The sequence below is a fragment of the Pseudomonas sp. CLCA07 genome (assembly GCF_053615335.1).
This window is the reverse complement of the sequence record NZ_CM132131.1, coordinates 458,896-515,969: the sequence shown is the minus strand read 5'-3', so window position 1 is coordinate 515,969 and position 57,074 is coordinate 458,896. Positions and strand designations below refer to the sequence as shown.

Sequence of the window (57,074 nt, the reverse complement as noted above, 5' to 3'; positions counted from 1 at the left end):
GGTTTTGCGGGTAAGGCCGCGATCATGGGGCCAGACCGCGAGGAGGTCGCCTCGCATTGGTTCAGCGGCGCCAACGCTACGATGCTCAAGCATCTCGGTCAGGAAACGGGCGCACAACGCGGGCGCGACATGCTCGCACGCGCGGCGGAAATAAAGTTCGAGCAACTGCCGGCAACCATCATTCCCGGGCAATACACCTCGGTCGCAGTCAAAGTTGCCAATGTCGGCGCCGGGCACAAGCTGCCGACCGGCTTTCCGGAGGGACGGGAGATGTGGATCGATTTCCGGGTGCTGGATGCCAGTGGTCGCGAGCTCTATCGACTGGGTGCGATCAAGGACGGCAAGACTGAGGACAACACGCGAAATTTCAAAGTGCACATAGGCGACAAGGACGGCAATCCGTTGGATGTCGAGGTCTGGAATGCCACGCAAATTCTCTCGGATAACCGCATTCTGCCCAAGGGCTACGATATTCGGGAGTTTTCCTTCCTGGTGCCGGCCGACGCCATCGGGCCGCTGACCGTGACTGCCGACCTGAACTACTGGCCGTTCTCGCAGAAGCTGGCTGACTACTTGCTCGGCAAGGATAAGTTGCAAGTGGAAATCACCCGGATGGCCAAAGTCACGCAGAGCGTACCCCTGTGGACAAGCCTGCCCGCCGCCGGGCCAGATACTGCGCACTTTTAGCTGTGCAGTGTCGATGTCCCAGCCGGCTACATTCATCAGCCACAGGAGTGACCGCCTCTATGTGTGACGAAAGTTGTATGGCGGTCGGTGCCGGTACCTGTTAATGCGCGTTCATCTTGCAAGTGCAAATGCTAATTTGTATCATTAGTTTTCAATTCAGCGAAGCAGGGAACGCAGCGCCCAAACAATAATAAGGTCAAGGCAATGCTCAAAATGCTTCTCGTATACGGTCATCTGCTCGCTACGTGTATTGCCCTGGGGCGGGTGATGCAGGCGGATCACAAGCTTTGGAGTTGGCGCAAGGAAACACTGGACCAGGCGAGGCTTGAGTACCTTGATGAAACTCAGAAGATCGTCAGCCTCGCACTGCTGGCCCTTTGGGCAAGCGGACTGTTGCTGGTGCTTCAGGGTTATCTCAATGAAGGCGACGCGTATCTGCTCAATCAGAAACTCTGGGCTAAGGTGACTGTCGTCGCGCTGCTTAGCCTGAACGGTGCATTACTGCATCGAATCGGCTTCCCGCTTTTGCAAAAGGCTCCATTCGTCGCACTGCGCAGTGCAGGCCGCGCGCGGCTCGCCTTGTTGGGAGCGCTTTCCATGAGCGGTTGGTTATTCGCTGCTTTCCTGGGGGTGGCTCGAGCCTGGAATCACGTGCTGCCTTATCTACACGTGATGGGTGCATTCGCCGCATTCTCGTTGTTGGCTTGTTGCGTGGCACTTGCAATCGCCGGTAGGGCGGGCAGTGTCGGTGCGCAAAAAACCTCGGTACCGGGGTAGCTATCCATAACGTGCAACCGGTAGCCTCGTATTTGTCGAGCCATGGTGGTCATTGTCCGCTGCTGCGACCACCAGCGCTCGAACCTGCTCCCGTCCCTGCGCCGCAGCCACGAACCGCCTATTTGAATGCCTTGAGGAAGCGTGGTTCACCGCTCCTCAAGAACCTCGAATTTGGTTGACTGACTTCCTCAGGGCGTGAAGCTGACGGTGGCGATAGGGCGGATTGATCCCGTGGCTTCGCACTAGCGACGATAGTAGCGGTGATCGTCCTCATAGCGGTGCCGCATGGCCCGATCCTGGTGGCGCTCCCAATAACGATGGCGTTCAGCTTCTTGGCGGGCTTGCTCTCTACGCCACTGATCTCTACGCCAGTCGTCTCGGCGCCAATCGTCTCTACGGTCGTGCCAACGGCCGTCGTGCCAGTATCGATCGTCATGGGCAAGCAACGGCCCAGGCTGCTTGCCGGCCATACTAGCCAAGGTCGGCCAAGGGTTGCCGGCGGCCTGGACAGGAGCCTGAACGGCTGTGACTTCAGTTGCGAAAACAGGGGTTGAGGTCTTCATCTGTGTTGCTGATGCCGAGCCCACTGCCGCGAACGCGAACAGGCCGAAGAGCACCATCCGTAGGTCATGGAATTTCATGAGCGAAGACAACCTCTGATTGACAATTGGACGTGGGGCCATCTGGCTGCGGGAAGCCTGCGGGTTCGCGCTTACCCAGCGGATGTGCCTATCCACATAGACCGATAAATAGGGAAAAGTTCTAGGGGACCGCTGCTTAAATAGCCAACGGCCTCAGTGTTCGGCCCCTTTGAGGTTTGCTATCTCGATATCCCTTCTGGCCATTTTCTGCCTGTGATCAAGGGTCGAAATCCACAACCCAAAGCTGACGCTCAGCAACGGGAGCACCACTTGGGTAGGTTAGGCTGTGAAAGGATGGTCGGATCGCCAAGAAACAGCTTCGGCTTGAATGAATTGTCAGGCCACGTCCTCGCGGTACGTGCCATCGGAATGCCTGACCCAACCGTGGTGATTGAGCTACATGGATCAGCTCTCAGAAGAAATGATTGAGTCGTCACTGGATTCAGCGGCCAACTTCAATCGGTCAGCTTTACTAATGTATTTAGACTTGCTTGCCGGTGCCAATTTGGCACTGGCCTTTTTGGCGTGAGCCTTTAATAGCTGCTGTATTTTTTTACGACGATTCATGTTTTCTGCTCAGCTTGTAAATTCTTGAAGGGTATCAGCTTAAATGTTAATCCAGATCTCTGTGCCGCGCTCTTGGTGCATTATCGATCTGGCAGCCGTCGTTTCGAGGGCGCTGATGCATGCATCGGGAAGGGCGGGACAATGTGGTTCAGTCGTGCGGATCTGCCGCTTCTTCCAGGTGGTCAATGTGCTTGAAACGCTCAACCAGAAAATCGATCAAGCTGCGCACTCGCGCTGAAAGGTGTAACTGTTGCGGGTACACCGCATAGACATCGGCGCGTGTCGGTGTCTGGTCTTCCAGTACCAATCGCAAGCGACCACTGCGCACGTATCGGGCGATGTCCCATTCGGCTCGCAAAAGAATGCCGTGCCCTTCCAGCGCCCAGTTCAGGGCCACTTCACCGTCATTGCAACCCAATGCTCCACGAACTTTGATGTTCTGTGTGCGCCCACCGTTGGTGAAACTCCACACGCCGTAGGGCGTTTCGTTTTGCCGTAGAAAGATGCAGTTGTGTTGCTGTAACTCCGTCAGGCGTTGCGGTACACCATGTTTTTCCAGGTACAGGGGCGATGCGCATAACAGACGACGATTGGACGCGATCTTGCGTGCATGGAAGGCGGCGTCCGGCAGCGTGCCGAATCGAATTCCCAGGTCAAACCCGTGCGTCGTCAGATCAAGCGGGTGATCGCTGATTTCCAGCTGCACTTCCACCTCCGGGTACTGTGCGAAGAATGCACCCAGGGCAGGGCCGATGTAACGGCGACCGAAACCCAATGACGCGTTGACCCGAATAAGGCCTTTAGGCGTCGCCCGACTGCTATGGATCAACTGCTCGACCTCATCGATCTGCGTCAGGATGCGGGCGGCATGCGAGAAAAGCAGTTCACCTTCAGAGGTCAAGCTCATTGAGCGTGTCGTGCGGTTGACCAGGCGGATGCCCAATCGAGCCTCCAGCGCGGTGAGACGCTTGCTCACTGCCGGTGGAGTGATGCCCAGTTCCCGCGCGGTCGCGGCGAGGCTGCCTTTGTTGGCCAAGAGGTAAAAAAATGACAAATCCAGGGTCTGGCTCATTCGTAACTCAAAGTTATTTATGTAGTGATTCTGAGTAACTCACACCTATTTGTTCACTACATATACTCCGCTCACACCCTGATTGAACAGCCCGTTCAACAGGCACAACAAGAACGTTACAAGAGTGGAGTTGACCATGAGCGCATACAAAATTGCAGCGGTTCCAGGTGATGGCATCGGTGTTGAAGTGATTGCCGCTGGTGTCGAGGTGCTGCAAGCCCTGTCGAAAAAGTCCGGCTTCCAACTGGATTTCAAACACTTTGACTGGAACTCGGATAACTACCTGAAAAACGGTTACTACATTCCCGAAGGTGGCCTGGATGAACTGAAAACCTTCGACGCTATTTTCTTCGGTGCCGTCGGCGCGCTCAACGTACCGGATCATATTTCCCTCTGGGGCTTGCGCCTGCCGATCTGCCAGGGCTTCGATCAATACGCCAACGTACGTCCCGCTCGGGTACTGCCGGGGGTGAAAAGCCCACTGCACAACGGCGATCAGATCGACTGGGTGGTCGTGCGGGAAAACTCTGAAGGTGAATATTCCGGCAACGGCGGTCGCGTACACCGTGGCCTGCCGGAAGAGGTCGCAACCGAAGTCTCGGTATTCACCCGTGCCGGGGTCGAGCGCATTCACCGCTTCGCTTTCGAACTGGCGCAGAGCCGTCCACGCAAGCACCTGACCATGGTCACCAAGTCCAACGCCCAGCGTCATGGCATGGTGTTGTGGGACGAAATTTTCTACGAAGTGGCCAAGGATTTCCCGGACGTCAAAATCGACAAGGAATTGGTCGATGCGGTGACCACGCGCATGGTGCTCAAGCCTTCGACGCTGGATGTCATTGTCGCCACGAACCTGCACGCCGACATTCTGTCCGACCTGGCCGCCGCGCTGTCCGGCAGCCTGGGCATTGCGCCGACCGCCAACCTCAACCCGTCACGCAAATTCCCTTCAATGTTCGAGCCGATCCACGGTTCGGCATTCGACATCACCGGAAAAGGCGTGGCCAATCCCATCGCAACGTTCTGGACCGCCGCAATGATGCTTGAGCATCTCGCAGAACCCGCCGCAGCCAAACAGCTGATGTCCGCTATCGAAGCCGTGACCGAAAGCGGTTTGCATACTCCGGATCTGGGCGGTAACGCCACTACTCGACAGATTACGGATGCAGTCATCGCGTTGATCAACCGCTGATTTTTTTCCAGCGATTCAAAGTAGTACTGCGGCACAACGCCGAGGGGCAGATCGCTTGATCTGACTCCTTGGCATTTCCTGACAACAATAAAAAATCAGGGCCCTGTAATGAAAAGAATATTTGGCAAACTCTACGTACAAGTGCTCATCGCCGTCATCCTCGGCGCCATCGTTGGCGTGTTCGTTCCTGAAACCGGCACTGCGCTCAAACCCTTGGGCGATGCCTTCATCAAATTGATCAAAATGCTCCTCGCACCGGTGATCTTCCTGACCGTAGTCACGGGCATTGCGCGCATGGAAAACATGAAGGAGCTGGGTCGGGTCGGCTTTCGCGCGCTGCTGTATTTCGAAGTCGTGTCGACGCTGGCGCTGGTGGTTGGCCTGGTGGTGGTCGATGTGTTCAAGCCCGGCGCGGGCATGAACATCGATGTTGCCACCCTCGACACCTCAAGCCTGGCCACCTACACCTCGGCGGTGAAGCATGCCTCGTTCATGGACTTCGTCATGAACATCATCCCCGATACGATTGTGGATGCCTTCGCCAAGGGCAACGTCCTGCAAATCCTGTTGTTCTCCATTCTGCTCGGCATCGCCCTGGCCCACGTCGGGCCGCGGGGCAAACCCTTTGTCGACACCCTGGACAGCCTGATGCAGGGCATGTTCCGCATCGTCAACATGGTGATGCGACTGGCACCGATCGGCGCATTCGGCGCCATCGCCTTCACCATCGGCAAATACGGTTTCGGCTCGCTGTTCTCACTTGGCAAGTTGATGGCCTGTGTGTACCTGACCTGCGCGGTGTTCGTGATCTTTGTGCTCGGCCCGATCTGTCGCTACAGCGGCTTCAGCCTGTGGAAGTTCCTCAAGTTCATCAAGGAAGAACTGTTCACGGTGCTGGGCACCAGTTCATCGGAATCGGTGCTGCCGCAGATGATTTCCAAAATGGAAAAGGCCGGGGTGTCCAAACCCGTCGCTGGAATGATCATTCCTTCCGGTCTGACCTTCAACCCGGACGGGCAGGCGATCTACTACACCATCGCTGCGATTTTCATTGCTCAGGCGACCAATACGCCGCTGACCCTGACCGATCAACTGATCGTGTTGGCGGTGCTGATGTTCACCTCCAAAGGCTCGGCAGGTGTTACGGGTTCGGGGTTCATCATCTTGGCCGCCACCTTGTCTTCCCTTGGCACCATTCCAGTGGCGGGCATGGTGTTGCTGCTGGGGGTCGACCGGTTCATGTCGGAAGCACGGGCCATCACCAACACCATCGGCAATGGTGTCGGCACCATGGCCATTGCGAAATGGGTCGGGGCGCTGGACACGGTCAAAATGAACAAGGCGCTCAATGGTGACGTCGAGGAGGAAAAGTCTGCCACGGTTGATGAGGCAAATCGCATTTTTGCTCATTCGGCGGTGGGCGAGGGGGGCGTGCTGCCCAGTCTGAAAAAGGCCTCTCGGGCGTAGGGGGCGTGGCGCTGAATGCAGTGATGTTTAGCGCCATTTTTGATTCAACCCAAAGCCGCCGCTCGCACTGTACGAGAAAGGCGGCTCCACTGACGAACTGACGGTCAGGATCGCTGGCTTGCGGACAGCCAGTCGGCGGCGCGTTCGGCGATCATGATTGAAGCGGCGTTGGTGTTACCGCCAATCAGCGTCGGCATGACCGAGGCATCCACCACGCGAAGCCCCTCGATCCCATGCACACGCAATTGGCTGTCCACCACGGCATGTTCGTCGACGCCCATTTTGCAGGTGCCGACCGGGTGATAAATGGTGTCGGTGCGCTGGCGCAACAGCTCGATCAACTGTTCGTCACCGTATATCCCTTCGCTGTGCATATCCTTCAAACCGTAACGTGCCATAGGGGCTTGCTGGATAATCTCCCGAGTCATTCGGTATCCGGTGAGCAGGGTCTCCACATCATCGTCATGCCCCAGAATGTTGGGATCGATACGCGGTGGGGCGTTCGGGTCATTCGATTGCAGGCCGACGCTGCCGACGCTCTTGGGGCGCAGCACGCAGACGTGGCAACTGAAACCATGGCCCCAATGCAGCTTGCGGTTGTGGTCGTCAATCATCGCGATCACCGAATGCAACTGGATATCCGGGCGAGCAAGGTGGGCGTCGGTTTTCAGGAAAGCACCACCTTCGGCGAAGTTGCTGACGAAAGGGCCACGTCGATGCCGGACATAGTCGATCAACGCCTTACCCATCTTCGCGCCGCCGCGCAGGGAGACCCCCATCAAGGATGTGTCGTGGCTCTTGTAGCTGAGCACAACATCCGGATGGTCTCGCAGGTTCTGCCCGACACCGGGAAGTTCGTGCTGCACTTGTATGCCCTGTGGCTTGAGTTCCGCTTGCGGGCCAATCCCCGAGAGCATTAACAAGTGCGGGCTACCAAAGCAACCGGCACTGAGCAGTACCTCCTGGCGGGCCTTGATAGTCTGGCGGTTGCCCCTGATGCGCAGCTCCACGCCGACGGCCTTCTTGCCTTCCAGCACGATGCGCTCGGCGGCGACTGAAGTCAGCACGGTGAGATTTTTGCGGGTATGTCGAATCGGTTTAAGGAAAGCGGTGGCGGTGCTCCAGCGCCGACCGTCGCGGATAGTCACGTCATACTGACCGACGCCTTCCTGGTCGATACCGTTGAAGTCGGGGTTATGGCGGTGTCCGGCCATCTGTGCCGCCTCGATAAAGGCTTGGGTGGCCGGATGTATCGGGTTCTTGCCGACATAGAGTTCGCCATCAGCACCGTGATAGTCGCAGGTTCCGCGGTGGTTCATTTCACTCTTGCGAAAATACGGCAGTACGTCGGTGAACGACCATCCCGGATTACCCAGGGCCTGCCAGTCATCAAAGTCACTGTGATGACCACGGATATAAACCATGCCGTTGATTGAACTGCTGCCACCCAATACCTTGCCTCGCGGCTGATAGCCGCGACGTCCGTTCAGGCCAGGTTGCGGTACTGTCTGGAACGCCCAATTGACATGTCGGCTCGGCAGGATCGCCGCGACGCCCACGGGTGCATGGATCAGTGGCGAGCGGTCTTCCGGACCGGCCTCCAGCAAACAGACTGTGACATTCGGGTTTGAACTCAGGCGATTAGCCAGGACGCAGCCGGCTGAGCCGGCGCCGATGATTACGTAGTCGAATTCCATCACAGCATGATCCCGATGAGCGAACAGGGGCTGCTTCACCAGGAAGCAACAGTGGATACCTGGGATGGATTGTTGGCTGAAACATACAGAAAACTATTGACCTCTCATGACATTTATTTGATCTTTGACGACATGACTTCTCTGATCAGAACAACATCGTTTACCGGATTCCGTGAAGTGACGAGCCAGCTAGGCGGGCAAGCTGACCTGATGCTTGAACGCTTCCGCATCAATCCGGATCTGCTGATGGACGAGGACGCGCGCGTGCCGCTGCGTTCGTTGGTAGGGTTGCTGGAGTTTGCCGCGCGAGAGCTGGAGTGCCCCGATTTTGGTCTGCGCATGGCCGAGTATCAGGACTTGCATGTACTCGGACCGATTGCGGTGATCGCTCGAACGTGTGCAACGGCGGGAGAGGCGCTAGCGCAAGTCATCCGTTTTATCGGTTACCACAGCCCCGGCATCCAGCTTGATCTCGACCTGAGTGAGGCCCGAGCTCCGCGTTTAGTGATCGATATCCGGTTGTCCGGACCGAGCCCGCGACGGCAAATGGTGGAGCTGGCGATGGGGGTGGCGCATAACGGAATGAAGTTGCTCTATGGCGACAACTTCGTTGCCCAGTCCGTTCTGTTTTCCAGTCATCTCTCAACTGCGCAGGCTTACCGGCGCTATTTCAAAACGACGGTGTACACGGGCCAATCCTGCAACGCGCTGGTTCTGCGCGACGAACAACTGAGTCAGCGACTTGAGCAACATGCTCCCTACCTGCATCACGCACTGGAGGCGTATTTCAACCAGTTCGACTTGCAAGCGACATCGAGTGTCGTCAATCAAGTCGAACGCCTGGTCCTGCGCATGATGCCGATACAGCGTTGCCGTTTGCCGTTGATTGCCGAGCAGCTCGGCATGCATGTGCGCATGTTGCAACGAAGGTTGGCCGAGGAAGGGCGAAGTTTCGATGAAGTGGTTGAGGCCCTTCGCCGCGACCGTGCCGACCACTATCTGGCGGAGCGGCACATGCCGATGTCCCAGGTTGCCGGTCTTCTCGGCTATAGCGAACAGAGCGTATTCAATCGTGCTTGCCGTCGCTGGTTTTCCATATCACCGGGAGCCCGGCGCCGTCAGTTGCTTGGAAGTGGCGACCTCTGATGAGGTCGAACCACTGTCCTGGGCAATTCATTTAGTCGCTTGCGCGACATTGCCGCAGAAAATATCGGTGTTGCCATCCTCGGGTGAGGTACGCAGAAGAACGGAGTAGTTGCCGGCAAGCAGGTCTGGCATTTTTATCGGCGCGCTTCTGTAAAAGGTCCACCCACCGGTACCCGCATTGGGTTCAGTATTGACCTTGTCGTTCAACGCGTAGGCGACTGCGCCGGGTTGCTGGCAGCTGCCTTTGTTGATGAACGTGAAGATGCGCGGGGGCATGATGGTTCCGGTTGGAACACCTGTGATGTAGAAGTCAAAGTTGGTTTGATCGCCCACGCTGGTCAACGTGGTAGTGGCAATCTTCCCTGGATTCGCGTGGGTCGCTGCCAAAGGAAGGTTCATCGAGTGGTTTGATGAGCTGGTGCAGCCGAAGAGACTTGCGGTGACCAATAGCGCTGCCAGAGGAGTGTAGAATTTCATTGCCAATCTCCAGTAATGGAAGAAGTGCATGGGGGGCCTATTGGGTATAGCTCAATAATGCGGTGTCGCATTCTTGAACCTCTACTTTTATAGCCCCCCTCAAAAATCCCTGGACCCCCCGGTTTATCAGTCAGTCATTGCGAACCCGCAGGCTCACGCGCTTGAGCACCTGTAGGTAGGTGGGTGGTTCCGGTACGATGCCGCGCTGTCGCAAAAGTGCATGCAATTTAGGCAGGCGAAAATACGGTACCGAGGCCATCAGATGATGCTCAATGTGAAAGTTGACCCGAATAGGCGCCACGCAAGCGCGGGCGATCAAGCCGGCGTGTGTGGTACGGGTATTGCGAAGTACGTCCGGGCTTGATTCCAGACAGGCATGTTCCGCCATGGAGCGAATGCGGATGAACAGCGGGAACGGTGTGATGTAGGCCAGTACCCAAACGCCGTATAGCCAGGCATTTCCACTGATCCAGAACACGGCAAAGAGCAGGGCGTTGGTGAGTAGCATACCGCTGGCGTTTTTGAAGAAGGTCCGTGGATAGTCCCACCAGCGACGACCCTCCTGGGGCAGGCGGCGGATATCGCTGGTCAACGACCACTGCAGCACACCGGCATCCATCAGCAAGCGTCCCATCAGGAACTTGAGGCCGGTGACGCCTGAAAGATCACGCAGGCACTTGCGCATCAATGAGCGGCGAGTCGTAGGCAATCCCGCTACCAGACAGAGATCGGGATCGTCGACAGAAGAAGTTTTGGCGTGATGGGTCAGATGATACGGACGGTACTTGCGCAGCTCATTCCAGATCGGCCGAGCGCACAACCAATCAACCAGTACGTCATTGCACCATTTGGTCTTGAACAAAGTGCCGTGCGCGGCATCGTGCTGCAAAATCCCAAAGCACAACTGGCGTCCGGCAATAATAGCCACACCCAGGATCAGTGCGAGGCTGAACCCCCACCAGGGCAAAAAATCGCGGGCCCAGGCCAGCCCCAAAAAGGTCAAGGCCAGCACCCCCCAAGTAGAACCCACCGCCCAGGCGCCCCACCAATCTGAGCGTTCGCTAAAGGATTTGATTTCGTCGCGGCTGAGAATATCGCTGATTTTAGTCTTGTTATGCATGTCTATCCTCGACATCAAAGGCCTGTAGCCGGCCTGGGTGATGAGTCAGTTGGGGCTTGAGGGTTGTTGCAAAAAGGTGCGCCAGATCTGGTGGCCGTGGTCCACGAAACGTTGGGTGCAGGCAAGGAATTCGGTGCGCAGCGCCACATTGACCAAGGGTTGTGGCAGCAGGGGATCGAAGACGATCTGGCGGATGGCTTCTCGGCCGAGGATGAAAGATTCGCGTGCGGCCGCATCCAGCTTCAGTTGCTCGGCGCGCAGGGCCCAGCTCTCCAGTTGCTCGCAAGAACGGCGATAGCTGTCGTTAAGCAACTCGCCGTTCCACAGACTTTGTATTCGCTGCGCTTGCGTATCTTCGAAGCCCGTGGCCTGGAAAACCAATGCCGCCGGCTCCAGGCCGAGCTCGATCAAGCGTTGTCGCAAAGATTCGACATCAGGCTCGACATTGTTCGGACGCACGTACAGATCCTTGTCCAGTTCCGCGAAGCCAAGCATGTGCAGCGCACGTTCACGCTGGCGCAAGATGTTGCGGTCACTGCGCCCCAAGGCATTGCACGCAACCATCAGATAACTACCGTCCCACGGCCGCAGATGCTGCTCCACGCTACGCCACCCAAACAGCTGCGCCGAAATGTCCTTGGCTTGCGGTCCCAACTGATAACTACCGCGCCCCGCACCTTCTAATAATGCTTCGATCGTGAGGCGCGCCAGCGTGACCCGAACGTTGTTTTCACTGATTCCGAATAGCTCACACGCGACGATCGCTTCCTTGACTTGCAAGGGAACGCCGTTTTTAGCGACCAGCAGTTCGAGCACCAGGCTTTTTGCGCAAGGTTTCATTATTTTCCCAAGTCATTACCCTTTAGGTAAAAAATTATCGTAACCCGTAATATTACGCAACAGGCTATTAAAATAATAATTTTGTAATTATCAGGAGTCGATGCGGGAAGGTGGGGCCGCAAGATAAAGCGGCTATCGGTGAAGGTCTTTACCAGGTGTACTGCCTAAGTCACTCCATCCTCATCTTGGCGAGAAGGCTTTCACGCTGACAAATTTCTACTTCCACAGCCCTCACTTCCTTCATATAAAGCTCTACCGCGGGTGGCAGTGAGCGCTCTTTAAGGTAGATGAAGCCATAACGGGTACGCAGTGCGAGGTCATGGATGGGTAACGGTACGATTTCACCCGACATGATTTCCTGCTCAAAGGTCGATAAATTCCCCAAGGCCAGCGCATTACTGGTCTCGACGAACTTGACGATTTGCATCGGTACGTCTATTTCGATCGCCGGTACAAAATCACCCGTCACCGCATCATAAGCGCCAGCACAACCCAACGTTGCCGGGAGCAAATGGCGGGCCAGCCGCAGAGGAAGGCGCGAGGCCACCCACGGATAATCGAGTGTTTGCGCCAACGTCAGTGAGCGACGTTTCGACAGCAGCGGATGGCCGGGGCGGCAAAACAGGCGTCCTTCATGCTCACCCACCAGCTCACAGGTGAATTCCTCCCTGCCGGCTAGCGTGCTGATTTCGGCGATCCCCAGATCTACTGCCCCTGTGGCGACCTGATGAGCAACCTCACGCCACCCGGCGACATGTGCAGTGACCTTGATGTGCGGATGCCGGGCGTGTAATCGCGCGATGCTGGCGTAACCGCTGGCGATGCTTGGATAGGGACCCAAAGCGACCTTCAGTGCGCCGACATCGCCTCCCGCCAGCAAGGCGATGTCACGTCGCAGGTCTTCCTCGGCCATCAACAAGCGCTGGCTTTTCTCACGAAGCAGCTGTCCAAACGCAGTCAGCACGACGCCTTCTGTGCGTCGGTCGAACAGCGTGACCCCGAGTTCGCTCTCCAATAACTGGATGCTTTTGCTCAATGCCGGCTGGGAAACCCCCAGCGCTTTTGCTGCCCGACCAAAGTGCGCGTGTTCAATCAATGCCAAAAACTGACGTAGGCGGCGTGGCGTCATGTCATAACCTTTATGTTATCGAAAAGCGTAAAAACGGAATTTTTCGTAATCAAATGAATATGCTATTCATGGCCAGACGGGTCAAGTTGACGCGTAACCAATAAATAAAATCGGGCGCAATTCACCGCATTGACGCTCTTGGCACCCCTTTGGCGCAGGAACCCTTCCATGTACAACAAGACCTTCCATCTGGCACTGGCAATCACGCTTGGCAGTGGCATAAGCCCAGCCATTTTTGCTGCGGATGCAAACGGCGCAAGTTCAGATTCGGCCTCAACACAAAATGCGCACTTCGATAGCAAGGGCAAAGCACCTTCGACCTACACGATCGAACTGCAAAATGGTGTGCGCAAGGCACTCCCTTTCGCGGACAAGCGCGACTTTGAAGAAGCGAAAAAAGGCTTCATCGCTGCACCGACCTACAACAAGATCATGGCTGACGCCGGAAACGTCGCCTGGAACATGGGGAGCTATAACTTCCTGCTGGAAGGTAAGGACTTCGACAGCGTCAATCCGTCCCTGCAACGCCAGGCAGTCCTCAACATGGCCTTCGGTCTGTATGAGGTGGTTCCGGAGAAAATTTACCAAGTGCGCGGATTTGACCTGGCCAACATCACCTTCATCAAGGGCGATACGGGCTGGATTGTGTTCGACACATTGATGTCGAAGGAAACCGCCAAGGCTGCCCTGGATTTCATCAATGAAAAACTCGGCAAGCGCCCGGTTGTAGCGGTAGTGATCTCTCACTCCCATGCCGACCATTTCGGTGGTATCCGCGGCGTGGTCGATGAAGCCGACGTGCGCAGCGGCAAGATCCCGCTGATCGCACCGCAAGGTTTCATGGAGCATGCCGTGGCTGAAAACGTCTACGCCGGCAATGCCATGACTCGGCGCGCGTTCTTCCAATATGGTGTGATGTTGCCGCACAGCCCCTATGGCCATGTCGACATGGCCATCGGAAAAAATGCCTCCATTGGCAACATGGGACTGATTGAGCCCAATCGCTATATCGCGAAAGATTTCGAAACCCTGACCATCGACGGTGTGGAAATGGAGTTTCAAAGCACGCCCGGCACCGAAGCGCCTGCGGAGATGAATACCTGGTTCCCGCAATTCAAGGCATTCTGGGCCGCCGAAAACATCACCGGCACGATCCATAACATTTACACCCTGCGTGGTGCCTTGGTCCGTGATCCACTGGTTTGGTCGAAGAACATCAACAACGCTTTGTATCGTTACGGACAACAGGCCGATGTGATGTTCGCGTCCCACAGTTGGCCACGTTGGGGTAATGAGCGAATTCAGGACGTCATGCGTGCGCAACGCGATGCCTACGCCAACCTGAACAATGCCGTACTGCACGCCGCCAATCAGGGCGTCACCATCAACGAGATTCAAAACGTCTACAAATTACCCGAAAGCCTGAAAAACAACTGGGCGACTCATAGCTACCATGGCTCGGAAGAGCACAACAGCCGTGCCGTGATCAACCGCTACCTGGGTTACTGGGATGCCAACCCGGCGACGCTGATGCCGCTGTCTCCGAAAGATTCGGCACCGCTGTATGTAGAAATGATGGGTGGCGCAGACAAGATCATGACCAAGGGGAAATCCCTGTTCGATCAGGGCAAGTACCGCGAAGCCTATGAGATCCTCAATAAACTGGTGTACGCCGAACCCAAAAACAGCAAGGCCAAGGACCTGCTGGCGGATGTTTATGAGCAAGTCGGCTATCAGAAAGAAAGTGCCGGTGTACGCAATAGCTTCCTCTCTGCGGCGTATGAATTACGCCATGGCATGCCTAAGGGAGTGCCGCCAAAAACCACCGGGCCTGACTTGATCCGCGCCATGAGTACAGAGTTGTGGCTGGAATACCTCGGCATCGCCCTGGACGGCAGCAAAGTCGCGGACCAACACTTCGTCTTGAACCTTAAGACTCCGGACAATGGTGAGCAGTTTGTGGTTGAGTTGAGCAATTCGACGCTGACTAATATCAAGGGGCAGCAAGCGAAAAATGCCGATCTCACAATCACCGTTAATCGCTCTGATCTTGAAGGCGTAATGGCGAGGAAAGCCAGCTTCGATCAACTCGTCCAGGCCGGCAAAGCTACATTCGAAGGCGACCATAAACCTTTCGCGCAGTTGATGGCTGCCATCACCCCATTTACCCCCGCGTTTGAACTAATACCAGGCACCAATCAGTAATCCATCGCCTCTATACGGTGAAGCAACCTTGCGCACGTGGAGACCTGTCGTGCGCAAGGTGCACAAAATTCGGGAGCACGTTTTTTGGGTTACTGTCCGAGGCGAGAGAGAGTGTCGCGCATCGGTTCGACTGATACCCCGATCAACCCATCGAGCGGTCTGTTCATCTCTTGAATAAGCAGGATTGCCGCGGAGGCCGAAAGCGCGCACGTTAAAAACGCGGCAATGACCGTCCCGTTGTTGGGGGCGAACACGCCGAACGCGCCGAAGATAACGGATAGCCATGCGACGAGAATGATCAACAACGTAACGGGAATCGATCCATGAGCTTGCAGCAGTGTTAACCACCGTGCAGCTAGCACTTCATCGGCAATCTGTTGCGCACGAGCCTTGAGCGCTCGCTGCGAATCATTGCCAGGCTTCAAATCATCAATCTGTTGCCTGAGAGCGTCCGAACGGCTAATGGCCTCCGGGCTGTCGAGTTGTGAGATCGTTGCGCTGTCGTGTGATGCAACAAGCTCGATCACGGTAGCGTAGTTGCGCTTGAGCACCGCACGGATGTCTTGGGTTTCGGGTCCATACCTCGCCAACACCCGGTCAAACTGAAACACCTTGGCCGCATTGACAGTGAGCTCGGTGCTGGTCGTTTCGAACGTAACTTTCGCGGACGAGATCAACAGCCCAAGAACCAGGGCAGCCATTGTCGCAATCAGTCCGGTCGCCAGTTTTACAACGGCAATGGACTCATCACTCAGGTGGTGTTCCGGCAACAACTTCTGTATGTAAAGACCCAGCAATGCGCTGCCGAATACACATGCAAAAGCAATTAGTGCGATGACAAAAGGGCTCAATTCAAATCTCCTGTTATGGCAGCGCAACCGCACGGCTGAAGTTAGCTATTTACTGCATCTGCACAATGGCTGGTGGTGACCAGGTGCCGGAATCCGCTGGAAGTATGGAGGGCGCGTACGTCTTCGGCCAATAGAGGCGCATGACGAGGTAGATGGCACCATCGGGGGCTGGCAACCAGTTCGTTTCATACTCTTTGCAGGGCGGCTCCTTCTGGATATAGAGGGTAAGCGACCCATCCGCATTCTTGTTCATGCCGGGCAACATAGGTGAATTGATGAGGTAGCGGTTTATCGGGTTTTTGATCAAGAGTTGACTCTTGCTGTCGTACATCGTGACTGACCAGAAAGCATTTACCGGCGGGAGCTGTCCGGCTGCAAAGGTGAGGGTGTAATTGTGTTGACTGCCGTTGAGTAAATTACCTTTCGCATCGGTGTGAGTGAGGGGATACATGGCTTCGACAGCATCATTGCCGTAAATGCCAGCCTTTGCAGCGGCGGCGCGCATTAACCAATTACCGTTGTAAAAGGCTTTGTCTCCAAAGAGGGAGTCGACTGTCCACCCATTGATTCCCTTCATTCCTGTCGACAGATAAGTTGATACTTTCGCGTCACCGTCCTTCATGGCAAGCAAAATGGCTGCTTTGTGTTCCCTGGAAAGATCTTTGAACTCAACGGTCTTTTCTGGCCCGATACCGATGCTGGCGAGCCTGGCACGGAGTGCTTTATCCGCTGGAGTTTCTGGTACGAATTGAAGTGCGGCGTCCAGATACTGATAGTAGTTGTCTTTGATGCCCGCGGTCGTGGCCGGGAGGAAATCAGTGTCAGGTGCAGCGGCCGGGGCAGGTTGATTCAGGAATGCCGAGAGTGGCTGCGCCTTGTACCCCGCCTGAACCTTCACTACGTTTGGCATGTCCTCCGGGCTGAAGAGTTGGGTGCGAAAAATAGTGAGTGCGAAGGGGGTGGTCGAGTGAAAGACGTTTTCGATCCCGGCAGGTATCGAACCTTTCCAGTCCGGGCCAACGACCAAATAGGCGCCAGACTCCGTGCCAGTGGCGCGACTGCCTATGTAGCCGAAGTTATAAGTGTTGCCATCGATGAACTGCACCGAGTAATAACGGTTCTTGTCGACGGCGGGCACGGAAATGATCATTGGCTCCGCACGCAGATCCAGCCAGACCATGGAATATGGCGTATCACTGTTGGGCGTGACGATGGCGGTGTCCTGATAGGTAAAGACGCGCGTTTCATTGAATATCTGATTGAACGGAGCTTTATATTGTCCGGAGTTCTTGTTCAGTGCGAACTCGTTCATGACGGCATAGTTCATCGCAAGTGGCAGGCCGTAGATGTAGGCTTCTTCCGCGATGGCTTTGGTCTCGGTGATGCTGGGGACAGCAGTGCCAGCCTTTCCTGCACAGCCGGCCAGTAGTACCGCTGAAATGACACTGTACAGCGCACCCACGAACAGCATGCGTGCTCGTTTCATGTGTCTTTCTCCTTAAAGAATGCGATGACCGTCGGCTTACGTTCGACTGCGGATCAAATCTCCTTTTTGAGTGTCCCGATTAGCATAGAGAGAGTAGGTCAGATTGATAGCTCAGGAAGGAATGCAGGATCATTTCAGAGGCACTCACTCAGGTCTGCGTACAGACATTAAATGGTTACATCATCGAGTTCGCTCACCAACCACTCACTAAAACTCCGCGCATTGTTCTCGCTGTCACGATGGGTCAGTAACGCCCAGTTCGGTCCGCGAATGGTGTGTTCCACCAAGGGTTGCAACAACCCGTTGGTGCACGCCTGCCGACTCAGTAACTGGCTGGCCAGCGCAATACCGAGCCCCGCGCAGGCAGCGTCCAGCAGCAGGCCGGGATCGGAGAAGTTCAGCCCCTGATCTTTCTGGCCAACGTCGATACCGGCTTCTACCGCCCAATGACTCCAGTCCATTTCCCGCTCGCCGTGCAGGGTGGTGCGCTGTTCGCTCGGCAGCGCCAATTGACTTGGGTGACCCGCCGGAAAGAGGCGGTCGGCGTGCAGCACTTTGAAGCTGCATTCGGCCTGTGAACTGATGTCGTCGCGCACCGCAATGTCGATCGTCTGGGTGGTCATATCCGGGACTTCATCGGTGCTGTAAATCCACAGATCCACCTCTGGATGTTGGCGGCGAAAATCCCCCAGGCGTGGCAACAGCCAGTGACGGGCGAACGCCGGTGTGGTGTTGAGCACCAGTTGATTGGGTTTCTGGTATTGCCCGAGACGGCGAATGCCGACGGCCAGTTGTTGCAGCAGCGCCTGGGTGGTGCTGAGCAGGTCGTGGCCGGCGTCGGTCAGACTGACGCTGCGGCCGCTGCGAAAGAACAGGGGTTGTTCAAGGTACGCCTCAAGGCTGCGGATCTGCTGGCTGATGGCTGACTGGGTGAGGTGCAACTCGTCGGCCGCCTTGTGAAAACTGCCCAAACGGGCGGCGGCTTCGAAGCCGCGAAGGGTGCCAAGCGGGGGCCAGTGTTTGAGCATTGATAAGTACTCCTAATCACTTTTGCGCAAAATCCATCGTTTGTTCGCCCGTTTTAGCCGCCGTAGCATGCATGCCAAGACCGCCAAGGCAGTTTTCATTGAACACAATGGCTTAACTAAAAGGGCTTTTTACCATGCAGCAGGTCAAGCAGCAGCACGAAATTCAAAACAGTGGTTGGTGGATGCCGGCCGAGTGGGTTCGCCATGCCGCGACCTGGATGGTGTGGCCGCACAATCAGGCACTCTGGGAATCAGGTTGGGGCGTCACACTACCGCTGGTGCAAGAGGATTTCGCGCGTGTGGCCAACGCCATTGCCCGTTTCGAACCGGTAAAAATGGTCGTCGATCCGTCTGCTGTCGCCAGTGCCAAAGCCTTGTGCGGCCCCAACATCGAGCTGATCCCGTTAGCGGTGAACGACAGTTGGTGTCGCGACTCCGGCCCAAGTTTCGTCTGCCATCCGCAACAAGGCCTGGCCGGTGTGAGCTGGCGCTTCAACGCGTGGGGCGGCAAGTCGGCGCATGATCTGGACGAAAGCCTGGCGCGCCGTGCACTCAATCATCTGGGCTTGCAGTGCTTTGGCACACCGCTGAGCAACGAAGGCGGCGCCATCCATGTCGACGGCGAGGGCACGCTGATCACCACCGAGTCGGTGCTGCTCAACTCCAATCGCAACCCGGGCATGAGCAAATCGGAGATGGAAGAGATCTTCACCCGTTTGCTGGGCGTGAAGAAGACCATCTGGCTGCCGGGTGATCCGGACTATGTGACCGGCGATATGACTGACGGCCATGTCGATGGCGTATGTGCGTTTGCGCGTCCTGGTGTGCTGTTGGTCGACGCCACCCACGACCAAGGCTCGGTGTATGCCGAAGTGGTGCGCGAGAACCGTCGTGCCATGGAGCTGGCCACCGATGCCCACGGGCGCACCTTCGAGATGATCGAGTTGTACGAAGCCACCGATGCTGTCGACACCGACGCCGAAGTGTTCTGCGCCTCCTACACCAATTTCTACATCGCCAACGGCGCCATTATCATGCCGGCCTACGGCATTGATGCCGACGATGTTGCGGCGCACGTGCTGCGCCTGGCGTTCCCCGGACGTGAAGTGGTGCCGGTGCGGATCAATCATCTGGCCCATGGCGGCGGCGGGGTGCATTGCATCACCCAGCAGCAACCGGCGTGGCCGGTGGAGGGTTGATCTCATGACACTTCTGACGATTGCCACCACGCAAATGCCATGCACCTGGGACTTGCCACACAACCTCGATCAGGCCGAACAGTTGGTACGTGACGCGGCGGCCGAGGGCGCCCAGGTTATCCTGCTGCAAGAGCTGTTTGCCACGCCGTACTTTTGCATCGAGCAAAGCCACAAGCATTTGGCGCTGGCTGAAGAATATCGCGACAGCCATGTGCTCAAGCGCTTCGCCGCGCTGGCCAGGGAGTTGGGCGTTGTGTTGCCACTGAGCTGGTTCGAAAAGGCCGGCAACGCGTATTTCAACTCCTTGAGCGTGGCCGATGCCGACGGGCGTCTGTTGGGCGTGTATCGCAAGACGCACATCCCCAACGCCATCGGCTATCAGGAGAAGGAATACTTCAGCCCAGGCGATACCGGTTTTCGGGTTTGGGACACCGTGTTCGGGCGCATCGGCGTGGGGATCTGCTGGGATCAGTGGTTCCCCGAAACCGCCCGCTGCCTGGCGTTGATGGGCGCTGAAGTCTTGCTGTTTCCCACGGCCATCGGCTCTGAACCTGGCTGCGCGGCGCTGGACTCACAGGACCACTGGCAAATGACCATGCGCGGACATGCGGCGGCCAACATCCTGCCGGTGGTGGCCGCCAATCGCGTCGGCCGCGAGGTGGCAACTACCGATCCCGAACTGCAAATGAGCTTCTACGGTTCGTCCTTTATCTGTAACCACAAAGGCAAGTTGCTGGCCGAAGCCGACCGCGACAGCACCGGCGTGTTGGTACACAACCTGGACCTCGCTGCCATGCGCGAAGAACGTTTGAGCTGGGGCATTTATCGCGATCGCCGTCCGGACATGTACGGAGCGCTGTTGAGCCAGGATGGCCGTCACCTCAATTCTCGCTGGAACACTCAAGGGGTTTGACATGCACATTGCCAACAAACACTTGCTCGGCGCCTTGGGCCTGGCCTTGTGCTGCGCGATACCGTCGCTGCACGCTGAGGAGAAAACCCTGCGGCTGTACAACTGGGCCGATTATTTTGCCGAGGACACGCTCAGCCAGTTCACCGCTGAAACCGGGATCAAAGTGATCTACGACGTCATGGACGGCAGCGAAACCCTGGAAGCCAAGATGCTCGCCGGCGGCAGCGGTTACGACCTGATCTTCCCTGGTGACACCGTCGCCGAGCGCTTGATGCGCGCCGGCAGCCTGCAACCGTTGGATCAGTCAAAACTCACCGCGATGGATGACGTCGAACCCGGTTTGCAGAAACTCCGTTCGCACTACGAGCATTCGAGCAAGGCCACCGTTCCCTACACGTGGGGCACCATCGGCCTGACTTTCAATGCCGAGCAGATCAAACAGCGCATGCCGGACGCGCCGGTCAACAGCCTGGACATGCTGTTCAAGCCGGAACTGGCCGCGCGGTTTGCCGATTGCGGTATCTCGATGATCGATTCGCCGGATGAAGTACTGGCGGTGGTGCTCAACTATTTGGGCAGGGATCCACGCAGCGCCAAGCCCGCGGACCTCGTTGCCGCCAGTGATTTGCTGATGAAACTGCGGCCGCACATTCGCAAGTTCCAGTCGCAGCCGGTGACCGATCTGGTCAATGGCAACCTGTGCCTGTCCCTCGGCTACAGCGGCGACATGACACAAGCGCAACGGACGTCGGACACCGCCGGGAAGAAAACCACGTTCCAATACCGCGTTCCTCGTGAGGGCACCACGGTGTGGATGGACACCATGGCGATTCCGGTCGACGCTAAACATCCGGAGTACGCCTATGCGTTCATCAACTTCGTGATGCGTCCGCAGAACATGGCCGCCATCAGCAACTTCACCGGCTACCCTACCTCCAGCGCCAAGGCGCGGCCGGGTGTCGATGTGGCCATGCGCAATAACCCGGACATTTACCTCGACGACGCCACGTATGCACGGCTGATTCCGGGCAAGGACATTCCGCAATCCGATATGCGCGCGCGGATGCGCACCTGGACCAAGTTCAAGACCGCCACTGCTCAGTGACGTTCGGCCGGCACCGGGTGCCGGCCTTCACCTTTTCAGCAACAACGAACAGCTATCCAAGGATTCACACATGTCGACGCGTCGCGAGTTCATCAAACAAGTCTCCGTGATCGCCGGTCTGGGCGCCGCAGCGTCCATGGGGTGGGTACACGCCGCCACCCGGCGCCCATGGTTCATGCCGGATGAAGGCGATAAACACCAACGGGCCTTCATCGCTTTTGGCGCACAGGACGCGATCTGGGAGGACTTCACCGCCGATGTCCAAGAAGCCCTTGGCCTGATCGCGCGCACCATCGCCCACTATGAACCGGTCACGGTGTTCTGCCGAAGCAACGAACGGAGCCTGGCCGAAGAGCTATGCGGTATGGCCAACATCACCTACGTCACCACCCAGCTCGACGACATCTGGATGCGCGACATCGGCGCCAACTTCGTCATCGACGGGGATGGCGGGTTGGGCGCCGTAGACTTCAACTTCAACGGCTGGGGCAACAAACAGCAGCATGCCAAGGACGCGAAACTGGCCGCCTTGGTTGCCGAAAACGCAGACGCCAGTTACCTGCGCAGCGAACTGGTGGGCGAGGGCGGTGGTATCGAAGTGGATGGTCACGGCACCGGGATCATGACCGAAAGCAGCTGGATCAACAGCAATCGCAACCCGGACTGGAGCAAGGCAGACGTCGAGCAAGCGCTGAAGGAACGCCTGGGCTTGCGCAAAATCATTTGGCTACCGGGCATCAAAGGCAAAGACATCACCGACGCCCATGTCGATTTCTATGCGCGTTTCGTCAAGCCTGGCGTGGTGATCGCCAACCTCGACAACGACCCCGAGTCCTATGACCGCAAAGTGACGCTGGCCCACCTGGAAATTCTGAAAAACGCCGTGGACGCCGATGGACGCAAGCTGCAAGTGCATACCGTGTCGCCGCCGCTGAACCCGCGCAAAAGCAAATTCAACAAAAACAACCCGGACTTCGCGGCCGGCTACATCAACTACTTCGTGATCAACGGGGCGGTCATCGCGCCCGAGTTCGGGGACAAAGCGGCCGATACCAAGGCCTTCGACCTGCTGTCTGAGCTCTATCCGGATCGCGAGGTGGTGCAGCTCAATATCGATGCCATCTCGGCCGGGGGCGGTGGCATTCACTGTGTGACCAGTCATCAGCCACGGGTTTAATCTGCAGCGGCGCCCGTTGTATCTGATCTCGAATAATGTTAAGTGGCTGTTTTAGAAGAAAAATATTTTAAGTAGGGGCTTCCCGGAAGGCGCAAAAGTTGATAAATTTCCGCCCACACGTAGCAACCGCTACAGGGGCGTCGCCAAGCGGTAAGGCAGCAGGTTTTGATCCTGCCATGCGTTGGTTCAAATCCAGCCGCCCCTGCCATATTCTGTATAAAAAAACGCTAGCACCTTACCGGTCTGGCGTTTTTTTATGCCCGTCACTTTCTCTCCAGGCGACACGCCTCAGCCTTCTACCGACTTCGCCCCCTGAACTTGTTGATCCGCATGGTAAGACGAGCGCACCAGCGGGCCGGACGCGACGTTCTTGAACCCCATGCGCAAGCCTTCCTCGGCGAACCAGGCAAACACGTCCGGGTGCACGAAACGCTGGACCGGCAAGTGGCTGCGCGACGGTTGCAGGTACTGGCCGAGGGTGAGCATGTCGACGTCGTGCTCACGCATTCGCTGCATGACTTCGATCACTTCCTCGTCGGCTTCGCCAAGGCCCAGCATCAGGCCGGATTTGGTTGGTACAGACGGGACCAACACCTTGAACTTCTGTAACAGGTCCAGTGACCACTCAAAATCCGAACCTGGCCGTGCCGCTTTATACAAGCGTGGCACGGTTTCCAGATTGTGGTTGAACACATCCGGTGGTTCAGTCGCGGTGATCGCCAGCGCAACGTCCATACGTCCCCGGTAATCCGGAACCAGGGTTTCCAGTTGCACGCCCGGCGACAGCTTGCGGATTTCACGCAGGCAATCGACAAAGTGTTGGGCGCCGCCGTCACGCAGATCGTCGCGGTCCACCGACGTGATCACTACGTATTTCAGGCGCAGGTCGGCGATGGCCACCGCGAGGTTGTTCGGTTCATCGGCGTCCAGCGGTTTCGGCCGACCGTGGCCGACATCGCAGAACGGGCAACGGCGGGTGCAGATGTCCCCCATGATCATGAAGGTCGCCGTGCCCCCGGAAAAACACTCGCCAAGGTTAGGGCAGGAGGCTTCTTCACAGACACTGTGCAGCTTGTGTTTGCGCAGCAGCTGCTTGATCCGGTCGACTTCGGGAGAAATCGGCATGCGCACCCGGATCCAGTCGGGTTTGCGCGGGAACTCATCGGTCGGGATGATCTTGACCGGGATCCGCGCGACCTTTTCAGCACCGCGCAGTTTGACGCCGACTTGCATTTTGGCCGGGGTGGTGCCGGTTGATTCCACAGATAGGCTCATGAGTATTTTCTTTCTTCGAGGGCAGAGGCAGGTTCGGCAGCCTGTCAGTCAAAACACAATCCCATTGTGGGAGCGAGCCTGCTCGCGAATGCGGTGAATCATTCAACATTGATGTTGACTGACACTCCGCATTCGCGAGCAGGCTCGCTCCCACAGGGGGAAGTGGTGGCTGATCAGTCGCGGTAAACCGGGAAGTCACTGCACATCGCAGCGGCTTTTTGGGCGATTTGCGCCTCGACGTCGGCATCACCAAGGTGATCAAGCAGGTCGCAGATCCAGCCTGCCAGCTCGATGCTCTGGGCTTCCTTGAAACCACGGCTGGTGATCGCTGGCGTGCCGATGCGCAGGCCCGAGGTCACGAACGGCGATTGTGGGTCATTGGGTACGGCGTTTTTGTTCACCGTGATCCCCGCGCGACCGAGGGCGGCGTCGGCGTCTTTGCCGGTCAGGCCCTGACGAATCAGGCTGACCAGGAACAAGTGGTTGTCGGTACCGCCGGACACAACGTCGAATCCACGGTCGATAAACACCTTGGCCATCGCCTGGGCATTGCGGATCACCTGGGCCTGATAGGTTTTGAAGCCTGGCTCCAGCGCCTCCTTGAAGCACACCGCTTTGGCGGCGATCACATGCATCAACGGGCCGCCCTGACCACCGGGGAATACCGCCGCGTTGAGTTTTTTCTCCAGCTCCGGATTAGCCTTGGCCAGGATCAAGCCGCCACGCGGACCGCGCAGGGTTTTGTGGGTGGTCGTGGTAACGACGTCGGCGAATGGAATCGGGTTCGGGTACAGACCGGTTGCCACCAGCCCTGCAACGTGGGCCATGTCGACAAACAGGTAAGCGCCAATCTTGTCGGCAATCGCGCGGAAACGTGGAAAGTCCAACGTCTTCGAATAAGCGGAGAACCCGGCAATGATCATCTTCGGTTGGTGCTCGACCGCCAGGCGTTCGACCTCGTCGTAATCGATCAGGCCAGTGGCAGTGTCGATGCCGTACTGCACGGCGTTGTAGAGCTTGCCGGAAAAACTGACTTTGGCGCCGTGGGTCAAGTGGCCGCCATGGGCCAGGCTCATGCCCAGCACGGTGTCGCCGGCTTGCAGGAGCGCAAGGAACACCGCGGCGTTGGCCTGGCTGCCAGAGTGCGGTTGCACGTTGGCGTAATCGGCACCGAACAATTGTTTGGCCCGATCAATCGCCAGTTGCTCGACCACGTCAACGTGTTCGCAACCGCCGTAATAGCGCTTGCCCGGATAGCCTTCGGCGTACTTGTTAGTCAGGCCGCTGCCTTGCGCTTCCATCACCCGTTGGCTGGTGTAGTTCTCCGAAGCGATCAGTTCGATGTGGTGCTCTTGCCGTGCGTCTTCGGCGTTCATCGCCGCCAGCAGTTCGTCGTCGTAGCCTTTGATCTGGTCGTGTTTGCTGAACATGGTGGTGTCCTGTGTGGATGACGGGAAGGTATTGAGGGGCATCAAGCGTCGGCCGATTCCTGGGTCAAACGCGCGTAGGCGTGTTGATCCAGCAGGTGGTTAATGGCCTCGACGTCGGCCGGTTTGAAGCGAAAGAACCAGCCTTCACCCAAGGGATCTTCGTTGACCAGTTCGGGGGCGGTTTCCAGCGTCGCGTTGACCTCGACCACTTCACCGTCCAGCGGCATGCCAATGTTGCTGGCCGCTTTCACCGACTCCAGCACCGCCGCTTCATCACCGGCGCCGAACGTCCCCAACTCGGGCACTTGCACGAACACCACATCGCCCAACGCCTGCTGGGCATACGGCGTGATGCCAACGGTGACGAGGCCGTCCTGCTCAAGCCTTAGCCATTCGTGATCGACGGTAAAACGCAATTCACTCATAACAGCTCCTCATTGTTCAGACCCATCCGCTGCTGGTGGCGGATGACGTTTACAGGCTCGTGCGACGCAGCGAGCGTGGTTGGGAGAGTGATAGCAAGGGCGGTGCCAATGTGAGTTAGTTGTTTTAAATCAATGAGTTGATTTGTTTTTGTGAGAGGCGAAGATTGCTTTCTGTATTGAATTCAATACAGGCAAAAGGAAGGAGGGCAGCTGGGCAGGAAAACACGGGGTTGTGGTTGGCTGTCTTGAATTCGATACGCTGTAGCGATTTGCAAACACTCACTTCAGCCACAACATAAATCCCCTGTAGGAGCTGGCTTGCCGGCGAAAGCGTCGTGTCAGGCAACGTTTTGGCGACTGACACACCGCATTCGCCGGCAAGCCAGCTCCTACAGGAGATGTGTGTTGTTTTCAGGATTTGGTGGGAATGCCGTACTTGCGAAGGCGAATGGCGATGGCGCTGTGCGACGTTTGCAGGCGCGCAGCGAGCAAGCGGCTGGAGGGATAGCTGCGATAGAGCTGCTCCAGAAGATGCTTTTCAAACCCTTCAACGGCCTCTTCAAGGCTGCCTACTTCACCGTCGTTTTGCCGCTCTACCGCCGTTCTGGCGATGTCCAGATCGTCGATGTCCACCAGCGGGTTTTCGCAAATCGCCGCCGCGCGGAAAATCACGTTTTGCAGCTGGCGAACATTGCCCGGCCAGCGGTTGCCGAGCAGTGCGGCAAAGGTGCTCGGCGCCAAACGGCACACCGGACGCTGGATCTGCGCGCAGGCCTGTTGCATGAAGTGATTGGCCATCAACAGGATGTCGTGGCCGCGTTCGCGCAGCGGCGGTACTTGCAGGTTGAGCACATTGAGGCGGTAGAACAGGTCTTCGCGAAAGTGGCCTTCGCTGACCATTTTTTCCAGGTCACGGTGAGTCGCACTCAGCACCCGAACATTGACCTTGACCTCGCGATCGCCGCCGACCCGGCGAAAACAACCGTCGCTCAAAAAACGCAGTAACTTGGCCTGCAGGTAAGGCGACATCTCACCGACTTCGTCGAGGAACACCGTGCCCTGATCGGCCAGTTCCAGCAGGCCGAGTTTGCCTCCACGTTGGGCGCCGGTGAAGGCGCCGGCGGCGTAGCCGAACAGTTCACTTTCGGCGAGGCTTTCCGGCAGTGCCGCGCAGTTCAAGGCGAGAAAGGGCGAATCATGCCGTGCACTGATCGCGTGGCAGGCGCGGGCGACCAGCTCTTTGCCAGTGCCGGTTTCGCCCTGGATCAACAACGGCGCGTCGAGCGTGGCGACGCGTTGGGCGCGGGCCTTGAGCGTGCGAATCGCCGGGGACTCGCCCAGCAGCGCATCGAACCCTTCGGCATGGTCATGGTGCAGCGCCGACAGGCGTTCGCCGATGCGGTTTGGCTGATACAGGGTTAGCAGGGCGCCGGCGCCGGTGATCGGCATGGCGTCCAGCAACAACGTCTGGCCGCCCAGGCTGACCTCGTGCATTGGCAGGCGAAAACCGTGTTCGATCAACGTGTGTTGCAAGGAAGGATCATCAAACAGTGCCGTCAGCGATTCGCCGGCCGGTTCGCGACCACAGAGGGCGATCAACGCAGGGTTGGCCAGCAGCACAAAACCCCGATCATCCACGGCCAATACCGCGTCGGTGCTGGCAGCCAACAAGGCATCGAGCTGCAAGCTTCGACGTTGCCCTGGAAGGATGTCGACCATCGTCACCGCTTGTACACCCTCCACGCCGAGAAAGGCCTCGCGCAACTCTTCCAGCACCTCGGCGCCGAGGGTCGGCGCGTCGATGTAAACGTTCGGTGGCACCATCTCGACGGCGTCCAGATTGAACCGGCGCCCACCGAGCAGGGCCAGTACTTCCTGGGTGATGCCGACGCGGTCGATGAAGGTGACGTGGATGCGCATAACGGGCCTGCAAGGGTGGTGAACGGGGTGGCTGCGTCAATGAGTATGCCGGGCGCTGCTCGGGTGTGGCGAGCGGATATCAGCCTTTGACGGTTTTACGCGAGCTGGCCGCCAGATCCTCAAGGAAGGCCTGGAGGATCGGCGGTGGTGCTGTTCCGCGTCGGGTAATTACGTCGAACGGCGACACCAACTGCAGACTGTTCGGCGCCAGTTGGTGCATCTCCCCAGTCTTGATCCACTGGTTGGCGAAGTGCGCTGGCAGGAACCCCAGGTAGGCACCGGAGATCAACAAAATGGCCAGGGCCTCGATGTTGTCCACGGTCGCCGCTGCTTTGCTGACACCCAAATGTTCGAGGTCGTATTGCTGCATGTAGCCGCGCACGACAATGCGGCTTGCGGCAATTTCTTCGAGCAGTTCATCACCTTCGGCCTTGTTGCCATACAACGGATGCCGACGCCCGCAATACAAGCCCAAGGCTTCTTGGTACAGCGGGGTATGCAGCAACCCCGGCACATGGATCGGGAAGTGCCCGATGGCCAGGTGCAGTCGGCCGTCTAGCACCCGCTCTTCCAGTTCGGCGGGGGTGCCGACGTACACGTTGAGGTGCACGTCATGCCCGCGGGACACGAAGCGTTGAGTGGTGCGCGGCAGCGGTGAATCGGGGTCGGTGATGGTGGTGTCGATGATCCCCAGGTTGAGCTTGCCGCTGATGTGCTGTTTGAGCACGTCGGCGTCCATGCAGAAATTTTCTACCGCCGAGAGCAGGCGCTGCGTCGCTTCATGAATCGCCACGCCTTGCTCGGTCAGGCGAAAGCCGCTGCGCCCACGCTGGCAAAGTTTGACCCCGAGCCGGGTTTCCAGATGAGTCATCTGTTCGCTGATCGTCGACTGGCCGGCATTCAACGCCGCCTGCGCGGCGCTAAAGCCTCCGCACCTGACAATCGTGGCAAACACCCTGAGCAACTTCAGATCGACATCGTGCAGCTGAATCACCTTGGACCTCCTGCGTGTGGATGCATCGGCAATACCGATATGAGTATCTGATGTTTAGCATTTTTTCCACGAAAACCTGCGCCCATAGTCATTCCAACGGCGGTCGCCTTGCAGTCCGCTCAGCCGATAACAAAAAGTGGAGAGGCTTGAAATGTCCAATAACGGTTATGAATCCGGTCGCCTGAACCTGCCATTCGTAGGTCATTGCACCTTTGGCAAATCCCCGGTGTGCACCGATTGGGATGCACTGGATGCCGACGTCGCGGTGCTGGGCGTTCCCAACGACATGGGTACCCAGTGGCGCTCCGGCGCACGCTTCGGGCCACGTGGGATTCGCGAAGCATCGACGCTGTTCTCCTTCGGCCACGCTGGCGCCTATGACCACGAAGACGACGTGATGTACCTGACCGCCGCCGACGTGCGCATGGTCGATGTCGGTGACGCCGACATCGTGCACACCGACATGGCCACCAGTAACGAGAACACCGAATACGCCGTGCGCAAGATCCTCGATGCCGGTGTCATGCCCGTGGTACTCGGCGGCGACCACTCGGTGCACGCGCCGGTGATCAAGGCCTTCGAGGGCCGTGGCCCGATCCACATCATCCACTTCGATGCGCACCTGGACTTCGTCGACGAACGCCACGGCGTGCGCTACGGCCATGGCAACCCGCTGCGTCGCGCTTCGGAAATGAACCACATTGTCGGCATGACCCAGATGGGCATTCGCAACGTCTCGTCCTCCAACCGCGATGACTACGAAGCGGCCCATGCTGCCGGCTCGAAAATCCTTTCGGTGCGTGATGTCCGCCGTCTCGGCGTCGAGGGTGTGCTGGCGCTGATCCCGCAAAACATCAACTACTACATCACTATAGACATCGACGGTTTCGACCCGTCCATCGCCCCCGGCACCGGCACTCCAAGCCACGGTGGCTTCCTCTACTACGAAGTGCTGGAAATCATCCAAGCCCTGGCCAAACGCAGCAAAGGCAACATCGTCGGCATGGACCTGGTAGAGGTTGCACCGGTGTATGACCCGAGCGGCATGACCTCGATTCTGGCGGCGCAACTGCTGCTCAACAGCATTGGGTTCATCTTCCATGAGCGGGCTCAGGCGCGGCAAGTCGTGAACGAGACCACCACGGCTACGGCGTGAACTGACCGCCGCACAGAGGGCATGAAAATGGACACGATTGTTAAGCAGTACCTGCAAAAATTCGGTGTATCCGAAGCGACCCAGACCTTCCTCAGCAAGGTCCAGAAAATGTTCATCGGTGGCGCCTTTGTCGAGGCCAGCGACGGACAGACTTCCGACGTCATCGAACCGTCGACCGAGGGGCTGATCACGCGCATTCCGATGGGCACCACCGAGGACCTGGACCGCGCCGTGCAAGCCGCTCGCGCACAATTCGACGGTGGCGCCTGGAGTCAGGCCAAACCGGCCGAACGCGAGCGACTGATACAGCGTCTGGCCGACCTGATTGAACAGAACGCCGCAGAACTGGCGGAAATCGAATCGATCGACATGGGCAAGTCCGTAGCGTTTGCCAAGGACGTCGATATCCAGGGCACGGTCGATACCTTGCGTTATTTCGCCGGTTGGGCGACCAAGCTGCACGGGCGCACCGTCGAGCCTTCGCTGCCGGGCAATTACCTGGCCTATACACGCAAGGAAGCGGTGGGTGTGGTCGGCGCTATCGTGCCGTGGAACTTCCCGCTGCAAACCATGGCCTGGAAGCTCGGCGCCGCCCTGGCCACCGGTTGCACCGTGGTGGTCAAACCCGCTGAACTGACCTCGCTGTCGGCCCTGCGTTTTGCCGAATTGGTGAAGGAAGCCGGGATCCCGGACGGTGTGATCAACATCGTCTCCGGACGCGGCAGTGTGGTCGGCGCGGCCATGGCCACGCACCCTGGCATTGACAAACTGACCTTCACCGGCTCGACCCCGGTAGGCCGTACCGTCGGGCGCGCGGCGCTGGACGAAATGAAGCGACTAACCCTTGAACTAGGAGGAAAATCACCGGTAATCGTGTTGGCCGATGCGGACATTCCAGCTGCAGCGCAAGCGATCGCCAATGGCGTGTTTTTCAACTCGGGGCAGGTATGCGATGCCGGTACACGCGCCTATGTTCATCGCAGTGTCTACGACGAATTCCTGCGCGAACTGATCGCCTACACCCGTACATTGAAAATGGCTCCGGGCCTGGACCCTGACTGTTTCATTGGCCCACTCGTGTCGGCACTGCAAAAGCAGCGTGTGACCGAGTACATCGAAACCGGTAAGCAGGAAGGCGCCGAACTGGTATACGGCGGTCAGCCTGTCGATGGTCCTGGCTTCTTCGTCGAGCCGACTATCTTCGCCCATTGCCGCAACGACATGCGCATTGTCCAGGAGGAGATCTTTGGTCCGGTGCTGGTCACCGCACCGTTCGACGATGAGGAAGAGGCGCTGGCCATGGCCAATGACTCGGTGTATGGCTTGGCTGCCGCGCTGTATTCCAATGACCTGGGCAAAGTGCACAGCCTGATTCCACGATTGAAGGCCGGTTCGGTCTACGTCAACGCCCATGGCACCCTCGATCCGTCGATGCCGTTCGGTGGCTACAAGCAGTCCGGTTTCGGCAAGGACCTGGGCGCCGAGCAGCTCGATTACCTGCTCGAAACCAAAGCCGTCTGGATCACGCTGCCCTGAGCTTCGGCTTATGTCCAGCGGTGCCAAGGAAGATACCAGGTGAACACCGTACCTGTGGCGAGGGAGCTTGCTCCCGTTGGGTCGCGAAGCGACCCCCTTATCCCTGAAAAGAACGGGACTACTACGTAGTCCAGCGGGAGCAAGCTCCCTCGCCACAGGGGCGTTCACCCGAAAGAATGCAGTTATCTCGTCATGATCTTCCAACAATAAGAGACAATCATGAATACTGACGCCAAAGCCGCACCTAGTGTGTCGCACCTCGACGGTAAACCTGTCGTCGAAAGCCATTCGATCGACTTTATCCCGGAAAACGAGCGCACCGACAAACTGTCGAGTCAAGGCCCGTTCTGGTTCCTCGGCAATTTCACCTTCTTCACCATGACCATCGGCTTCGTTGGCCCAAGCGTCGGCCTGACCGCGCTCTGGACCACACTCGCCGGCACGCTGGGCATCATGTTCGGCACTTTGTTCATGGCGTTCCATGGTTCGCAAGGCCCACACTTGGGCTTGCCGCAAATGATCCAGTCGCGTGCGCAGTTCGGCTATCGCGGTGTGATCCTCGTGCTGCTGGCAACGCTGTTTGTGTTTGCCGGGTTCAACATCGTCAACCTGGTGTTGATGATGCAGGGTCTGCACACGTTATTCGGGTTCGATCCCTGGGTGATCGCGGTGGCGGTGACGGTACCGGCTGCGATCCTCGCGATCCTCGGTCATGACTGGATGCACCGCAGCTTCAAATGGGCGTTGTACCTGTCGATTCCGCTGTACGGCCTGGTAACGCTGGCGGTGATGATGGGTTGGGTGCCCGATGCCGTGATGCCGGCACTGGCTGCTGGTGAAGTGGCTCCGGCGCCGCTGGGTTTCAACTGGACCGGTTTCATCGCGCAGTTCGCCGCGGCGGCCAGTTACAACATCGCCTACGCACCGTACGTGTCCGACTATTCGCGTTACCTGCCAAAGAACACCTCCAGCGGCAAGCTGATTGCCGTGGTGTTTCTGGGCGCGTCGTTGTCCGGCGCATGGATGATTTCGGTGGGTGGCTGGCTGGCCGATCATCTGCATTCCACGGATGTGCTGGTCGCTCTCGGACAAGTCGGCAACGTCGTCTCGCCACTGATAGGCACAGCGGTGGTGGTGATCACCATCCTGGCGTTCCTGCCGGTGATCGCGATGAACATCTACAGCGCGAAACTGACCACGCTGACCTGCGTCGATTCCATCAAGCACATCAAGCCGACCCGCAAGGCACGCATTCTGGCGATTGGTTTTGTAATACTGCTGCAACTGGGCGTGGCCCTGAGCATCCAGAGTTCGGGCAAAGGCTTGTCGGTGCTGGGGATCTACCTGGTGGTGATGTTGTACTTCCTGGTGCCCTGGACCTCGGTCAACCTGACTGACTACTTCTTTGTGCGCAAAGGCCGCTACGCCATCCCGCACTTCTTCATGCCCCACGGCAACATCTACGGCAGCTGGGGCCTGCGTGGCATCGCCGCGTACGCCATCGGTTTCGTGTCGATGATCCCGTTCTTCTACATCTACGACGGCGTTGAACAGCGCGAAGTCTATGTCGGCCCGCTCGCCAAAGCGTTGGGCAGCATCGACATCGCCTGGCTGGTCGGGCTGATCGTCTCCGGGCTGGTGTACTACTGGTTCAGCCGCTCGATCGACCTCAAGCGCGAAGAAACCGTCATCCAGCACATCGAGAAAACCTCTCCGCAATACACCACTGGCGATTCATTGAGCTTTCGCTCGTCGCCCGTTTTCAACGAATCGGAAGCCGGGAGATAACCATGGCTACGCAAAAATACGACTACATCATCATTGGTGCCGGCTCGGCGGGTTGTGTGTTGGCCAACCGCTTGAGTGAGGATCCTGCTACCTCGGTGTTGGTGCTGGAATTCGGTGGCAGTGACCGCAGCGTGGTGATCCAGATGCCCAGCGCGTTCTCGATCCCGATGAATACCAAGAAGTACAACTGGCGCTACGAAACCGAGCCAGAGCCGTTCCTCAACGGGCGGCGCATCCACTGCCCGCGCGGCAAGGTGCTGGGCGGTTCTTCGTCGATCAACGGCCTGGTCTACATCCGTGGCCACGCCTATGACTTCGACGAGTGGGAATCCCTCGGTGCCCAGGGCTGGGGCTACCGCAATTGCCTGCCATACTTCAAACGGGCAGAACATTACGAGGAAGGTGGCGACGGCTATCGCGGCGGCACCGGGCCGTTGCACACCACCAACGGCAACCACATGAAAAACCCGCTGTATGGGGCGTGGGTGGACGCCGGTGCCGAAGCCGGTTACATCAAGACCGAAGACTGCAACGGCTACATGCAGGAAGGGTTCGGTGCCATGCACATGACGGTGAAAAACGGCGTGCGCTGCTCCACGGCCAACGCTTACTTGCGCCCGGCCATGGGCCGTCCGAACCTGACCGTGATCACCCACGCGATGACCCGGCAGATCATCCTTGAAGGCAAACGCGCGGTCGGCGTCATGTATGACCATAACGGCGAGACCCATCAGGTTCATTGCAACCGCGAAGTACTGATTTCTTCAGGGCCGATCGGATCGCCGCACCTGTTGCAACGCTCCGGTATCGGCCCGGCCGAAGTCCTGCGCAAAGCCGGGATCAGTGTGCGTCATGACCTGCCAGGGGTAGGGGAGAACCTGCAGGATCACGCCGAGGTGTACATCCAGTTCGGCTGCAAGGAACCGGTGACCCTCAACAGCAAAATGGACCCGCTGAGCAAACTGATGATCGGTTTGCGCTGGCTACTGTTCAAGGATGGACTCGGCGCCACCAACCATTTCGAGGCCGGTGGTTTCATTCGCTCGGACAAGGGCTTGCGCTGGCCGGACATCCAGTTCCACTTTCTGCCTGCCGCCATGCGTTACGACGGCAACAAGCCGATCAAGGGACACGGCTTCATGGTGCTCACCGGGCCGAACAAACCCAAGAGCCGCGGCTATGTGCGCGCCCGTTCGGCTGACCCATACGAGCATCCGCAGATCCAGTTCAACTACCTGCAACGCGAAGAGGACCGCGAAGGCTTCCGCCGCTGCATTCGCCTGACCCGGGAGATCATTGGCCAGAAGGCAATGGACCGCTTCCGCGACGGTGAAATAGCCCCAGGTCCGCTGGTGAACACCGATGAAGAGCTCGACGCTTTCGTGCGGGAAAACCTTGAGAGCACCTACCATCCTTGTGGATCGTGCCGCATGGGCGAGGACGACATGGCGGTGGTCGATTCCGAGTTGCGCGTGCATGGCATTGCCGGGTTGCGCGTGATCGACTCGTCGGTGTTCCCGACCGAGCCGAATGGCAACCTCAACGCACCGACCATCATGCTCGCCGAGCGGGCCAGCGATCTGGTGCGCGGGCGCAACATGCTGCCAGCCTCCGATGCCCCCGTCGGTCTGGTGCAGGATTGGGAAACCAGCCAGCGCTCGTCGCTGCCGGGACGTAACGTCCGGGTTTAGTGGCGTCGGGTTTTGCTCAGAAACAGTCAGATCGACGGCGTGTCGGTCTGGCTGTTTTGTCATCTTTTGAATTTAATGGCTTAAAGATTAGGGCCGGCGGTAACGCTCTTGTCTTGCCGCGTCTCCTATACTGATCCGCGTTGACAGGTTCAACACCGATCCTGAATGCCGTTGGAGAGGTACCCCGATTCTGACGGTTTTCCCTGCGACCCCATAATAAGGAGAAAAAACATGGCAATCCGCATTGGCGACGAGGCACCGGACTTTAGCGTCGAAAGCACCGAAGGCACGCTGAATTTCCACGAATGGATTGGCGACAAGTGGGCCATCCTGTTTTCGCACCCCAAGGATTTCACCCCGGTGTGCACTACCGAACTGGGCTACATGGCCGGGCTCAAACCGGAGTTCGACAAGCGCAATACTAAAATTGTCGGGCTCAGCGTCGACCCGGTCAGCAATCATGAAAGCTGGGCCAAGGACATCGAAGAAACCCAGGGGCACGCGGTCAATTACCCCATGATCGGTGACGAGAACCTGGTGGTGGCGAAGCTCTACGACATGATCCACCCGAATGCCAGTGGCGGCACCCGCACCGCCGCAGACAACGCCACCGTGCGTTCCGTGTTCATCATCGGCCCGGACAAAAAGGTCAAGGCCATGCTCATCTATCCGATGAGTGCCGGGCGTAACTTCGATGAAGTGCTGCGTCTGCTCGACTCCCTGCAATTGAACGCCAAGCACACCGTCGCCACGCCGGTTAACTGGCGTCCGGGGGAGGACGTGATCATCCCTACGTCGGTGTCCGATGAAGACGCGCGGAAGAAGTACCCGGACGGCTTCAACACCATCAAACCTTACTTGCGCACTGTGGCGCAGCCCAAGTAATCCAACCCCCAAGGAGCCGCGCAACATGGTCGTAAAAGCCTTTCGCGTCGACGCTAGCCATCTCGACCAGGTTGCGCGCCTTTTCGACGCCTACCGAGGCTTCTACGGCCAGCCCTCGAACCTGACGCAGTCCCGGGATTTCATCGCTGAACGCATCGCCCGGGACGAGTCTGCGATTTTCCTCGCCGAAGATGCCGTGGGTGACGCGTTGGGCTTCGTGCAGTTATACCCGACGTTTTCCTCCATCGATGCTCACCGCACCTGGCTGCTCAGTGACCTGTTCACCACCCCTGAGGCCCGAGGACGAGGGGTAGGCACGTTGCTGATGAACACCGCTCGCGACTTTGCGGTGTTGAGCGGTGCCAAGGGCATGGTGCTGGAAACCGCCACCGACAATCTCGGTGCGCAGCGGTTGTATGAGTCGTTGGGCTATGTGCGTGATGGGGGGTATTACACGTATTGCCTTGATTTGAGGTTCAACTCATAGACGCACAAGCCGGCGGATTCAGGCGCAATGGCAGGCAACGACACAAGGTCTTGTGGCTTCCGGAAAGTCAGGTGATGTCTGATATGCGAGCCTTGATGGAGTCCAAACCCCACCAACATCACGGCAATTTCCACCCTTCACGAAACTGCTCGTATTGCGCCTCTGGCATCTGCACCAGCAGCGGAGACTCGCCAGGGTCGAGCCACTTGAGCAACGCAGCAATATCCGCCTGATCCATGGCCGTGCAGCCCGCCGTCGGCGAAGTGGGGCCACGCCAGATATGGAAGAAAATGCACGAGCCCGAGGCCGCTGTGGCCGGGGTGTTGTGATCGATGAAAATGCCTTTGCGATAGCCCTCTTCGTTGCGCATGTGTTCTGAGCTGTTCCAGTCCTTGGCCATCGCAGCGCCGTCTACCAGTTCGTTGTAGCGACTGGATTGGCTGTCATCCACGCATTCGGTGGTGGGTGTCAGCGCAAGGTACGGCAGTCGGGTGTCGACCGAGGTGTCGTAGCCAAATGCTGTTCCGAGTCTGAATATTCCTGCGGGTGCTTTTCCGTCGCCTTCACGTTTGACCGGGCCTTCAACCGCATCAACGCTGCCAAGGCCCTTGCCCCAGCCCATGCCGTTTTTGCCGACGACCACGGGAAAGGCATCGCCGTACTTTCGAAAGGTTTTCCCGTCACGTTCATAGCGCTGCGCGGTGCCCTGGATGTCATCCCAGTTCTTGGAGGTGACCACGATCAGCTGACCGCTGGCACCGATGACATCGCTGGAGCTCATCGGTGTAATGGGGAAATCCATCACGTCCTTCGGTGCTCCTTCGCCACTGAACGTGAAGTGCCACCATTCCTTCGAATACCCGGCGAACCCTTCTTTTTCCATGGCGCTGCTAAGGCGTTGGCGGTTTTCTTTCGCGCTGGCGTTGATCGTCGAGTTAGCGGTATGTGCGCGTTCATCGAAGCAATCGTAACCGGTGCCCATATCGAGGGCGCCGTCGTGCCAGCGCTGATCATAGGGCGCCGTGCAATCGACTTGCGCCGCCGCAGGTGTCCAGGTGTCGGCGGGTAGGGCCTCTGGGCCAATCAGTGTCAGGTCCACGGTTGAACCTTTGGAGTGCCCCGACACCCGCGCCACATAGCCCAGGCGCCAGAAGTCCTGCTTGTCCACGCGCGGATAAAACTCGGCCTTGCGCGGGTCACCCGGCTCTGTCGCGAAGCGCCCCATGTCGGCGACGGCGCGGCTGGGGCGATAACAATCGAACACCTTCAAACCATAGCCTTGCGTGCGCAATGCCGCTTGCACCCGGGCGAGGGCCTTGGCGGTGTCCACGGACAACAGGCATTCGGCGGCGTCGTAGCCCTCGAGCCGATGCCCGGTGAAGTTGTGGGCGCTGGCATAGCGCATGTCCTGCTCGATGCTCAGATCGATGGTGCGCAAATAGACCATGCTCGCAGGTCTTGGCTCGGCGCTGGCAATGTCATAAATGACAAGGCTTATCAGTAACATTAGTGCGCGGCCAAGCCCCCTTGTCACGCTCATACGATTTAAATGAATATGTAACAAGATTTCACCATTGGACGGGCAGGGTGACAGCGGCTTCGTGTCAACGATGTCATGGGCCTCTATGACTTATCAATGGTGCAGGGTATGAAGTTGAAGCGGGTTTCGAATAATAATGAGGGACTATGACTGTTCTGATTACCGGCGCTGCCGGCTTTATTGGTTTTCACACTGTTAAGCGGTTGTGCCAGCAAGGTCTTGAAGTCGTCGGAATCGACAACCTCAACGACTACTACAGCGTAGAGCTCAAACAGGCACGGCTCAATGAGTTGAAGTCGTTGCCGGGTTTTCGTTTCCAGAAGCTGGATATCGTTGATAAACCGGCTTTGATGGCATTGTTCAAAGAGCATGCGTTCACCGAGGTGGTGCATTTGGCCGCGCAGGCGGGCGTTCGCTACTCGCTGGACAACCCGGACGTCTACGCGCAATCGAACCTGGTGGGTTTTCTGAATGTGCTGGAAGCCTGCCGGCACTATCGCCCCGAGCATTTGATCTACGCGTCGAGCAGTTCGGTGTACGGCACTAACAGCAAGATGCCGTTCAGTGTCGAAGACGCCGTCGATCACCCGGTTTCGCTGTATGCCGCCAGCAAACGCGCCAATGAAATGCTCGCGCACAGTTACAGCCATCTCTACGGAATTCGTGCCAGCGGTCTGCGCTTTTTCACTGTTTACGGGCCGTGGGGCCGGCCAGACATGGCCTTGTTCAAGTTCACCAAAGCGATCCTCAATGACGAGCCGATCGATATCTATAACCACGGCGAGATGGCCCGCGATTTCACTTATGTCGATGACATCGTCGAAAGCATTGCCCGCTTGCGGGAAAAACCGCCGATACCAGGCAGTGACGGCGAAGCTGCCAACCGAATCTTCAACATCGGCCGGGGCGAGCCTGTGCCGTTGTTGGCGTTCGTCGACTGTCTGGAGAAGGTGCTGGGCATCAAGGCCCGGCGCAACTATTTGCCGCTACAGGCGGGGGATGTGATCAAGACCTGGGCCGATGTGTCGGCGTTGGCGGACTGGGTCGACTTCCATCCACGTGTAACGGTTGAAACCGGTGTGGCGGAATTTGTGAAGTGGTATCGCCACTTCTATCAGCGATGAAGAGTTCACCCTTGATACCAACCAATAGCGGACTGGCGGTCGGGTCATAGGCCAGCCTGCCTTCACCGGTCGCTTTGTCTTGCAATGGTTGTACAGTGAGTACCAGACCAATAGCACGCCCGTGAAGGACTGACTCATGCGTAGATCGCTATCGCCCGGCGTTGAGTGCTTAGGCCTGATGTTGCTGGCGTTGCTTCTGATCGGCGCAGGGTTGGGGCTGCGGCAGCCGCAGAATGTCGACGAGGAGCGATTCCTCGGCGTTGCCCTGGAGATGTTGCACAACAGTTCGTGGCTGATTCCGCACCGGGCGGCAGAGATCTACGGCGACAAGCCGCCGATTTTCATGTGGACCGTAGCGTTTTTGAGCTGGCTGACCGGAAAACCCGCCATTGCCCTTTATATTCCGGGCCTGTTGTCCGGCGTGACGGTCACCGCTGTGGTCTACGATCTGGGCCGTCGCCTGTGGAATCGGCGGATCGGCCGGATTGCGGCATTGTTGTACCTGGCCACTTATCAGACCTACAGCATCTTGCAAACCGGTCAGATCGACAGCTTTTTGGTGCTGTTTACATCGGTCGGTCTGTACGGCCTGGCGCGTCACCTGTTGCTCGGCCCGGCCTGGCGCTGGTTTTACATCGGTTGCGCGGCGATGGGCGTGGGCGTGATCACCAAAGGGGTCGGGTTTGTCCCGGCGCTGATGCTGATTCCGTATGCCTATGCGGTGCGCAAACACTGGCCCGGTGTGGTGGCGATGCCGGGCGAGGTGCGCAAGTGGTGGCTGGGGTTGGCGGTGATGTTGGGCGCCACGGCGATCTGGTTGCTGCCCTTGGCGTTGTCCATCGTGGTCAATGGCGGCGCCGATGAAGTGGCCTATGCCAAGGAAATTCTGCTGCGTCAGACCGCAGGGCGATATGCCGCGGCCTGGGACCATCGGGAACCGTTCTGGTATTTCTTCGTTTACGTGATCCCGCAATATTGGCTGCCGTTGGTGCTGGCGCTGCCGTGGCTGGTGCCCGCGTGGCATCGGCAACTGCGCAAGCACGACGGTCGCGTACTGGTGCTGCTGGGCTGGGTCCTGTTGGTGGTGCTGTTTTTCTGCATCAGCAGCGGCAAGCGCAAGTTGTACATCTACCCGGCGCTGCCCGGGCTGGTGCTGGTGGCGGCACCGCTGATGCCCTGGTTACTCAAACGCTGGTTCAGCCAGCGCCCGCGCGGTCGACAGGTGTTCCAGGCGGTGGCCGTGATCTGGTTTGCGCTGTGGTTCGCCCGTGGCTTCATCGAGCCGGTCAGGGACGGTGCCAACCCGCATAACGCGATCATGGCGCAGGCCGCAACCATGACCGGCGGTGCGGAACTGGTGCTGGTCAACTGGCGCGAGGGGCACTGGTTGTACGCTCGGCAACCGATTGTGCATTTCGGCATGGCCGGCTCCTCGGTCGAGCAAGCGGCACAATGGCTGCGCGACCATCCCAAGGCCTACGCGCTTGTCCCCGACGAGGAGCTGGGCAAGTGTTTCAATGCCCAGACCGCCCGTGAGTTGGGCGAAACCTCGCGTGCGAAGTGGTCGATTGTGGGGGCCGACGCGGACAACGGACAGTGTCATCCGCTATCGCCTGCCCATGTCTATCACTTCACCTGGAACGAACGGGTCAAGGAATTGAGGGCGGCGTTGCGCTGACGGCGCCGATCAGGTGGGCGGGCCAGGCCAAGCGCCTGCCACTCCCATCCATTTCGTCACCGTGGGCGCCTGCCACTGCTCCAGCGCATCGATCAGCGCCGCCGGATCGATGTTGAAGATCAGCATGTCGCGGTGTTCGGTTTTCATGAAGCCTTCGCTCACCGCATGTTCGAGCAGGCTGCGCACAGGGTTGAAAAAGTCACCGATGTTCAGGCAGGCGACCCCTTTGTGGTGTTCGCCCAACTGAGTCAGCGTCGCGACTTCAAACAGTTCTTCAAACGTCCCCAAACCGCCCGGCAATGCGATAAACGCATCGGCCCATTCGCTCATGCGCGCCTTTCGGCTGCGCATGTCATGGGTGACTTCATGCCGGGCCAGGCCGGGATGAAGGTACCCGAGGTCGAACAATAGGCGCGTGATGATGCCAACGACTTCACCGCCCTCGGCGAGCACCGTGTCGGCCATCACACCCATCAAGCCTTTGTCGGTGCCGCCATACACCAGGCGTATGCCGCGTCTGGCGATTTCCCGGCCCAAGGCTTGGGCGCCCTCAATATAGGCGGGATTGAAGCCGGTGTTGGAACCGGAGAACACGGCAATGCTGCGAAGGGGAGGAGGTGTCGGCATCGGATTTTCCTGGGGCTGGGTCAGTGGTTCAGCACACAGGGTGTCGCCCCATCGGCCCGGGCAAAAGAGCCAAGAATGGCGTGTTGAACCGGGCCATGTTCGTCGAGATGCCTAGATCAATTCCAGAATGCGTCTGCCCAGTTGTTCGGCCATCTCTTGCGAGTCGATGTTGGCGAACCCGAGCAGCAGCGCCGAATCGGTCGGGTCATGGATACGCCAGTCGGACAGGGCTTCTGCGTAAATCCCGGCCTGTTGCAGGCGCTCGACCAGTGCGCTGTCGGACGGTTGCCCGGGCAGGCGAAGAATCAGGTGCATGCCACCCGGCAGGGTATCAATGCGAATGTGATCGCCCAGGGCTTTCTTGAGTCCGCGCGCCGTGGCCTCGCGGCGTTCACCGTAGAGTTTTCGCATGCGCTGGATATGGCGAGCGAAATGCCCCTCGGTCACAAAGGTGGCGACGATGGCTTGGGTCAATTCCGGGCAACCGCCGAGGAATATCTGGCCGGCCTGTTCGAAGCGTTCGACCTGTGCCTCCGGCACCACCAGGTAAGCGAGGCGGATGCCGGGAAACAGCACCTTGCTGAACGTGCCGCAATAAAGCACACGACCGTCGCGATCCAGGCTCTTGAGTGCAGGCAGTGGACGGCTGATATAGCGGTACTCACCGTCGTAGTCGTCCTCGACAATCCACGCTTGCTGCCGGGATGCCCACTCCAGCAATTCCAGGCGACGTGGCAACGACAGCGAGACGCACAGCGGGCTTTGATGGGCCGGTGTGACGACGGCTGCACGGGCGCCGGGTGTGCGCTGAATACCTTGCGCGACCTGCATGCCGTCCTGGTCCACGGAAACCGGGGCAACCTGGATTTGCAGGTGTTCCAGCAACTGCCGGGTAGGCAAGTAGCCTGGGTCTTCGACGAGCACTCGGTCACCCGGCTTGAGCAGCGCATGAGTGATCAGCGACAGCGTGTTTCGGTAGCCCGAAGTGACGAACACCTGCGCGGGCGAACACGTTATGCCGCGCGCAACCTGCAGGTAAGTGGCAATCGCAGAGCGTAGTGAGTCCAGCCCGTACACCGAGGGGTTGGCCATGTCCGCCATCTGCGTAGCGCGAACGCAGCGAGCGCCGATTTGCGACCAGACTTTTCTGGGGAAGGCATCCAGTGCGGGCAGGGCCATCTGGAACGGCAGAATGGGTGCCTTGTGCCGGATGTACTGGCTGCTCGCCGGGCTGGCTGTTTGCGCCGCACGAGCAGACAGTGCCTTGACATTGATGCCCGCCGCCACAACCGTGCCCGCTTGGCCACGAGACTGGAGGAACCCTTCGGCGGTGAGGAGGGAATACGCGGTATCGATGGTGCCTCGCGCCAGTCCCAGTTCCTTGGCCAATGCCCGTGCGGCGGGAACGCGTTCGCCTGGCATGAGCAAACCGTCCGTTATGGCGCCGCGGAACCGCCAGTAAAGCTGCCGGTAGATCGGTTCGGTAGAGGTCGGGTCGAGGGGGGAGAAGCGCTTGATCTGCTGGTTCATGGCTTCATCCACCGCTCAGGGACGGTTCGCTTCGTATCAAGGTGCGTCCTTATTTTTGCCCGAGGAAATTCAGCATGATCGCATTGAAGTCCGCCGGTGCCTGCATGAATGCGAAGTGACTGGCGTTGGGCAATATGGCCAGGCCGGCGCCCGGGATGGTTGCGGCCAGGTACTCCGTGTGCTCACGGTTGATCGCTTCATCGTGGTCGCCATCGACAATCAACACCGGCGTTTTTATGGTCTTGAGGTCCGCATCGCTCCACTCTGGCTGCGACGCCCACATATGGCTGATCTGTTCGACGAACTCATCAAACTTGTCGGGTGTTTTCGACAGCTTTTTGTATTCCTGCCCGGCGCGATCAATGTAGGCGGCAAACGTCGGGTTTTTTTCAACGCCTTGGATGACGCCTGAGGTTTTTGAGTTGGCGGCGAAGGCGAATATTTTTCCGACGCGATCAGGGTGACGCATCGCCAGGTCCAGACCCAAAATCCCCCCATCGCTCCATCCCACGACGTCCGCCTTAGGGATTTTCAGGTGGTCCAGCACCGCAACGACGTCATCGGCCATCAAGTCGTAGCCATAGGCTTGCGCATCCCGACTGCTGCGACCGTGGCCACGGCTGTCCAGCAAGATCACGGTGTGATGCGGCGCGAGCACGTTGACCTGATTGCCCCAATAGTCGGAGTTGGCCAGGCCGCCATGCAACAGGACAACGGGAGAACCGTGCCCAATGACGCGGTAGAAAATTATCGCGCCGTTGACGTCGAGGTAGGCGGACTTGGACGCCATCGTGATCTGGGGCGTGGCGGGCAGCGTTTCCCAGCGCTCGGCAGCGTGTGCAATCGAAAACGAGGCGCACAACAAAAAAGCGACAGCGGTGAGGCGGTTCATGGGGCTCTCCCTTTGCTCATCGAAGCGCTGAAAAATGCGCTTCCACTGCTTGGTCAGTCTTGCTCCTGGCCAGCGCTACGGCCTGCGGACCCAAAGCGGTGCCTTCAACAGAGAAGAACGTTAGTGCATGCAGTCCGATCATGCCCAGAACCGCTTTCAGATACGGGGTCAGAAAGTCGGGCTGACGCGGTTTTTCTCCTGAAAATCGTCCTCCCGATGACACGGCAATAAAGACGGGACGGTCGTGCAGCACACTGGTTTTCCCTTGCGCGCCGACATTGAACGTGCGACGGACGCGAGCGATATGGTCGATCCAGATTTTCAGTGCCGCGGGGACGGTGAAGTTGTGCATGGGGGTGCCAATCACCACAACGTCGGCGCTTTCCAGTTCTTCAATCAGCACTTCCGATTGGGCCATGGAGCCTTCTTGGGACACATCGGCGGACGCTTGTTGGGACATCGCGTAATGCTCATCAACCTGCGGTATGGCATCGCCGCTCACCACCCGGTTGATAACGGTTGCAGTGGGATCGCTCTTTAGCAAATGACCAATGATGTGCCTGGACAGTCGATAGCTCTCGGAAGTTATCCCGCGAGGGCTGCACGTCACATGGAGGATTTTCATGGTTCGCCCCTAAATAAAAGTACGTATTCGAGGGGGCATTCTAGGAAGCAGATGACCTATGGCAAAGGTCCAAGAAGTGAGCGGTGGACTGAGCCATGACTGCGCCTTCATGGCCCATGACGCAAGGCTGATCATGGATCTTAGCAATTAGACCAAGACGCAGCACGATGGAGCTCCTCACAGCAAACACAAAGGATTCATCATGAACAATCGTCTCGACTACGCCAAGGCTGCACCCGAAGGCTACAAAGCGTTTGGCGGGGTGTACGTCTACCTGCAAAAAAGCGGTCTCTCCCACGAACTGATCGATCTTGTTTATTTACGGGTGTCGCAAATCAATGGCTGCGCCTATTGCATCGATATGCACTCGCGCGATCTGCTCAAACTGGGCGTCGTCGTTGAAAAATTGGTGCTGGTGCCAGTCTGGCGCGATGCGGGTGACGTTTTCACTGACCGTGAACGTATTGCGCTGGGCTGGGCGGAAACCGTCACACGCGTCGCTGATACAGGCGTTCCCGATGCGGAATATGAAGCGGCAGCTGCCGAGTTCAATGATAAAGAATTGGCTGATCTGACTTACGCGATTGGGTTGATGAACGCCTTTAATCGATTTGGTGTGACGTTCCGTTCGACCCCTGCGGCGGCTGGAAAGTAGAGCGCTCTCCAGGTTTCGCCAGGTCGTAATGCCTGGCGATTCAACTTACGTCATTCCTCCCGCAGGACAATCAACATGGCATGGGCACTGCTCGGCATCGCTGGCATTCTCGAAATTGCGTTCGCTTTCTACATGAAGGGCTCGGAAGGATTCACCCGGTTAGTCCCTGGACTTTTGGCAGCCGCCACGGGTTTGTCGAGTGTCTTTCTTCTTTCGCTCTCATTGCGCTCACTGCCGGTGGGAACAGCTTACGCGGTCTGGACCGGTATCGGTGCGGCGGGCACCGCGATTCTGGGCATGGCGCTGCTGGGGGATGCCACCACGGCGCTGAGGATCGCGTGCATTGTGCTTATTTTGGCCGGTGTCATCGGGCTCAGGCTGGTCTCGGGAAACTGAACCCGACGCTGGATGTTTTACGCGGGTAAGGCAATTTGCTGGCCCCGCTGGCGCGAAGTTATCGCCAAAATCACTTTATTTTCAGGTGGTTAGGCGGAATGCAATTGCGCAATGTAACGGTCACGTTGATCTCGTTTACCCTGGCGAGCATGGCGGGTGCGGTCCAGGCCAGGGAGTTGATGCCCAATGACCGCTATATGTGTGACTGGGGCGCGGGGACGGCGGCCAGAGCCCAAGAGCTCAAGTTGTCCGGGGTGTCGCTGTATGCCGCTCGCCAGAAGATACAGACCTACAAGTTCAACAAACCGTGGATGCACATGATGGCCATGGGCATTACCGAGCAAACATACGACAGCCCGTCGCGGTTCAAACCTGCTGCGGTCCGGCAGAGTTTTTATGAAGAGTGCATCAGGTATAAGTTGGCGCGGAAGTAGTGGTGCTCACAGTCTGTGGCTAAGGGGCCTTTGTGGTGAGGGGGCTTGTCGGAACGCCGCATCGCCCCGTTGGGCTGCGAAGCGGCCCCAAAAATGGGACAGCTGCGCTGTCCAACGGGGCGATGCGGCGTTCCGACAAGCCCCCTCGCCACAGGTAAATCATCAGTTGTATGTTCTGATACCGTCACTTCAGGCATTTTGCCCCGGCCTTGGCCACTTGCGCATCCTGCTCGGCCTTGACGCCGGACACGCCGACCGCGCCGATCACCTGGCCATCAAAAATAATCGGCACGCCACCTTCAAGCGACGTCAGTAACGGCGCGGATAAAAAGGCGTAGCGTCCACCATTGACCATGTCTTCATAGCCCTTGGATTCGCGCCGGCCCAAGGCCGAGGTGCGGGCTTTTTCGGTGGCGATGTAGGCGCTGCTGGGCGCGCAACCGTCGAGGCGTTCCAGTGCCAGGGGATGGCCGCCGTCGTCGACAATCACGATGGTCACGGCCCATTGATTGTTCTGTGCTTCGGTGCGGGCGGCGGCGAGGATCTGGCTGACTTCGGCCTGGCTCAGTACGGCTTTGCTTTTCATGGCAATTCTCCAATGCGCGATCAGGGCAGGGCGGCTTCGACCAGTTCGATCCAGTGCCTGACGGGGGTTCGACCCGCACCGTCAAGGTGCGACTGGCAGCCGATATTGGCGGTGACTATGACTTCGGGAAATCCGCTCTCCAGCGCATTGAGCTTGTTATCGCGCAGTTGTCGGGACAGCTCGGGTTGGGTCAGTGAATAGGTGCCCGCCGAGCCGCAGCACAAGTGGCTATCGGGCACGGGCGTGAGGTTGAAACCCAGGCGCGTCAGCAACGCTTCAACCGCGCCGCCGAGTTTTTGCGCGTGCTGCAAGGTGCAGGGGCAATGGAACGCCAGGCGTTGGGCGGCGTGGATGCCAAGTGCTTCCAGCGGTTCTTCGCGCAACACTTCGACCAAGTCTTTGGCCAACGCACTAACCTTTTGCGCCTTGTCGGCATAGGCCGGGTCGGCGCGGAGCAAGTGGCCATAGTCTTTGATGAACGCACCGCAACCGCTGGCGGTTTGCACGATGGCTTCGACACCGTTTTCAATGCTCGGCCACCACGCATCGATGTTGTGTCGTGCGCGATCAAGGCCGGCGGCCTGAGCGTCGAGGTGATAATCGACGGCGCCGCAGCACCCGGCCTCGGGGCTCGGTGTGATGCTGATGCCCAGTCGATCCAGCACGCGTGCGGTGGCGGCATTGGTGTTGGGCGACAACCCCGGCTGCACGCAACCTTCCAGTATCAGCACCCGCCTCGGGTGACGCACCGTCGGGCGTGGTTTGGCCGGGTACACACGGCGAGGCAACTTGGCTTGCAAGGTGTTTGGCAACAACGCACGAAACATCTGTCCGCTGTTGACCAGCGCTTTGAACAGCCCGGGATTGGGCACGACGCGGCGCAAACCTTCGCGCAACAAGCGCTGGTCGAGTGGGCGCGGTACGGCGGCATCCACCACCGCGCGACCAATGTCGAGCAAGTTGTGGTAATCGACGCCAGAGGGGCAGGTGGTTTCGCAGTTGCGGCACGACAGGCAACGGTCCAGATGCTGCTGGGTTTTTTGGGTAACCTCGTGGCCTTCCAGCACCTGCTTGATCAGGTAGATGCGACCCCTGGGCCCATCCAGCTCATCGCCCAACAGTTGATAGGTCGGGCAAGTGGCATTGCAAAAACCGCAGTGCACGCAGGTGCGCAGAATGCTTTCGGCTTCTTCGGCGCGGGGCAGTTGGCGGGCCTGTTCGCTCAAGGTGGTCTGCATGGGTCAACACTCCGCGTACAAGCGACCGGGGTTGAAGATGCCCCGTGGATCAAGTTGCTGCTTCAGGTTCTGGTGGTAGTGCATCAGCGCAGCAGGCAACGGTTGGAACGGGCTGTCGATCAGGCCGTGGCTGTAGCAGGTCACATGCCCGCCGACCTCACCGACGATCTCGCGAATGAGCGACGCCTGCGACTCGGATTTGAGCCAGCGTTGTGCGCCGCCCCAATCGATCAGTTGAGCGCCGGGCAGGGAAAGCCGGGGCGTGTTGTGCGGCAAGGACAACCGCCAAAGGGGTTGGTCCTCATCGAAGAAACCCAGTCGATGTTCGTTGAGATCCGCCCAGTATGAAGCGTCGAGCAACTCGCCACCCAAACGGTCATGGGCCGCCGCCACCGAGCCTTCGCCGCCCTCGAGCCGCAAGTGCAGGCGCTGCCCGTCGTGGCACGCCGCGCTGATCGGCAAGGGCTGCTGGCCCCACTCCACGAGGCGAAGCAAAGCGCGATCACTGTCCATTTCCAGGCTGATGCTCAGGCACTGCCGCGGTTTGGGCAGCACCTTGAGCGACACTTCAGTCACCACCCCCAGCGCGCCGTAACTGCCGACCATCAAGCGCGACAGGTCATAGCCGGCGACGTTCTTCATGACTTCACCACCGAAGCGCAAATGCTTGCCGTGTCCGGTGATCACCCGCGTACCGAGGACAAAGTCCCTGACCGAGCCTGACCACGGACGCCGTGGTCCCGACAACCCACAGGCAATCATGCCGCCGACGGTGGCGTCTTCACCAAAGGAGGGCGGTTCGCACGCCAGCATCTGCTGTGCGTCGTCCAAAACTTCGGCCAGTTCTGACAACGGCGTGCCGCAACGGGCGGTGATCACCAGTTCGGTCGGGTCATAGCTGACGATGCCTCGGTGGGTGCGCGTGTCGAGAACTTCCCCCGCGACAATGCGCCCAAGGAAGGCCTTGCTGTTGGAGCCCTGTACGCGCAACGGCGTTGCGTTTTGCAGCGCCTGATTGACCTGTTCCAGCAGTGCGGCGCTGTCATCCATGTCGAATTCGCTGCGCATCAGAAGCGCTCCAGATCAGGGAAGGGCATCTGTCCCATATGCACGTGCAGGGCGCCAAATTCGGCGCAGCGGTGCAGGGTGGGGATGTTTTTGCCGGGATTGAGCAGACCGCCCGGATCGAAGGCGGCTTTGACCGCATGGAACAGCGTCAGCTCATCGCTGTTGAACTGCGCACACATCTGATTGATCTTTTCGCGGCCCACACCGTGTTCACCGGTAATGCTGCCGCCGACCTTCACGCACAATTCGAGGATCTTGCCGCCCAGGGTTTCGGCGCGGTCGAGTTCGCCGGGCTGGTTGGCATCGAACAAAATCAGCGGATGCATGTTGCCGTCGCCGGCGTGGAAAACATTGGCTACCCGCAGGCCATATTCGGCCGACAGCGCTGCGATAGCCTGCAACACGCCGGGCAGTTCGCGGCGCGGGATCGTCCCGTCCATGCAGTAGTAATCCGGCGACAGGCGTCCCACCGCCGGGAAGGCATTCTTGCGTCCGGCCCAGAAACGCACGCGTTCGGCCTCATCGCGGGCCTGGCGGACTTCGGTGGCGCCAGCCTGTTCCAGCACCTGGCGCACGCGGTTGCAGTCATCATGCACGTCGGCTTCCACCCCATCGAGTTCACAAAGCAAAATGGCTTCGGCGTCGACGGGATAACCGGCGTGGATGAAGTCTTCAGCGGCGCGAATGGCCAGGTTGTCCATCATCTCCAAGCCGCCGGGAATGATGCCGGCGGCAATAATGTCGCCCACCGCACGGCCGGCTTTTTCGACGGAATCGAAGGCGGCCAGCAGCACTTTTGCGGTCTGCGGTTTGGGCAGCAGTTTGACTGTCACCTCGGTGATTACCCCGAGCATGCCTTCGGAACCGGTGAACAAGGCCAGTAAATCGAAGCCGGGCGAGTCCAGGGCATCGGAACCCAGCGTCAGGTGTTCGCCCTCGACGGTGAGGATCTCGACCTTGAGCAGGTTGTGCACGGTCAGGCCGTACTTGAGGCAATGCACGCCACCGGCGTTTTCGGCGACGTTACCGCCGATAGAACAGGCAATCTGCGAGGAGGGGTCCGGCGCGTAATACAGGCCGAAGGGCGCCGCCGCCTGGGAAATAGCCAGATTACGTACCCCTGGCTGAACCCGCGCGGTGCGGGCGTCGGGGTCGATGTGCAAGATGTTGTTGAAGCGCGCCATCACCAGCAGCACGCCTTTTTCCAGCGGCAATGCACCACCAGACAAACCCGTGCCGGCACCACGGGCAACCACCGGGACGTGCCGCTCATGGCAGACTCTAAGGACACCCTGGACTTCGTCGAGGTGGCGGGGCAGCACCACTAGCAGGGGCGTGGTGCGGTAAGCGGAGAGCCCGTCGCATTCGTACGGCCTGAGTTCTTCCTGCTGGTGCAGAATTTCCAGATCGGGCAGCCGCGCGTGCAGCGCCTTGAGCAGAGCGGCTTTGTCGACGTCAGGCAAAACGCCGTCGACGCGTTCATCGTAAAGAATGTTCATCGCCTGATCGCAACCCTCAGTTGTTTTTATTCGAGGACTTCCGGTGACAGTTAATGTGCTACTCCATAAGTTAGACCCTTGTCGCTTAACAGAAAACAGTTTGACGCTTCCTCGTTCAATCAATCTACGTTTTCGTCTCAGTCCAACAGCTTATCGACTGCGTGGCATCGGCCACATTGGCCGCCGTACGTACCACGCTATGCGCCAAGCCCGACTCGTCATCCACCTCTATATGGGCCTTCATGCCGAAGTACCATTGATTGCCTTTCTTGGCCAGGTGCATTTCCGGATCGCGCTTGCCTTCCTGGTTCTTGGTCGAACTCGGCGCATGAATCAGCGTGGCATTGACGATGCCCATGAAAAAGTGATCGCCCTAGAAGTATGGGAAAGCAAGCTGTTCAACGGCAGCTACGACGTGCTGTGAAGTGGGTACGCAAGGTGAATAGTCAAGAACAGTTCAATCATCGTGACGACACGCAAATAATCACCTTGCGCGAAGTGATTGTGAGGCTACTGGAATCCTTTGCCGGTATGCGTGAGCACTCACCAGAAAGCTGCCCCTGATTTCTGTCTGGCGCCGTCAAGATAATCGGTAAAAAAGGTCCGCCGGTGTCACGCGATGCTCACGTTCAGTTGTAAAAGGATGATTTAGTGGAAATCACTCAGCAATGCAGCGAGTTTGTGTTGAACAACAAGCCGTATCCCAGGCGACTTTTGCGGCAAAAGCCTATGCCGGGCTTTTCTTGCGTATTGCAGGTGCGTCGCCGACCGAGTTTGCTCAGTTTAACTATGAGGAAACGCTAGAAGTTGAAAAGTCGCCACTCAAGAAAGAACTATCGACTATCAAGTTTCGCGCGGGCGCCATGCAAACGCTATATGGCTTTATTGCTGGCATCTTTCTTGATTCGAAGGTGCCAGATCTTTCGGCGCGCAAAATGCGCAAGCATAAGAGCTTCGTGCAGCGCTCGGCTTGTCTGTCTCCGTCCACGCTTGCTGCATCATTGAGTCACACCGAAGCCATAAATGTCTCGACCTATGCAGAAGCGACGCTCAAACAGCAGGAAGCCGAGCTCAGCCGGTTCTGGCAGTCCGTGCACTATGCCGCAACCTCGTTCGTGAGCGCAACGAGAAGGCGCCAGGCGAGGAGAGCTCGAAGGCGGATGGCCATTGTGACGGGGGTGTTGGTGTCCGGTTTTGTAGGGGTAAGTCCGCACGCAGTACGGCTGTCTCTACTGCTCGCGCTATGTATGCCACTCCGACGAAAAATACCTGCGCAAGCTCCTGAGCTTGCAATACGTGATCAGCGCCGTGCGCAAAGCGCTCCCGGATGTAGCGCACGCTGAAGCTCTGTACAAGGAGTTCTCGATCAGAATCGAGTTCATCATTAACGCGCTTAGCTAGCGCTCCGAGTCGGTGAAACAGATGATCGAAACAGTCAAAACAAAAGAGTTTGAGCTCGGCTTGCTGACCCCGTTCTGGGAAAGCCGCTTGAGTCGTTATGAAGTAGAGGTGGGGGTGGTGTTTTGAGCGCTGTTATGTAAAGCTCAGTGCCAAAGTCTATGGGCACGAACAGAGTGGAACTTATGTACCAATCCCTCCTGGTGATGGCGATTTTAGCGCGCATAACGCGCATAAGGTGTTGAACTATCAGCGGTTTTCGATTGTCCATTATTGAATGGGGTTTTGATTGCCAGCCAGCGGGAGTCTTGCAGGACTCCCGTTTATGGCATTAGCGCGAGTCCACGGTTACCCATGCCGTTGGTATGGATACTGTGGCCGATATCACACTCAAGGCGGGCCGTGGCAACCCGGGGATGGTCCTCAATGCTTTTCTGGCGATGCGCGAAACGTCCGCTTCAAAGCCGATCCAGCTACCCAGGCAGGCTGTGATGAATGGGAGTTCGCGGTGTCCAGAAGAGCCCCTGCCCAGTAAGCTGCAACATGAGGGGTTGTATTATCAGAGGGAGTTGGCAGAGTGCGGGAGTTTTTTGCACGGGCGGTAAGAACTTAAAACTGTTATCTGCAAGTTTAAACAAGACTATTCATCAAAATATGGATCAACTGTGACTAATGATATTTCCCCCCGTCGGACTCTTAGGGATGATGAGACCGACTTGGTTGAGCTGCTGCTGAGTTTATGGACGCAAAAATGGCTAATCATACTGGTCACCTTGATGATCACCGCTGGTGCCGCCTTATATGCGTTTCTCAGTAAGCCGGTTTACGAAGCGCGTATTTCCGTACTGCCGCCCTCGCTCAGTAACATTGCTGGCTTCAACCTGGGACGGAGTGGAGCGCGTGGGCTGGTGCCTTTCTCGGTCAGCGATGTATACGCTGTTTTCACTCGTAACCTGCAAGCCGAGGAAGTTCGCCGTCAATTCTTCAGGGAGGTTTACTTGCCGTCACTGGACGCAGAGCAGCGTTCAAGGTCTCTGGACAGGCTCTACATGGAGTTTTCTGGATCACTAAGCGTCAAGGCGCCAGACAAAAATCAGCCAGATCGCTATATCATTGTTGTTGAGCGTCACGACCCAGGCCAGGCTGCGGACTGGGCTAAGCGCTATATCGACCTGACGGCTCGGCAATCCCTCGGTGAGATGCTGAAAAACGCTCAAAGTGAGCTCTCTGTGCAGGCCGGGAATATTGAGCGGCAGATAAAATCCCAGCGGGATACTGCCAAAGCTCGTCGTGCGGACCGCATTACTCAGCTGCAAGAGGCGCTGAAGGTTGCCGAGGAAGTTGGCCTTGAAAAACCTCCGATGATTACTGGGCGATCGAATGACAGCGAGCTCGCCGCATTTATGGGTGGTAGCTTGATGTATATGCGCGGAGCCAAGGCGCTGCGAGCAGAATTGCAGGTGCTTAAGTCACGCGAATCTGACGACCCCTTCATTTCCGACCTGCGCAACCTTCAGGAACAATACGAGCTTTATGCCGGTGTAAGTCTCGACCCGGAAGGAGTCGCAGTCTTCCGTCAAGATGGTAAAATCGAATTGCCGGATGCCCCCATCAAGCCCAAGAAGGCATTGATTCTGGCGCTTGGTGTGTTGCTTGGCGGTATGCTTGGTCTCTTCATCGCTCTGATTCGTCTGATGATTAAAAAACGTTTAGCCACGACCTAAACACTCCTCCTCTACCGTTTACTGGAGGGGAGTGAGGCGTTAAATAACCAACGCCAGATCCAGGAAGGTACATTGGGCGAAGAAAATTAACGCTCAACTCCCCATCCGCCGCAACTTTTCGTGAGGCAACCGTTTCACCGAGTATTGTAGGAGGCCGTAACCCTTCTGAGCCCTGTGGGCACCGGAGTATGTAGAATCCGGCAAGTAGGTGTTTTGATCCGAAAGGTGAGCTGCATGTTATTCGGCTGGTGCGGACCAGAGGGGGCGTGGATGCTTAAGTGCTCATCAGAGGTGCGATTTTTTGCGGTGGTGCGACGACACCGCAATAAGCAGAATAATCTCGAGGCCCCCATCGCAACTCTAGTTCTATCAGTACTTAATACCTGTCCAAGAAGCACTGTTCCCCTATGGAATGAAGGCTGTGAATTAACTATTTGTGTTTATTTTTTGGGGGTTGTTAATGTTATTGCGTAACTCTCTATTGAATTTAATTGGGCTTGGCGGTCCGTTACTGGCGGCAATTTTTACTATACCGTATTTAATAGCAGAGCTCGGTCCTGAGCGCTTCGGACTGTTGACCTTGATTTGGGCTGTCGTTAGCTACTTCGGTTTGTTTGATTTTGGACTAGGGCGTGCACTGACCCAGCAGATCGCTATCACATGGTCACGTGATGAAAAACAAGATTTACCGTCAATCACAGGAACCGCCTATCTTATTATGCTTGTCCTTGGCCTTTTCGCGGGTCTGATTATGGCTTTGATAGCGCCAGTTCTTGTTGATCAGATTAAGAATGTTCCTAATAAGTCCGAAGCTATTAGTGCTCTGTACGCAATGGCTGTTGCGATGCCATTCATTGTTCTGACATCAGGATTCCGGGGCGTGCTCGAAGCGCGACAAGCCTTCGGAGTTATTAATTTGATTCGCATACCCATGGGGCTTTTCACTTTTCTCGGGCCGGCTGCGGTGGTCTGGATTGATGAGCCTAGACTGGACTTGATAGCCTGGGTACTTGTTATGGGGCGAGTCTTAGGGTGTCTCGTGCACGCTTGGTATGCCTTTCGCTCTTTGCCGAAAGAGTATAGGGGGCTGGTTGTCAAACGAACCTGGGTTCGACCGTTATGCGTCAATGGTGGCTGGTTAACTGTGAGCAATGTCATAAGCCCTTTGATGGGTTACATTGATCGTTTCATCATCGGGGCATTGGTTTCGACTGCAGCTGTCACGTATTACGCGACACCCAATGAGATTGTTACCAAACTCTGGATATTCCCTGCTGCATTGACAGCCGTACTATTCCCAACCTTTGCCGCGCAGATCAGTCGCGGCGGAGGAGAAACGCGCGAACTTTTCAAGAAGGTTCTGCTCTGGCTTTTTCTTGCGATGACACCAATTGTGGTTGTGCTGATACTTTTCGCCCACGAAATCATGCGTCGGTGGATTAACGAGGATTTTGCCAACCAGAGTGCAACAATCCTGCAGATCTTTGCAGTCGGAATACTGATTAATAGCCTGACACATATTCCATTTACGTTGATTCAGAGCAGTGGACATGCTCGATGGACAGCGCTGATACATTTAGTCGAGCTTCCAATGTTCATGCTAGCCCTCTGGTGGCTCACCATTAACTATGGTGTCGAGGGTTCAGCATGGGCGTGGCTGTTGCGCATAATTTTTGATACTGGATTGATGTTTGCTTGTGCAAAGCACATCCTTGATTCGCGTTTGGCAGCAGTAAAATATGGCTAATTCAGAGTTTCGACTTTGCTATGCCAGATTGAATTTAATTGACGCCGCTACAGGGAGTTTGATTTGAAAGTTCATGACGTTGTGATAATCATGTCGGTGTTCAATGGCGAGAAATATGTGGTTGAGCAAATCGATAGCATACTTTGCCAGGAGTCGGCAAATGTAAAGCTTTGGATCAGAGATGATGGTTCAACTGATAGCACAGTTAGTTTGATTAGTGAAAAATATGCCAATGATGACAGGGTGTTTATACAGAAGGGAAAGAACTTAGGTGCGTGCAAATCGTTTATTGAAGCTGTTTTCTGCTGTGATTTTGTCGGGGATTATTATGGATTCTCAGATGCTGATGATGTTTGGGTGATTGACAAAATCAAGCATTCTGTAGACCTGTTGATGAAAGATGGGAGTGATATTCCTGTTGCTGTCTCTACACGATTACAGATTGTTGATGAGTCTTTAGGTCCTATAGGCTACACAAAAGTACCTAGAAAGGGTTTGATCTTTAAAAATGCCATCGTTGAATCTGTCGCGAGTGGCGCATCAATTCTAATGAATGAACAAGCATTTAAGATAGTCAGGTCAGTAAGGCCTAGCCATGCTGTTATGCATGATGCATGGGTGTATTTAGTGATTTCTGCATTCGGGAAATTTATCTACAGTGAGTATCCTACGATAAAATATAGACAGCATGGTAGTAATGTAATCGGAGCCTCAAGGTCTTTAAAGAAGAAAATTATTTCACGATTTTCCAGGTTGTCAAATGTTAGCCCGTTCCGCGCTCAGGCCGAAGAATTTATGCAGTTTTTTGGCAAGTCGCTTAGCAAGGAAAACTATGTGATTCTTGATAGGTATTGCAATCACGATAGTAGCTTTCGACGGAGGGTTATGTTCGCAATTAATCCGAGTGTTTATTTTCAGAGTGCTAAGGCTAGCATTTATTTAAGGCTCTTGTCATTGTTGGGTAAGGGGTAATTAAGTGCAAGAAAAACAGCAAGGGTTTGGCGTCGTTTATTCTGCGGCGCGAAGTCTTTTTAGTTTTAATTTATATGTGCTCTTTTTAATATTGGCTTTCTGTTCGTTTTATTCTGCGCGGGAAAGTTTTTCATATGATTATATTTTTTATATAGGCTACTTTGACGCTATACAAAAAATGCAGCTGAGTGATATTTTTTTATCGCTGCAAAGTAATTTGCCAATTATTTACGTAAGTGTTCCCCCTTCAGGCCTGCTGGAGGTTGGTTTTGTACTGTTTGTGAGGGCTCTGTTTTTTATCACTGAAAGTCCAGAGTTAGTCTACGCGTTAATCGCTACGATATCGCTAATGACGAGGGTTTTCATAATGAGAAGGCTTGGTATAAATTGGGCCTGGATCGTGCTGATAAACATTTACGCGATTACATTGTTTGAGGCTAATGCAATACGCGCCGGTTGTGCTTTGACTTTAATTATTTTTGGTGGGTATTGCCTTTTAAAAGATAGAAAACTTATAGGCTTTGCTCTCCTGGTTTCTTCTATTTCATTTCACGTGCAGGCGGCTTTTGTTTTTTGTTTTTTTGGTTTTTTTTGGTTGTTCTATAATTTTTTCAGCCAAAGTGCTTTAAGGCTTGCCTTGACAGGACTCGGATTGGGGGTGAGTGGGTTAGTGGTTGACAAGGCTATTGCGCTATTGAATGTAAGTAAGATGGAAGACTATAGCGGCAAATATGTTGGATCGGTTGGGTTTAATAGTATTTCATTGGCGGGCATATTATTAGTTGGGGGTTTTTTCTATAAAATCGTGTCGTCGAGAAAATACGTCTTGGAGTCAATGGGTGCCGAAGGAAGGATTTTGTTGCCATTTTTAATTTCTTCAGTCCCTGCATTGTCCGCCTTGGTGTTTGCTACGTCTCTTGGTGCTATAGGTGATAGGCTTTGGCAGTTCGCTTTTGTTGTTTTTAGCGTTTTTATGTT

Annotated in this window: 53 protein-coding genes, 1 tRNA gene and 1 pseudogene (2 of these 55 only partly in view); 28 read left to right on the top strand and 27 right to left on the bottom strand. The window is 57.2% G+C overall.

Translation table 11 applies throughout. The annotated features are described in order from the left end of the window. Both ACWGZX_RS02450 and ACWGZX_RS02445 read left to right on the top strand, forming a co-directional pair. Window positions 1–687 carry the final stretch of a multiheme c-type cytochrome gene (locus ACWGZX_RS02450; protein ID WP_452627143.1) on the top strand. Its footprint begins 873 nt before the window's first position, so only the last 687 of its 1,560 coding nucleotides appear in the window; its start codon lies beyond the left edge, outside the window; the stop codon is at window positions 685–687. A 204-nt stretch (window positions 688–891) separates the two neighbouring features. Next, window positions 892–1,464 (top strand): hypothetical protein, encoded by a 573-nt coding sequence (locus ACWGZX_RS02445; RefSeq protein ID WP_452627142.1) that lies wholly within the window; start codon window positions 892–894, stop codon window positions 1,462–1,464. 242 nt (window positions 1,465–1,706) lie between these two features. Here ACWGZX_RS02445 and ACWGZX_RS02440 read toward each other — a convergent pair whose 3' ends face one another. The 3 genes from ACWGZX_RS02440 to ACWGZX_RS02430 all read right to left on the bottom strand — a co-directional run bounded on the left by ACWGZX_RS02440 (window position 1,707) and on the right by ACWGZX_RS02430 (window position 3,744). Further along, window positions 1,707–2,105 carry a hypothetical protein gene (locus ACWGZX_RS02440; protein WP_452627141.1) on the bottom strand — a complete coding sequence of 133 codons (399 nt, stop codon included), beginning with the start codon at window positions 2,103–2,105 and terminating at the stop codon, window positions 1,707–1,709. Between the two features lie 405 nt (window positions 2,106–2,510). Beyond that, on the bottom strand, window positions 2,511–2,672 hold the full coding sequence (locus tag ACWGZX_RS02435; RefSeq protein WP_223517388.1) for a DUF2986 domain-containing protein: 162 nt from the start codon (window positions 2,670–2,672) through the stop codon (window positions 2,511–2,513). 148 nt (window positions 2,673–2,820) lie between these two features. After that, window positions 2,821–3,744: a LysR family transcriptional regulator gene (locus ACWGZX_RS02430; RefSeq protein WP_452627140.1), complete on the bottom strand. Its 924-nt coding sequence runs from the start codon at window positions 3,742–3,744 to the stop codon at window positions 2,821–2,823. 136 nt (window positions 3,745–3,880) lie between these two features. On the opposite strand from ACWGZX_RS02430, the gene ACWGZX_RS02425 reads away from it, so the two are divergent. After that, on the top strand, window positions 3,881–4,936 hold the full coding sequence (locus ACWGZX_RS02425) for a tartrate dehydrogenase (protein WP_452627139.1): 1,056 nt from the start codon (window positions 3,881–3,883) through the stop codon (window positions 4,934–4,936). A gap of 108 nt (window positions 4,937–5,044) precedes the next feature. Beyond that, window positions 5,045–6,403: a dicarboxylate/amino acid:cation symporter gene (locus ACWGZX_RS02420; RefSeq protein WP_223517382.1), complete on the top strand. Its 1,359-nt coding sequence runs from the start codon at window positions 5,045–5,047 to the stop codon at window positions 6,401–6,403. Window positions 6,404–6,507: 104 nt separating this feature from the next. Here the strand turns inward: ACWGZX_RS02420 and ACWGZX_RS02415 are convergent, their stop codons facing one another. Next, complete coding sequence (locus ACWGZX_RS02415; RefSeq protein ID WP_452627138.1) at window positions 6,508–8,100, bottom strand: GMC family oxidoreductase; 1,593 nt, start codon at window positions 8,098–8,100, stop codon at window positions 6,508–6,510. Window positions 8,101–8,106: 6 nt separating this feature from the next. On the opposite strand from ACWGZX_RS02415, the gene ACWGZX_RS02410 reads away from it, so the two are divergent. After that, window positions 8,107–9,246 (top strand): AraC family transcriptional regulator, encoded by a 1,140-nt coding sequence (locus ACWGZX_RS02410; RefSeq protein WP_452627137.1) that lies wholly within the window; start codon window positions 8,107–8,109, stop codon window positions 9,244–9,246. Between the two features lie 27 nt (window positions 9,247–9,273). On the opposite strand, the gene ACWGZX_RS02405 is transcribed toward ACWGZX_RS02410, so the two are convergent. The 4 genes from ACWGZX_RS02405 to ACWGZX_RS02390 all read right to left on the bottom strand — a co-directional run bounded on the left by ACWGZX_RS02405 (window position 9,274) and on the right by ACWGZX_RS02390 (window position 12,812). Further along, window positions 9,274–9,723 carry a hypothetical protein gene (locus ACWGZX_RS02405; protein ID WP_452627136.1) on the bottom strand — a complete coding sequence of 150 codons (450 nt, stop codon included), beginning with the start codon at window positions 9,721–9,723 and terminating at the stop codon, window positions 9,274–9,276. A gap of 130 nt (window positions 9,724–9,853) precedes the next feature. After that, complete coding sequence (locus tag ACWGZX_RS02400) at window positions 9,854–10,843, bottom strand: fatty acid desaturase family protein (RefSeq protein WP_452627135.1); 990 nt, start codon at window positions 10,841–10,843, stop codon at window positions 9,854–9,856. A 45-nt stretch (window positions 10,844–10,888) separates the two neighbouring features. Beyond that, complete coding sequence (locus ACWGZX_RS02395; protein ID WP_452627134.1) at window positions 10,889–11,659, bottom strand: PaaX family transcriptional regulator C-terminal domain-containing protein; 771 nt, start codon at window positions 11,657–11,659, stop codon at window positions 10,889–10,891. 193 nt (window positions 11,660–11,852) lie between these two features. Continuing rightward, window positions 11,853–12,812 (bottom strand): LysR family transcriptional regulator, encoded by a 960-nt coding sequence (locus ACWGZX_RS02390; RefSeq protein WP_452627133.1) that lies wholly within the window; start codon window positions 12,810–12,812, stop codon window positions 11,853–11,855. Between the two features lie 168 nt (window positions 12,813–12,980). Here ACWGZX_RS02390 and ACWGZX_RS02385 point away from each other — a divergent pair, with 168 nt between their 5' ends. After that, window positions 12,981–15,017: an alkyl/aryl-sulfatase gene (locus tag ACWGZX_RS02385; protein WP_452627132.1), complete on the top strand. Its 2,037-nt coding sequence runs from the start codon at window positions 12,981–12,983 to the stop codon at window positions 15,015–15,017. An 89-nt stretch (window positions 15,018–15,106) separates the two neighbouring features. On the opposite strand, the gene ACWGZX_RS02380 is transcribed toward ACWGZX_RS02385, so the two are convergent. The 3 genes from ACWGZX_RS02380 to ACWGZX_RS02370 all read right to left on the bottom strand — a co-directional run bounded on the left by ACWGZX_RS02380 (window position 15,107) and on the right by ACWGZX_RS02370 (window position 18,382). Next, complete coding sequence (locus ACWGZX_RS02380) at window positions 15,107–15,868, bottom strand: bestrophin-like domain (protein WP_452627131.1); 762 nt, start codon at window positions 15,866–15,868, stop codon at window positions 15,107–15,109. 49 nt (window positions 15,869–15,917) lie between these two features. Next, entirely contained in the window at window positions 15,918–17,354 is a 1,437-nt protein-coding gene (locus ACWGZX_RS02375; RefSeq protein WP_452627130.1) for a DUF1254 domain-containing protein, read from the bottom strand. 167 nt (window positions 17,355–17,521) lie between these two features. Continuing rightward, a complete protein-coding gene (locus ACWGZX_RS02370; RefSeq protein WP_452627129.1) occupies window positions 17,522–18,382 on the bottom strand; it encodes a LysR family transcriptional regulator in 861 nt (286 codons plus the stop codon). Window positions 18,383–18,516: 134 nt separating this feature from the next. Between ACWGZX_RS02370 and ACWGZX_RS02365 the strand changes: the two genes are divergently transcribed. The 5 genes from ACWGZX_RS02365 (at window position 18,517) to ACWGZX_RS02345 (ending at window position 22,984) form a co-directional block, all read left to right on the top strand. Further along, window positions 18,517–19,581, top strand: a complete 1,065-nt coding sequence (locus tag ACWGZX_RS02365; protein WP_452627128.1) for an agmatine deiminase family protein — start codon at window positions 18,517–18,519, stop codon at window positions 19,579–19,581. A 4-nt stretch (window positions 19,582–19,585) separates the two neighbouring features. Further along, window positions 19,586–20,494 carry an N-carbamoylputrescine amidase gene (aguB, locus tag ACWGZX_RS02360; protein ID WP_452627127.1) on the top strand — a complete coding sequence of 303 codons (909 nt, stop codon included), beginning with the start codon at window positions 19,586–19,588 and terminating at the stop codon, window positions 20,492–20,494. A gap of 1 nt (window position 20,495) precedes the next feature. Then, window positions 20,496–21,599 carry an extracellular solute-binding protein gene (locus ACWGZX_RS02355; protein ID WP_452627126.1) on the top strand — a complete coding sequence of 368 codons (1,104 nt, stop codon included), beginning with the start codon at window positions 20,496–20,498 and terminating at the stop codon, window positions 21,597–21,599. A gap of 70 nt (window positions 21,600–21,669) precedes the next feature. Beyond that, the gene (locus tag ACWGZX_RS02350) at window positions 21,670–22,776 is read left to right on the top strand and encodes an agmatine deiminase family protein (RefSeq protein WP_452627125.1); all 1,107 of its coding nucleotides are present in this window, start codon (window positions 21,670–21,672) and stop codon (window positions 22,774–22,776) included. Window positions 22,777–22,909: 133 nt separating this feature from the next. Further along, a tRNA-Gln gene (locus tag ACWGZX_RS02345) sits at window positions 22,910–22,984 on the top strand. 80 nt (window positions 22,985–23,064) lie between these two features. Here ACWGZX_RS02345 and lipA read toward each other — a convergent pair. The 6 genes from lipA to ACWGZX_RS02315 all read right to left on the bottom strand — a co-directional run bounded on the left by lipA (window position 23,065) and on the right by ACWGZX_RS02315 (window position 28,820). Continuing rightward, a complete protein-coding gene (gene lipA / locus ACWGZX_RS02340) occupies window positions 23,065–24,051 on the bottom strand; it encodes a lipoyl synthase (protein ID WP_452627124.1) in 987 nt (328 codons plus the stop codon). Between the two features lie 173 nt (window positions 24,052–24,224). Then, window positions 24,225–25,481 (bottom strand): serine hydroxymethyltransferase, encoded by a 1,257-nt coding sequence (gene glyA / locus ACWGZX_RS02335; protein WP_452627123.1) that lies wholly within the window; start codon window positions 25,479–25,481, stop codon window positions 24,225–24,227. 41 nt (window positions 25,482–25,522) lie between these two features. Then, window positions 25,523–25,906, bottom strand: a complete 384-nt coding sequence (gene gcvH, locus ACWGZX_RS02330; RefSeq protein ID WP_223517346.1) for a glycine cleavage system protein GcvH — start codon at window positions 25,904–25,906, stop codon at window positions 25,523–25,525. A 124-nt stretch (window positions 25,907–26,030) separates the two neighbouring features. After that, window positions 26,031–26,270, bottom strand: a complete 240-nt coding sequence (locus ACWGZX_RS02325; protein WP_452627122.1) for a hypothetical protein — start codon at window positions 26,268–26,270, stop codon at window positions 26,031–26,033. A 47-nt stretch (window positions 26,271–26,317) separates the two neighbouring features. Then, on the bottom strand, window positions 26,318–27,826 hold the full coding sequence (locus tag ACWGZX_RS02320) for a sigma-54-dependent transcriptional regulator (RefSeq protein ID WP_452627121.1): 1,509 nt from the start codon (window positions 27,824–27,826) through the stop codon (window positions 26,318–26,320). A 79-nt stretch (window positions 27,827–27,905) separates the two neighbouring features. Further along, window positions 27,906–28,820 (bottom strand): LysR family transcriptional regulator, encoded by a 915-nt coding sequence (locus ACWGZX_RS02315; protein WP_452627120.1) that lies wholly within the window; start codon window positions 28,818–28,820, stop codon window positions 27,906–27,908. 151 nt (window positions 28,821–28,971) lie between these two features. On the opposite strand from ACWGZX_RS02315, the gene speB reads away from it, so the two are divergent. From speB to ACWGZX_RS02285, 6 genes are all read left to right on the top strand, one after another. Beyond that, a complete protein-coding gene (gene speB / locus ACWGZX_RS02310; protein WP_452627119.1) occupies window positions 28,972–29,976 on the top strand; it encodes an agmatinase in 1,005 nt (334 codons plus the stop codon). A gap of 27 nt (window positions 29,977–30,003) precedes the next feature. After that, window positions 30,004–31,512: an aldehyde dehydrogenase family protein gene (locus ACWGZX_RS02305; protein ID WP_452627118.1), complete on the top strand. Its 1,509-nt coding sequence runs from the start codon at window positions 30,004–30,006 to the stop codon at window positions 31,510–31,512. A gap of 219 nt (window positions 31,513–31,731) precedes the next feature. After that, the gene (locus ACWGZX_RS02300; RefSeq protein WP_452627117.1) at window positions 31,732–33,300 is read left to right on the top strand and encodes a purine-cytosine permease family protein; all 1,569 of its coding nucleotides are present in this window, start codon (window positions 31,732–31,734) and stop codon (window positions 33,298–33,300) included. Window positions 33,301–33,302: 2 nt separating this feature from the next. Continuing rightward, complete coding sequence (gene betA, locus ACWGZX_RS02295) at window positions 33,303–34,991, top strand: choline dehydrogenase (protein WP_452627116.1); 1,689 nt, start codon at window positions 33,303–33,305, stop codon at window positions 34,989–34,991. A gap of 231 nt (window positions 34,992–35,222) precedes the next feature. Next, window positions 35,223–35,876, top strand: a complete 654-nt coding sequence (locus tag ACWGZX_RS02290) for a peroxiredoxin (RefSeq protein WP_452627115.1) — start codon at window positions 35,223–35,225, stop codon at window positions 35,874–35,876. 25 nt (window positions 35,877–35,901) lie between these two features. After that, entirely contained in the window at window positions 35,902–36,363 is a 462-nt protein-coding gene (locus ACWGZX_RS02285; protein WP_223517330.1) for a GNAT family N-acetyltransferase, read from the top strand. A 118-nt stretch (window positions 36,364–36,481) separates the two neighbouring features. Here the strand turns inward: ACWGZX_RS02285 and ACWGZX_RS02280 are convergent, their stop codons facing one another. Next, a complete protein-coding gene (locus ACWGZX_RS02280; protein ID WP_452627114.1) occupies window positions 36,482–37,870 on the bottom strand; it encodes a M15 family metallopeptidase in 1,389 nt (462 codons plus the stop codon). A 179-nt stretch (window positions 37,871–38,049) separates the two neighbouring features. Here ACWGZX_RS02280 and ACWGZX_RS02275 point away from each other — a divergent pair, with 179 nt between their 5' ends. Genes ACWGZX_RS02275 through ACWGZX_RS02265 form a run of 3 tightly spaced genes read left to right on the top strand, consistent with a single transcriptional unit; the run spans window position 38,050 to window position 40,705 of the window. Continuing rightward, entirely contained in the window at window positions 38,050–39,027 is a 978-nt protein-coding gene (locus ACWGZX_RS02275; RefSeq protein WP_452627113.1) for an NAD-dependent epimerase, read from the top strand. A 46-nt stretch (window positions 39,028–39,073) separates the two neighbouring features. Further along, on the top strand, window positions 39,074–39,160 hold the full coding sequence (locus ACWGZX_RS02270; RefSeq protein ID WP_452628955.1) for a hypothetical protein: 87 nt from the start codon (window positions 39,074–39,076) through the stop codon (window positions 39,158–39,160). 3 nt (window positions 39,161–39,163) lie between these two features. Further along, on the top strand, window positions 39,164–40,705 hold the full coding sequence (locus tag ACWGZX_RS02265) for an ArnT family glycosyltransferase (protein ID WP_452627112.1): 1,542 nt from the start codon (window positions 39,164–39,166) through the stop codon (window positions 40,703–40,705). 9 nt (window positions 40,706–40,714) lie between these two features. Here the strand turns inward: ACWGZX_RS02265 and ACWGZX_RS02260 are convergent, their stop codons facing one another. The 4 genes from ACWGZX_RS02260 to ACWGZX_RS02245 form a co-directional block, all read right to left on the bottom strand. After that, window positions 40,715–41,332 carry an LOG family protein gene (locus tag ACWGZX_RS02260; protein WP_452627111.1) on the bottom strand — a complete coding sequence of 206 codons (618 nt, stop codon included), beginning with the start codon at window positions 41,330–41,332 and terminating at the stop codon, window positions 40,715–40,717. A 111-nt stretch (window positions 41,333–41,443) separates the two neighbouring features. Continuing rightward, the gene (pdxR, locus tag ACWGZX_RS02255) at window positions 41,444–42,862 is read right to left on the bottom strand and encodes a MocR-like pyridoxine biosynthesis transcription factor PdxR (protein WP_452627110.1); all 1,419 of its coding nucleotides are present in this window, start codon (window positions 42,860–42,862) and stop codon (window positions 41,444–41,446) included. 49 nt (window positions 42,863–42,911) lie between these two features. Continuing rightward, window positions 42,912–43,754, bottom strand: a complete 843-nt coding sequence (locus ACWGZX_RS02250) for an alpha/beta fold hydrolase (RefSeq protein WP_452627109.1) — start codon at window positions 43,752–43,754, stop codon at window positions 42,912–42,914. Between the two features lie 16 nt (window positions 43,755–43,770). Then, window positions 43,771–44,379, bottom strand: a complete 609-nt coding sequence (locus ACWGZX_RS02245; RefSeq protein ID WP_452627108.1) for an FMN-dependent NADH-azoreductase — start codon at window positions 44,377–44,379, stop codon at window positions 43,771–43,773. A gap of 202 nt (window positions 44,380–44,581) precedes the next feature. On the opposite strand from ACWGZX_RS02245, the gene ACWGZX_RS02240 reads away from it, so the two are divergent. From ACWGZX_RS02240 to ACWGZX_RS02230, 3 genes are all read left to right on the top strand, one after another. Next, window positions 44,582–45,034, top strand: a complete 453-nt coding sequence (locus ACWGZX_RS02240) for a carboxymuconolactone decarboxylase family protein (protein WP_452627107.1) — start codon at window positions 44,582–44,584, stop codon at window positions 45,032–45,034. A 75-nt stretch (window positions 45,035–45,109) separates the two neighbouring features. After that, window positions 45,110–45,430, top strand: coding sequence for a DMT family transporter (locus tag ACWGZX_RS02235; RefSeq protein WP_223517307.1), 321 nt, complete (start codon window positions 45,110–45,112; stop codon window positions 45,428–45,430). Window positions 45,431–45,528: 98 nt separating this feature from the next. Continuing rightward, window positions 45,529–45,864, top strand: coding sequence for a hypothetical protein (locus tag ACWGZX_RS02230; RefSeq protein ID WP_223517306.1), 336 nt, complete (start codon window positions 45,529–45,531; stop codon window positions 45,862–45,864). Between the two features lie 184 nt (window positions 45,865–46,048). Here the strand turns inward: ACWGZX_RS02230 and ACWGZX_RS02225 are convergent, their stop codons facing one another. The 5 genes and pseudogenes from ACWGZX_RS02225 to ACWGZX_RS02205 all read right to left on the bottom strand — a co-directional run. After that, window positions 46,049–46,450 carry a heme-binding protein gene (locus ACWGZX_RS02225; protein WP_223517304.1) on the bottom strand — a complete coding sequence of 134 codons (402 nt, stop codon included), beginning with the start codon at window positions 46,448–46,450 and terminating at the stop codon, window positions 46,049–46,051. Window positions 46,451–46,470: 20 nt separating this feature from the next. Continuing rightward, window positions 46,471–47,688 carry a glycolate oxidase subunit GlcF gene (glcF, locus tag ACWGZX_RS02220; protein WP_452627106.1) on the bottom strand — a complete coding sequence of 406 codons (1,218 nt, stop codon included), beginning with the start codon at window positions 47,686–47,688 and terminating at the stop codon, window positions 46,471–46,473. Window positions 47,689–47,691: 3 nt separating this feature from the next. After that, window positions 47,692–48,756, bottom strand: a complete 1,065-nt coding sequence (glcE, locus tag ACWGZX_RS02215) for a glycolate oxidase subunit GlcE (RefSeq protein ID WP_452627105.1) — start codon at window positions 48,754–48,756, stop codon at window positions 47,692–47,694. Continuing rightward, entirely contained in the window at window positions 48,756–50,255 is a 1,500-nt protein-coding gene (gene glcD / locus ACWGZX_RS02210; protein WP_223517299.1) for a glycolate oxidase subunit GlcD, read from the bottom strand. The genes glcE and glcD overlap by 1 nt, the downstream gene beginning before the upstream one ends. Window positions 50,256–50,412: 157 nt before the next feature. Then, window positions 50,413–50,607, bottom strand: a pseudogene (locus ACWGZX_RS02205) (transposase); the annotation flags it as partial. Window positions 50,608–50,923: 316 nt separating this feature from the next. Between ACWGZX_RS02205 and ACWGZX_RS02200 the strand changes: the two are divergent. The 5 genes from ACWGZX_RS02200 to ACWGZX_RS02180 all read left to right on the top strand — a co-directional run. Beyond that, window positions 50,924–51,598: a hypothetical protein gene (locus tag ACWGZX_RS02200; RefSeq protein ID WP_452627104.1), complete on the top strand. Its 675-nt coding sequence runs from the start codon at window positions 50,924–50,926 to the stop codon at window positions 51,596–51,598. Window positions 51,599–52,318: 720 nt separating this feature from the next. Continuing rightward, complete coding sequence (locus tag ACWGZX_RS02195; protein ID WP_452627103.1) at window positions 52,319–53,377, top strand: LPS O-antigen chain length determinant protein WzzB; 1,059 nt, start codon at window positions 52,319–52,321, stop codon at window positions 53,375–53,377. A 460-nt stretch (window positions 53,378–53,837) separates the two neighbouring features. Further along, window positions 53,838–55,124: a flippase gene (locus tag ACWGZX_RS02190; RefSeq protein WP_452627102.1), complete on the top strand. Its 1,287-nt coding sequence runs from the start codon at window positions 53,838–53,840 to the stop codon at window positions 55,122–55,124. Window positions 55,125–55,187: 63 nt separating this feature from the next. Then, entirely contained in the window at window positions 55,188–56,096 is a 909-nt protein-coding gene (locus ACWGZX_RS02185; RefSeq protein ID WP_452627101.1) for a glycosyltransferase family 2 protein, read from the top strand. A 4-nt stretch (window positions 56,097–56,100) separates the two neighbouring features. Beyond that, on the top strand, window positions 56,101–57,074 hold the 5' portion of the coding sequence (locus ACWGZX_RS02180; protein WP_452627100.1) for an EpsG family protein. Its footprint extends 154 nt past the window's final position; 974 of the gene's 1,128 nt are visible here — the first part of the coding sequence; it begins with the start codon at window positions 56,101–56,103; its stop codon lies off the right edge, out of view.

Bases quoted from the DNA above. Each gene is read 5' to 3' on its own strand.
- ACWGZX_RS02445 (WP_452627142.1), top strand. From the start codon at position 892: ATGCTCAAAATGCTTCTCGTATACGGTCATCTGCTCGCTACGTGTATT.
- ACWGZX_RS02440 (WP_452627141.1), bottom strand. From the start codon at position 2,105: ATGAAATTCCATGACCTACGGATGGTGCTCTTCGGCCTGTTCGCGTTC.
- ACWGZX_RS02435 (WP_223517388.1), bottom strand. From the start codon at position 2,672: ATGAATCGTCGTAAAAAAATACAGCAGCTATTAAAGGCTCACGCCAAA.
- ACWGZX_RS02430 (WP_452627140.1), bottom strand. From the start codon at position 3,744: ATGAGCCAGACCCTGGATTTGTCATTTTTTTACCTCTTGGCCAACAAA.
- ACWGZX_RS02425 (WP_452627139.1), top strand. From the start codon at position 3,881: ATGAGCGCATACAAAATTGCAGCGGTTCCAGGTGATGGCATCGGTGTT.
- ACWGZX_RS02420 (WP_223517382.1), top strand. From the start codon at position 5,045: ATGAAAAGAATATTTGGCAAACTCTACGTACAAGTGCTCATCGCCGTC.
- ACWGZX_RS02415 (WP_452627138.1), bottom strand. From the start codon at position 8,100: ATGGAATTCGACTACGTAATCATCGGCGCCGGCTCAGCCGGCTGCGTC.
- ACWGZX_RS02410 (WP_452627137.1), top strand. From the start codon at position 8,107: ATGATCCCGATGAGCGAACAGGGGCTGCTTCACCAGGAAGCAACAGTG.
- ACWGZX_RS02405 (WP_452627136.1), bottom strand. From the start codon at position 9,723: ATGAAATTCTACACTCCTCTGGCAGCGCTATTGGTCACCGCAAGTCTC.
- ACWGZX_RS02400 (WP_452627135.1), bottom strand. From the start codon at position 10,843: ATGCATAACAAGACTAAAATCAGCGATATTCTCAGCCGCGACGAAATC.
- ACWGZX_RS02390 (WP_452627133.1), bottom strand. From the start codon at position 12,812: ATGACGCCACGCCGCCTACGTCAGTTTTTGGCATTGATTGAACACGCG.
- ACWGZX_RS02385 (WP_452627132.1), top strand. From the start codon at position 12,981: ATGTACAACAAGACCTTCCATCTGGCACTGGCAATCACGCTTGGCAGT.
- ACWGZX_RS02375 (WP_452627130.1), bottom strand. From the start codon at position 17,354: ATGAAACGAGCACGCATGCTGTTCGTGGGTGCGCTGTACAGTGTCATT.
- ACWGZX_RS02370 (WP_452627129.1), bottom strand. From the start codon at position 18,382: ATGCTCAAACACTGGCCCCCGCTTGGCACCCTTCGCGGCTTCGAAGCC.
- ACWGZX_RS02365 (WP_452627128.1), top strand. From the start codon at position 18,517: ATGCAGCAGGTCAAGCAGCAGCACGAAATTCAAAACAGTGGTTGGTGG.
- aguB (WP_452627127.1), top strand. From the start codon at position 19,586: ATGACACTTCTGACGATTGCCACCACGCAAATGCCATGCACCTGGGAC.
- ACWGZX_RS02355 (WP_452627126.1), top strand. From the start codon at position 20,496: ATGCACATTGCCAACAAACACTTGCTCGGCGCCTTGGGCCTGGCCTTG.
- ACWGZX_RS02350 (WP_452627125.1), top strand. From the start codon at position 21,670: ATGTCGACGCGTCGCGAGTTCATCAAACAAGTCTCCGTGATCGCCGGT.
- lipA (WP_452627124.1), bottom strand. From the start codon at position 24,051: ATGAGCCTATCTGTGGAATCAACCGGCACCACCCCGGCCAAAATGCAA.
- glyA (WP_452627123.1), bottom strand. From the start codon at position 25,481: ATGTTCAGCAAACACGACCAGATCAAAGGCTACGACGACGAACTGCTG.
- gcvH (WP_223517346.1), bottom strand. From the start codon at position 25,906: ATGAGTGAATTGCGTTTTACCGTCGATCACGAATGGCTAAGGCTTGAG.
- ACWGZX_RS02320 (WP_452627121.1), bottom strand. From the start codon at position 27,826: ATGCGCATCCACGTCACCTTCATCGACCGCGTCGGCATCACCCAGGAA.
- speB (WP_452627119.1), top strand. From the start codon at position 28,972: ATGTCCAATAACGGTTATGAATCCGGTCGCCTGAACCTGCCATTCGTA.
- ACWGZX_RS02305 (WP_452627118.1), top strand. From the start codon at position 30,004: ATGGACACGATTGTTAAGCAGTACCTGCAAAAATTCGGTGTATCCGAA.
- ACWGZX_RS02300 (WP_452627117.1), top strand. From the start codon at position 31,732: ATGAATACTGACGCCAAAGCCGCACCTAGTGTGTCGCACCTCGACGGT.
- betA (WP_452627116.1), top strand. From the start codon at position 33,303: ATGGCTACGCAAAAATACGACTACATCATCATTGGTGCCGGCTCGGCG.
- ACWGZX_RS02290 (WP_452627115.1), top strand. From the start codon at position 35,223: ATGGCAATCCGCATTGGCGACGAGGCACCGGACTTTAGCGTCGAAAGC.
- ACWGZX_RS02285 (WP_223517330.1), top strand. From the start codon at position 35,902: ATGGTCGTAAAAGCCTTTCGCGTCGACGCTAGCCATCTCGACCAGGTT.
- ACWGZX_RS02280 (WP_452627114.1), bottom strand. From the start codon at position 37,870: ATGTTACTGATAAGCCTTGTCATTTATGACATTGCCAGCGCCGAGCCA.
- ACWGZX_RS02275 (WP_452627113.1), top strand. From the start codon at position 38,050: ATGACTGTTCTGATTACCGGCGCTGCCGGCTTTATTGGTTTTCACACT.
- ACWGZX_RS02265 (WP_452627112.1), top strand. From the start codon at position 39,164: ATGCGTAGATCGCTATCGCCCGGCGTTGAGTGCTTAGGCCTGATGTTG.
- ACWGZX_RS02260 (WP_452627111.1), bottom strand. From the start codon at position 41,332: ATGCCGACACCTCCTCCCCTTCGCAGCATTGCCGTGTTCTCCGGTTCC.
- pdxR (WP_452627110.1), bottom strand. From the start codon at position 42,862: ATGAACCAGCAGATCAAGCGCTTCTCCCCCCTCGACCCGACCTCTACC.
- ACWGZX_RS02250 (WP_452627109.1), bottom strand. From the start codon at position 43,754: ATGAACCGCCTCACCGCTGTCGCTTTTTTGTTGTGCGCCTCGTTTTCG.
- ACWGZX_RS02245 (WP_452627108.1), bottom strand. From the start codon at position 44,379: ATGAAAATCCTCCATGTGACGTGCAGCCCTCGCGGGATAACTTCCGAG.
- ACWGZX_RS02240 (WP_452627107.1), top strand. From the start codon at position 44,582: ATGAACAATCGTCTCGACTACGCCAAGGCTGCACCCGAAGGCTACAAA.
- ACWGZX_RS02235 (WP_223517307.1), top strand. From the start codon at position 45,110: ATGGCATGGGCACTGCTCGGCATCGCTGGCATTCTCGAAATTGCGTTC.
- ACWGZX_RS02230 (WP_223517306.1), top strand. From the start codon at position 45,529: ATGCAATTGCGCAATGTAACGGTCACGTTGATCTCGTTTACCCTGGCG.
- ACWGZX_RS02225 (WP_223517304.1), bottom strand. From the start codon at position 46,450: ATGAAAAGCAAAGCCGTACTGAGCCAGGCCGAAGTCAGCCAGATCCTC.
- glcF (WP_452627106.1), bottom strand. From the start codon at position 47,688: ATGCAGACCACCTTGAGCGAACAGGCCCGCCAACTGCCCCGCGCCGAA.
- glcE (WP_452627105.1), bottom strand. From the start codon at position 48,756: ATGCGCAGCGAATTCGACATGGATGACAGCGCCGCACTGCTGGAACAG.
- glcD (WP_223517299.1), bottom strand. From the start codon at position 50,255: ATGAACATTCTTTACGATGAACGCGTCGACGGCGTTTTGCCTGACGTC.
- ACWGZX_RS02200 (WP_452627104.1), top strand. From the start codon at position 50,924: ATGCAGCGAGTTTGTGTTGAACAACAAGCCGTATCCCAGGCGACTTTT.
- ACWGZX_RS02190 (WP_452627102.1), top strand. From the start codon at position 53,838: ATGTTATTGCGTAACTCTCTATTGAATTTAATTGGGCTTGGCGGTCCG.